The following is a 54,754-nucleotide window of genomic DNA, read 5'->3' as shown; positions in this document are numbered from 1 at the left end:
GGAAATTTGAACAACACTTATAAGTGATATTTTGCTCCCCAAATGATGTTATAAACATCAATATATGGAGTATTTTATGGCACGTAGACCAAGAAGAAATCATTCAAATGATTTTAAAGCTAAGGTAGCACTTGCTGCGATTAAAGCAGAAAAAACACTTGCTGAATTGAGTGCTGAATTTGATGTTCATCAAAACCAAATTATCGACTGGAAAAATCAACTGATTTCAGCTTCCTCGCAAGCTTTCGATCAATCAAAAGCTCCAACAGAACCACCCATCGATCTAAAAAAACTACATGCAAAAATCGGTGAGCAGGCATTAGAAATTGATTTTTTAGAAGGTGTGTTGAAGAAACTGGGCCGCTTCAACCACAAAAGTTAATCGATGACTCACTTCAGATTTCAGTATCTAAGCAAGCTCAGCTGCTGAAAGTCTCCCGTGGTTGTTATTACTATCGCCCAAAACCTGTGAGTGCATCAGATCTGAAGCTGATGCGGTGTATGGATGAGTTACATATGCAATACCCTTTTGCAGGTAGCCGTATGATGCGTGATTTGTTGAATCGTCAAGGACATCATATAGGACGACGTCATACACGTACTTTAATGAAGAAAATGGGCATTAATGCGTTATATTGCAAACCAAATTTAAGCCAGGCTAATCAAGCTCACCGCAAATATCCATATCTGCTCAAAGGATTGGCTATTCAGCGCAGTAATCAAGTGTGGTCTACGGATATAACGTATATCCCTATGGCAAAAGGCTTTGTTTATTTATGTGCTGTGATTGATTGGCATAGCCGCAAGGTACTTGCGCATAGAGTATCGATTAGTATGGAGGTTACATTTTGCATAGAAACATTAAATGAAGCTATTGAAAAATATGGTCGACCTGAAATATTTAATACAGACCAAGGCAGTCAGTTTACCAGTGATGCATTTATTGATGTATTGAAATCAAATGACATCCAAATCAGCATGGATGGTAAAGGTCGATGGGTTGATAATGTGATGGTTGAACGATTATGGCGGAGCGTTAAATATGAAGAGGTGTATCTCAAAGCCTACAGCAATGTTTTGGATGCGAAGAAGCAATTAAACGCATATTTTGAATTTTATAATTTGAAACGACCTCATTCGAGTCTGGACAAAATGACTCCAGATGAGTTTTACTATGACCAGCTACCACAACAAAATAAGGTAGCTTAACTAGAGCAGAGTATCACTTATAAATAAGCTTTTAGTTGTTCAAACATGTGGGACCACCTCTGTGCGGGGTCTACGATCAACTAATTTTAATTTTAAGCTCTGTTCTAACTGAGCAATTCTTCTTGCAACAGTGGCATGGTCAACCCTTAACTTTCTTGCCGCAGCTGAAAGTGATTTTTCTTCAGAAAAAACTGAAAAGTAATGTAAATTTTCCCAATCTATCATTGTGCAAATTTTCACATTAGAGATGAATTAATATGGAATTGTACACCTTTAAGTGATTACTCAGAATAGAGACATTCTTTTTTCGGAGCCCTATCATGAATAAAACGGTGGTTTATGCCTACACAGGTGTTGTAATAACGATGCTTTTTTGGGGCTCAGCATTTAATGCGATGTCTTATATTATCCAATCGATGCCTCCTCTTTCGGCAGCAGCTGAGCGTTTTACGCTTGCAAGCCTTGCTCTATTTATTATTTTTGCGGCCATGGGAAAATTACGTTGGGCTACTTTTCAGCAGAATTTATTTATCTATCTTATTATTGGAATTATAGGGATTGCTGGTTTTAATATAGGTTGTTTCTATGGCTTGCAAACAACATCAGCAGTCAATGGTGCCTTAATCATGGCAACCACACCATTGATCACTCTACTGCTAGCAATTTTACTTGATGGAGAAAAATTAACACTTCCTAAATTTATCGGAGTTGTATTTGGTTTAAGTGGTGTGCTTTTCGTTATTAGCCATGGGCATATTTCCACGTTACTTCATTTAAAAATAGCAATTGGTGACTTTTATATCTTACTTGGTGGTATCAGTTTTTGTTTAGCCAATGTGTTATCACGCCGGTATGTAAAAAATGCTACGCCTCTAGAAACTACAACGTTCTCTATGCTGTTCGGTGCTTTGACTCTAATCATATTAAGTCTAATTTTCGAGCAACCATTTAAAGCAGTTGTTATGGCGCCTATTACTGCACACTTAGCTATGGGATACGTCATTATTTGCTCTACTATGATTGCTTATTTATTTTGGTTTAATGGCATTCAAAAACTAGGCGCAGGTAGAGCATCAATCTTTTTTAACTTTGTTCCAGTTTTTAGTATGTTAGTTGCAATGTTAGCTGGTCAAACACTTAATATCTGGCAAATTATAGGTACTGCTTTAGTTATGCTAGGCGTGCTAAGTAGTAGCGGCTTTATTCAAATTAAACGCCGTCCTGCACTTATAACCAAGCCTTGTACTAAATAGTGATCACACAAATTCATCTTAATTATTGCGTTGTAACAAACAATGTATGTTTCTTTAAAACTTAACAAATGGCTGCCATATATAGTTTTAAAATCACAACAAGGAGAAATTAAAATGAATTTGGATTTTACAACAATCGAAAAACAGGCCCAATTGCTCAAAGAAGAGCAAGAGAAATTAGAACAGAAAGATCATGATTTTCAGTTAGCTTTAGACAAGCACCGAGAAGCATTAAAAGACTTATTTAAAGAACTGTTTCACGATCGAGAAATTAAAACAGAAAAAGGAGGTCAATTTTGTGTCATATTTGGTGATTTTAAAATTTCTTTATTGATTGAAACAGCCAAATTTGAAAATGGTGTGCCCGTTAAATTAAACTCTGTGAACCCAATTATCGTTAAATTTAAGAAAGATAAACCAGTTGCCAAAGCTCAATTTTCCGATGCGACGCAATATCTAGATAGTGCATTTCAAACACCGCATTATCAGTACTACTATAAGCACGATGATAAAACCCAATTAGTTCAATTTTCGGAGTTACCCGTATTTTTTCAAGCCATTCTTGATGCTGAAGTCTAATTATCTGCCCTCATTAGAGGGCTTTTTTTATAGATTTTATTTACCGCTCACTTTCTCATCTTTATAAAAACACTCACCTCACCAGTCTACTGTTCTCACCACATCTAAATTTATGAGTACAAAAAATTAAAGCAATGATTTACCGAAACCATTGCTTCTTTTTGAAATAGCTTGTATATACATGTTTATATTTGTTTGTACAAAATGGATTCTAATAAAAGAAAAGCTCTTAAAGGATAAGGAGAGTGTTATGGACTCATCAACTGGAACATCGAAAAGTGGGTTTGTTGAAAACCGAAGTATTGACTTTATTCCTGAAAATGAAAGGCATGGCAGTATATTCGCCCAATTTACACTTTGGTTTGGTGCCAATTTACAGATTACAGCTATTGTCACGGGTGCATTAGCTGTCGTATTAGGTGGTGATGTATTTTGGTCAATCATTGGCTTATTTATTGGACAATGCTTTGGTGCTGCTGTCATGGCTTTGCATGCAGCTCAGGGACCCAAACTTGGCCTTCCCCAAATGATTTCCAGTCGGGTTCAATTTGGAGTGTATGGTGCATGTATTCCCATTATTCTGGTTTGCCTGATGTATATTGGCTTTACCGCAACTGGTGAAGTACTCGCTGGTAAAGCAATTGCACACCTTGCACAAGTCAGTAATACAACAGGTATTTTAATCTATGCTTGTTTTATTATTTTATTTGCAACTATTGGCTATCGCTTAATTCACTGGGTAGGAAAAGTCGCAAGTGTCATAGGATTAATAGCTTTTATTATTATCCTTACTCAAATTTTAGCTCTCTCGAATATTTCAGAATTGCTTGCTGTACGCCATTTTAGCTGGCCATCTTTTTTATTGGCAGTTTCTCTTTCTGCTTCTTGGCAAATTTCATTCGGACCTTATGTAGCAGATTATTCTCGTTATTTACCTACAAAGACCTCTTCAAATCGGGTGTTTTGGGCAGTTAGCCTTGGGTCTTTAGTTGGCTCACAAATTTCTATGACACTTGGTGTATTGATTGCTCAAGTATCAAATGGTGGTTTTGTCGGTAATGAAGTTCAGTATGTTGTAGGTATGAATCCAATCGCTCTTGTGATTACTTTCTTATATTTTAGTATTGCATTTGGAAAGGTCACTTTATCCACACTCAATGCTTATGGCAGTTTTATGTGTATAGCAACCATTTGGAATAGCTTTAAACCAACTGGACAGATTTCAAAACTGACCCGACTTGTCATTGTTCTTGCAATGGTTCTGATCTCGACATTTATTGCAGTTGTAGGTGAACACACCTTCTTAAGTGCATTCAAAGCTTTTATTTTATTTCTTCTGACATTTTTCATTCCTTGGAGTGCAATTAATTTAGTTGATTATTATTTTATTTCTAAAGAAGAATGTGATGTAGACGCACTATATGACCCAAATGGTAGATATGGGCGCTGGAACACCATTGGTATAGCTTGTTATTTTATTGGCATATTACTTCAACTGCCCTTTATCGATAGCAAATTTTACAAAGGCCAAATTGCCGAAATGTTAGGTGGAATTGATTTATCCTGGTTAGTTGGATTGTTATCGACTGCACTTTTATATTATATGCTCGCAAAAAGAGCTCAAACAAAGGTTTCAAAAAATCTTGAGCTTGAACAAATCAAATAGTTTTGCAAGAGATATCAAAGTTAACTCAACAATACTTTGATATCTCTTTAAAATTTTCTTCTATTCTTGAACAGTATTTACTTGTGCAGAAGCAGGTAATCCGAATAATTTATCGAATGTCCAGTTAAATATAAATGTATAAATTGGAATGATAATAATAAAGGCAACATCTAACCAAAATGCCGCAACAAGAGAAATATCCATCCACCATGCAATCAGCGGAATTAAGAACATCACTAAAGTGATTTGGAAACCGATCGCATGCGCGATTCTACGTTTAACAGTGCGTGACTTATTCTCTTGTCGTGCTTCCCATTTTTCGTAAAGAATGTTGTAAATAAAATTCCATGTTACCGCAATTGTCGTAATCATGACTGAGAGCGGTCCCGTGTGCTCTACACTATCTCCGGCCAAAAGAGCTAAACCTACTGATGAAATCACCATTCCAATAATTTCATATGAGGACACATAAACAATACGACGCTTTAAACCTTGCATAACCAATCATCTTTTCTTACTTCTTTTTATTTTAGTTTCAGTTAAAATCACATATAAAGTTAACAGCTTTCAGTTTCACTGATATCAAAATGAATTTTAATAGCGAAAATATAGAGCTTTTCTTAAGTGTACTTGATACTGGATCTTTCTCGGCAGCGGCACGTAAGTTAAATCGAGTACCCTCCGCCGTGAGCATGGCTGTTGCCAATATTGAGGCAGAACTTGGTTACCTTTTGTTTGAACGTACTCACCGTAAAGTCATTCCTACTTCAGCGGCTTTAGCATTAGAGCCCCAAGCACGTATTATTGCTGAGCAGCTTAGGTTATTAAGTACCCATGCCTATGAGCTTTCGCTAGGACTTGAAAGTAAATTAAAAATTGGTGTTGTTTCAGATGCAAATACCAATTTACTTTTTAAAGCGATAAAAAAACTGGCTGATAAATTTCCCTTACTTAATGTAGAGATTATTACAGCCCCCCAAGACGATATTCTAAATTTGCTCTATACAGAAAATATTAACCTTTGTCTGGCAGGTTCTGATCTCAATATAAAAATGCGTGAAAGCTTACAATTAGTGATGAATGAAACTCTAGTTGCTACAATTTCTGTTCATCACCCACTTTTAAAACAAAATGATAAGTTAATCTCTATTGAAGAATTAATTAATGTTCGACAAATTGTAGTTGCAAGTAGTGAATTAAACATACAGGATTCACGTTCAATTGTTGGAGCAATGTACTGGAAAACCAATAGTTTACAGACCGCGATTAATATGGTTGAGGCTGGTTTAGGATGGGGAAATTTTCCTTTATCTTTGGTAAAAGAAAAAATTGAACAAGGACATTTAGTTCAACTAGATTTTAAAAATACAAAAAATCATTTACCTCTATCTATCTATCTCATCTGGCTCCAAGATAAACCATTATCAAAAGCAGCAAGAGAACTTGTTCAAATGATTCAAGCAAATTTATCTCATGCTGCTTATTAAAAACCGCCCTATAGGCGGTTTTTAGTGCTTATTTAGATTTATCAGCTTCAGCTTTATCATTTTTATGCTTATAACAATAGCCAAACATTGCACCTGCGCTGAAGAAAAACATTGCTTTTAACATGATGACACTCCTATGCCTCGTTTAGTGAAAATTAAACTTAGCATTTAGGTGTGTTTCACTTTGACTACTATTTAAATCAATTTTGTTCATAATGAAAATTTACGTGTCAATCTTTTTCAATTTATTAAAAAAACCAAAAAAACTATTTATTTGATTCTATTAGATTAATTTTTTAAGAGATTTAGACTTGAGTTATCAATTAAAACAAAGCAAAAAGCCTATTCATGGTGAATAGGCTTCTTACTGTATTTCAGGACTAAGCAATAATAATTATCAAAAATACTCCACTACTGTATAAATTCCAAGTGTTTTAGTCAAGTATAAAATTCATCAATTACAAATAGTTGTAGGAAGTGTGAAAGAATATTCATTCTGTGTTTTACTGATAAAACTTACTGTAAAGTTATACTAATTTTAGAACCGGTCGTAGTCTTATTTTTTAATTTGCGAACTTCAAAATTTTTATAGATTGATAGTAATAGATTTAATAAATTTATCTCTATATGAACCCAGAATAACTTGTTCTAGTCTATTCATTCTATTACGCATATCTTGAAAGTGAACCACATTGTTAGATTCTAATATTTTCTCTTTCTCGTCTGCCTTTCTAATAAATAGTGGTTTATCACTTAAGTTATCTTCAAAAAATTTAAATGTTCTCCGTAAATCTTGAAAAGTAAAAGAGATATTACACTGCCCTTCTATTTTTTTTCGGAATTTTGAAATATTAACAATATGGCCAGTTTTAGACTTCACAGATGGGAACACCCATTCTTCATTAATTTTCATTTTACGGTTTTTCATTAGATGCCAAAGAAAATCACCCATATAAAGTTTATAGCACTCATTATTATAAGTATTTATAAAAGAAAGACTTCCTTCATCTAAGTCTAGATCTTCCCAACGTAAGCATTCACATTCATTTCTAAAAAGCCCTGTTAAAACAAGAGTTAATAAAAAGTCCTTATTTGTTTCATTTTCTTGGCCCCGACCCTCATATTCAATAATTGCGTGTACCCATTTTTCTAAATTTTCTCTATGAATATAGTTACTTCGTCTTGAAACTGCTCGCCAACGTTGTTTTGAATTTAAAAAATTAACTGGGTTCATCGCAGATATGATGAGCTCTTTACTTCTGTCTTGATAATACTTAACCGAAAAACGATAAATAGCTCGAAGTACTCGCATAGATAAGTTCGCTTTGGCATAACTAATTTTAGATAATTGAATATACTTATCTTCAACCATCTGTTCAGTAATATCAGTAAGTTTAAGCTCCCTCCAATCCATTAAGTATTTTTCTATGACATCTCTATAATCAACTAGTGTTCTGTCTTTTAGTTTGTGTTGATTGATATATGTTTGAAAAGCTTCATCGAGACTAGGCTGGTTAATTTTCTTATCTAAATTATTTTTTAATATTTTATTATTTTTGCTAATTAAATAATTGTTTTCAGTTAAATCTTTTAACTTCTGCTGAGCAAGTATACGAGCTTCTTCAAGAGTAATTTTTTCGTAATCTCCTAATTTACAACGTATTGCTCTACCTTTTACTTTCTTTTCTACAATATAGGTTTTATATGAATTATTTACACGAATAGCAAAACCAATAATCTCACTGTCTCTATAAATTGCTGGAATGAGTTTAAGTTGATCGATAAATGACTTAGTTAGCTTTACTCGTGAAGTGCTCATAAGCTAGAATCCCTAGCGCTTGTGATAATTAACAATATAGCAAAATATTTTTCAGGTCTACTGCACACCTACTTTTGAAAAATACTTGTGTTTAATAAAAAAATTGATTAGTATTGCAGGCACTGAAAAGCCTTGAGATTAAAAGCTTTTCTTATTTATAGGGCCTATAGCTCAGTTGGTTAGAGCAGCGGACTCATAATCCGTTGGTCCACAGTTCAAGTCTGTGTGGGCCCACCAAATACAAACCCCAAAAACTATAAGTTTTTGGGGTTCTTTAATTTTAGATATACAGTCCACTATCACTACATTATTCAAAAATTGTTCGATTAAACTTAAAGAAATCTTTTCCTATTTCCATATTCTTAAACATTCCTTTTAATATTTTGATTATTATTAATTATTAACTTAATTATTTGATCTATTTTTAGGCTAAATTTTGTTGAGGCATTGATTTCGAGTTTTCCATTTGAACATCCCAAAACTTTTTCCATAAATCACAGTATTCGAGACATAAGTTTTCTAAACGAATATAGTCTTCTTCTGTACAAGCTTGCATCAAAATAAACCAAAGGTCTTCTTCATGGTCATCATCTGCTGCCTCAGCAGTTTTGTCTTCAGAGACGCCATGAACATGGTAATATCCACCCCCCTCAACCTCTATACCAACAGCACTTGTTGCTCTACGTAAAGGTGGACTATATAAAATGACTTCTTCTTCAGCTACTGCCAATAAAGCTGAAACAGCTTTATAGTCGTTATAAGAGTTTTCTAAAAATTCTCTTACTTGATGTGCAATGCTGGTCGGTTTATAACTTCGGCGCTCTTCCTCAGTTACGCCAAAATCATTAAGCACATCTTCGAATAAAGGATAATGGGCATATTCAGGGTTTCCCTGATAGTAACCATCTCGATCGGCTCCAGGACGGAATCCAAACTCATCAAATATATTCAGGCTTAAAAGAAAACGCGGGAACATCTTTGCACCGGCATGCAATCTCGGCTCTAACTGCTTAGTTTGATACTGAGCCATTAATAAAGCATCTGTAAATGTTTGTACGATTGCATGACGATACTCTAAATGAATACGCTTTAAATTTTCTTTATTAATTTCTCCGTTATTTAAAGTTTCAATTGCAGGATGATGAGATACTGGATGTTGCGCAATCTTCGCTCTTAATTGAGTTAAAAAGTTAAGATTTTTATCCCAAAGTTCAGCTGAAATGCTTTGTTTCATCCCTGCGAGTGCCTTTTTCCTAGGATTATTAAAGTTCTCAAATTTTTTAGGCATAATCCACTCTCGTTAAACTTATTAAAGTTTTTTGGTTTTCCATATTTTATTTTAAAAACAAAGAGTTATACCAAAAATAAAACTCCTTTTATCAAAAATCCATATTAGAATTAAAATCATACGAAATCAAATAGAATATTTAAAAAAAGTTAAAAATAATGCCTATTATTTTTATAATATTAACTTGAATCAAATTATGTTTTTGATTATGATCAAATTGATTAAAAATTTAAAATCTATGTAAAGTAATAATTAGTTTTAACTAAATGGAATAGTAATGTCAAAAAAAGAAGATATTATAAATACTGCTTTGGATCTTTTTAACCAAATTGGTTATAACGCTACAGGCGTAGATAAAATTATTGCTGAATCAAACGTCGCGAAGATGACTTTCTATAAATACTTTCCCTCTAAAGAAAGTTTAATTATGGAGTGTCTGCATCATCGAAATATTAATATACAAAATTCAATTTATGAAAAATTAAATTTACATCCAGATGCTGAGCCGCTTGAAAGAATACATCTTATTTTTAACTGGTACATTGACTGGATCAATAGTGAAAACTTTAACGGTTGCTTGTTTAAGAAGGCATTTATTGAAGTATCTAAACAATACACTTCAATTCGTGAACCATTTCAGGAATATACAAATTGGCTTATCAATTTACTCAATAGTTTATTAGTAGAGTTAGATATTAAAGACCCTACTCCACTTACTCATATCATCATCTCGATTATTGATGGGATTATTATTGATGGAACCATTGATAAAGAATTGATTGATCCTGTAAAAAAATGGAGATATATCGAGTATTTAATTAAAACCGAGAATTCATAGTATTTTTAATATATAAAAAATTACTTTAAATTGATTTATTATATATTTTCCTATTACGGATTTAAAATATAATATTAATAAATATAAATTTTATTAAATATTTCAATTTAAAAATTAAAATAAATAAAGTTTAACATGTTGATAATTTTCTACCCTTTTAGACCAACTCATATTAGAATTCCGCAACCTTATTGTCTCCCACGTCTCTATGAAAAAGTTTTTAGGCAATTCTATCTTCAAAGCAGTTGGTTGGACCTATGATGTAGATCCTACAATTCTTGAAAAAAAACAAGTAATTATTGGGTTCGAGCACACTTCTAACCTTGATGCGATCTTATCAATCGCTCTGTTTCAAATCTTAGATTTAAAAATTCATACGCTAATTAAAAAAGAGCTTTTTAAAGGCCCAATGAAGCCCATACTTGAAAATCTAGGCGGTATTCCGGTAGACCGTAAAGCAAGTAAAGATATTGTTTCTCAAATGGTCGAAAAATTTCAAAGTAATGATTCATTCAACCTAGTGATTGCTCCTGAAGCAACTCGTGCAAAAGATGGATCTGAGCGCAAACCTATTCGTACAGGTTTCTGGCATATTGCAAAAGCTGCGAATGTTCCAATTGTACTGATGTATGCAAATGCAAGAACAAAGAAAGGTGGTATTTTAGGTAAAATTTACCCTTCAGATTTGCAAAAAGATCTTGAAACAATTAAAGAACTTTATGCGCAATATGATATTGATGTGAAGATTAACTAATTTGTTCTGTAAGCGCTTTTAAGACTAATTTTTTACTTAAATTTAGGCCTTCTAAGCGTTGCTAATTGGTTAACAAAACATAGGACAACAGTTTTCAAGAAAACCATGCCTATGATAATATTCTGTCACTTTTGCATTTTTTAATTTTTGGAGTTCACTTCCATGGCGGGTCATTCTAAATGGGCCAATATTAAGCATCGTAAAGCTAAACAAGATGCAAGTCGCGGTAAAGTTTTTACTAAATATATTCGTGAAATTGTGACTGCTGCCAGACTTGGTGGTGGAGATGCTGCTAGCAACCCTCGCCTTCGTGCTGTTGTTGAAAAAGCACTTTCAGTCAACATGACACGTGACACCATTAACCGTGCAATCCAACGCGGTGTGGGTGGTGAAGACAATGACGATTTAAAAGAAGTAACTTACGAAGGTTATGGCGTTGGTGGTGTTGCTGTCCTTATTGAAACAATGACAGATAACCTCAACCGTACAGTTCCAGATGTACGTCACTGTTTCAGTAAAACAAATGGTAACTTAGGAACTGCTGGTTCTGTATCTTATCTATTTACTAAACGTGGTGAAATTACTTTTGAAGATGTTTCTTTAGAAGACAAAATCATGGAAGTAGCTTTAGAAGCAGGTGCAGAAGATATTGAAGTTTCAGAAGATGAAATTTTAGTAATTACTTCACCAGAGACTTTTGGTGAAGTTCAAGATGCTCTTGCTGCCGCAGGTTTAAAATCTGATAATGCAGAAGTTGTGATGAGTCCATCAACAAAAGCTGAGATTACAGATATTGACCAAGCAAAACAAATTCTTAAAATGATTGATATGTTTGAAGATCTTGATGATGTACAAAACGTTTATACAAACGTTGAATTCTCGGAAGAAGTTTTAGCTCAATTAGATGCTTAAACCAAACATTGAAATTAAAAACGCACCAATTGGTGCGTTTTTTTATAGTTTATTTAATAAGTTATAACAGTTAAATACATTGTACTCTTTGATGACAAAGCTCGAATGTAGAGCGACTACATTGTCAATTTTACCAATGCGTCTTAATAAAATTTCGCTATAGTCATCCATATTGCGCGCCACTAATTCAAGAATGAAGTCAGCACTTTGACCCGTAACTAAAAATGCATTTGTAACTTCAGGAATGGCTTCAATTTCAGAAAGAAATTTATCGAATGTTTCACTATCATGTTTACTTAAAGAGACTTGTAGCAAAATATGCAAAGTAAACCCTAGTTTGCTAAAGTTAATTTCTCTTTTAAGCTGCCCCATGATATTAGCTTCAATCAAATGCTTAATACGGCGATGGACAGAGCTAACTGAAAGATTAATCCGTTCTGAGAGCTCATTCAAATTCAGGTCTTCATGAGACAAAATTTCCAGAATTTGTTTATCAAAACGGTCAAGCTCCATCCTTTTCTCCAAATAGCATTTTATATAACTTAACAGTATATCCTAAAGCCAAGCCCACTTTAAAAATCAAACCCGATTAAAAGTAGGAATAAGCTTTCCTTTAATATCTTGAATCAAGTCTGTGCCTGTTAACTGTGCAGTAGCATGGCATTTATAGCGCATTTGAAATCGCTATAGCGTTATATTTTTTCAATGTTTCACTTAGCACATCAGCAAAAGTATATCTTATTTCAAAAATCTCAAGCTTTATTTAATAAAATCAATAGTTTTAAAATTTTTTAAAAAGTTGGCACTGTTTTTGTTATGCACATACGGGAAAACTTTATCCGATGTGGGGAATGCTTGTGAAAAATATCAAAACTTTAGTTCTAGCGATGACTACTATTAGCCTAACAGGTGTAGTTATGCCTGCTCATGCTGCTACTGATGCAGAAGTTAATGCTTTACGCGATGAAGTAAAGGAGTTGAAACAACTCGTCCAGAAACTATCTGATCAACAAAAAACAGCACCTGCAGTAAATACTCCAACAGTTTCACAAACGACAACCGTAGCTAGCTCACCAGCTCCTCAGAGCAAACCAGGTTGGATGCAAATGCCTGATGGACAGACTCAAGTTAAGCTTTATGGAAATGTACGAGTAGATGCCACTTATGATTTTAAAGGTTCAAATGGAAGTATTTCAAATGCAGCCAACTATCCTTTAAACAAAGATGATCCAAGACAGGACTCGCTAAATGTATCTGCAGCAACCACACGTATTGGTTTAGATATCACCCGACCTACGCAATATGGCGATTTAACCGGAAAAATTGAAGCCGACTTTATGGGCGGTAATGGTGACAATGGTAGTGGAACTTTCCGTGTACGCCATGCCTATATGTCTTTAGGTAAATGGTTAGCAGGTCAAACCACTTCACCCTTTGTAAATACGGACACATCCCCAGAAACATTAGACTTTACTGGCGCAGTTGGTACAGGAACAACGCGTACAGTACAAGTTCGTTATACACAGCCTATTGATGCACAACAAAAAATATTATTTGCTTTAGAAGGTGGTGATGTTGAAAAAGTAGGAAATGTGGCGGGGGGGAGCCGCTTCCCCCCTCTAACCACTCGATATGATTTTAAAACTGCTGATAATAAAGGCTTATTACAACTTCATGGACTTGTTCATGAAAACCGAGTAGCACCTAAGGATAGTACATCTGAAGAAAAATTTGGTTGGGGTGTCGGCATAGGTGGAAAATATGATATTACCCCTCAAGATAGCGTAGTTGCCAACTATTATCATGTTAAAGGTGATGGACGATATTTGTCTTATAGCAACTCTGCCTACGCATATGACACGGCGGCTCAAGACATCCAATTAGGTGAATTTGATAGCGCAGTGATCGGCTATCAACGTAAATGGAATCCAATATTACGCTCTACTTTCGCAATTGGCGGAGTCCAATATAAAGATGACAACACATACGCAAATAGTAATTTGAATAATACCAGTTATAACAAGGAAATTTATAATGCACTGGTAAACCTAATCTGGAACCCTGTTAAGAATATTGACTTAGGTGCAGAATATACTTATGGCCAGCGCAAAACATTTGCAGATGATAAAGGCGATTACTCACGCATAAATTTATTAGCAAAATATAATTTCTAAAAACTTAGAAATAAAAAAGAGCCTTTATAGGCTCTTTTTTATTGTTGTATTTAATGCATTGCCTGAATTTTCTGCAAGAAAAGTTTAGCACGCTCATGACGAGCTTCTAAATTATCAAAAAATTCATTGGTTGGACAATCTTCAAGAATTTTACCTTCATCCATGAAAATTAAACGGTTAGATACGCGTTTAGCAAAGCCCATTTCATGGGTAACACACATCATGGTCATACCTTCATGAGCAAGTTGCACCATAACTTCAAGCACTTCACCTACCATTTCCGGGTCTAGTGCGGAAGTAGGCTCATCAAACAACATACAGACTGGGTCCATCGATAAACCGCGAGCAATTGCAACACGTTGCTGCTGGCCACCAGAGAGTTGTCCTGGAAATTTATCTTTATGAGCAAGTAACCCAACTCGTTCTAAATACTTAAGTCCCTTTTCACGCGCTTCGGCAACTGAACGTTTTAATACCTTCACTTGAGCAATGGTTAAATTTTCCAAAACAGTCATGTGCGGAAAAAGCTCAAAGTGCTGGAACACCATTCCTACACGAGAACGGAACTTTGCAAGATCAGTTTTCGGATCTTTTAAGGAAACCCCATCAACAATAATGTCACCTTGCTGAAATGGTTCTAAAGCATTTACAGTTTTAATGAGCGTTGATTTTCCTGAACCAGATGGCCCACAAACAACAACGACATCACCTTTTTCAATACTCGTCGTGCAATCTGTTAAAACCTGAAAATCACCATACCATTTAGAGATATGTTGGATGTCTATCATTGGCATTTAAAATCTCCAATTAGCGAATGATGGCAATTTTTTTCTGTAAACGTTTGACTAATTGCGATAGCACAAACGAGCTACAGAAATACACCACAGCGACGATTAAGTAGAATGTTGCTTTCGTTTCAGGGCCATATGTATTAGCCAATGTATCTGCACGACCTAAGAAGTCCGGAGCACTAATAACATAAACTAATGACACATCCTGAAACAGAATAATAGTTTGAGTGAGTAATACTGGGAGCATATTACGGAAGGCCTGCGGTAACACTACATAACGCATAGATTGTCCATAGGTAAACCCTAAAGCGTAGCCTGCATTGACCTGACCTTTTGAAATAGACTGAATACCGGAACGTACAATTTCCGAGAAAAATGCAGCTTCAAAAATAGCAAAGGTTACAACACTCGAAAATAATGGTCCCCAATAAGTATCTGATTGAAACTCAAATATTTTTGGTAACAAAAAATAGAAAATAAAGATGACCTGAATTAATGGAATACCACGAAATAGATCTACATAGAACTTTGCAAAGTTACTTGCAATGGTGCTGTTAGATAAACGCATCATTGCTAATGGAGTTCCAATCAGGATCCCCCCCATCATCGCAAGCACCGTTACCGTAAGCGTGAAGATAAAACCTTCTTTTAATGCAGCAATAACATCAGGGTTATGTAGTAGAGAAAAATCCATAATTATTTTCCTCCCGAACCTAAACCTGGTACAGACATACGTTTTTCAATCCATGCCATCACAAATTTAATGGTGTAGGTAATGATTAAATAAACCGGCGTAGACAGAATAAGAATGATAATGTCCTGAGAAGTTTCTTCTCGCATGGTTTTGGTATAAGCAAAGAAGTTCAAAACACTTAATGCATATAGAACAGCCGAGTTCTTGAAGACATTCATTGCTTCTGAAGTAATGGTTGGCCATACCGTACGATATGCAACTGGTAAAATCACATAACGATAACTTTGCGCTGTTGTAAAACCCATTGCCGAAGCTGCAAATTTTTGTCCACGAGAAACCGTGTTAATCCCCGCTCTTACATGCTCAGAAACACGTGCTGCGGTATATAGACCCAAAGCAAAAACGCCAATAACAGCAGGATGATGATTTAAAATATTTTTCCACCAGCCACCTGCTACGACGTCCCCACTTCCGGCACTTAAACTATCTGGTAAGAACTCCGGGAATACAAAAGCCCAGAAGAATAACTGTACAATTAAAGGAATATTACGGAATATTTCGACATAACAGTTGCCGATAAAAGCAAGCGGTTTGTTGGGTAAAGTACGAATTACCCCGAGGAGAGAACCTAATAAAAATGCGATAAGAAAGGCTACAACAGCAGTCCATACCATAGTAAAGACACCAGAACCTAACATTTGTAACCATGTGGGCGCCTCAGAATAGGCATTGTAGCTAGAGCTACCAATGACTTTACAAACTGATTCTGCCCATGCGGCTTTATCGACACCATATTCATTAGACTCCGCACAGAATATAGTCCAGTTTAGCGAGCCGACTGACATGTTTGCCCCTTAAATGAATATCTTAGAAAATAGACCACTTGTGCAAATGAAGTTTTACACTTGCACAAGTAAATTTAGGACAAAAGGATCTGGTTAGATTCCTGCATCTGTTGGGTGAGCCTTAAGTTTTTTGTAAGATGAACTTGGTTGCATGTTCAAATTAGTATTTTTTGGTGGGATTGGCGATAAGAACCATTTCTTATATAAAGCGTCCATTTGACCAGTTTTCCATAAATTATTTACGGTACGGTCGGCAATTGCTTTAAATTTTGGATCATCTTTTGCAATCATGATGCCATAAGGTTCTGATGAAAGTACTGGCCCTACAATTGCGAACGCTTTTGGTGTAGATGACTTAGCAATTAGTCCAGCTAAGATATTGTCATCCATAACAAATGCCGCGGCACGACCAGATGCCATCATGGCAAACGAGTCAGAATGGTCTTTACCATAAATGTTTTGTACATTAAGTGACTGACCTTTTTCATTCATTTTAATGTACTTGTCTGATGTTGTACCTTGAGTCGTAACGACCGCTTTACCATTTAAATCAGCTAGACTCTTAATACCAGAGTTGGCTTTAACAGCCATACGAACTTCTGTTGCATAGTAGTTTGTTGAAAAACCAACTTGCTGCTGACGTTGTTTAGAGTTTGTGGTGGTACCACATTCCATATCAATATTGCCGGCTAAAAGCTCAGGAATACGTGTTGATGAAGTTACAGCCTTGTATTCAACTTTTAAACCAGGCATTTTCAATTCTTTTTTAATATCATTTGCGAACTGGTTACAAATGTCGACTGCATAACCTACCGGTTTACCTCCAACAACGTATGAAATCGGGTCGGATGATTCTCGGTGACCAATAACGATTTTTCCAGTACTTTTAATTTTAGCTAATGTATCTGCTGCCTGAATTTGAGAAGTAGCACCAACCGTACAAAGCATAATTGTTGAAACAATGAGAGAGGTTGCAGAACGTTTCATAAGAACTCCTTGATGATCATTCTCTCTATTTGTCTAAAGAATCATTCTTATAGAGAAATAGAGCGATTTATTATTAAATTGCAATTATCGAGCCAACTTTTCCAAGCAGGACTCCATCCATTTGCTTCACTTATTATTCATCTGTTTCGCAGAATTAATACCTTTAAAACTGCTCACATGTTTCTACTTTAATCTATGTTTTAATCTTCTGTCTATTATTAAGCTCATCTATTTACACTTAAATGTGGCAAATATTGATTACAATGTAAACATATGCACAATAAAGTCGCTTAAATTTTTCTAAAAACTGTTTTTAGAAAAAGATTATTTTTTAATAAAAAGAAAAAGCAAACTTATTAAATAGTTAAAGCAACGTAGATTAATTTTCTCAAAAAGAAGATAAATCATCAAAATAATATTTATAAATGTTTTAATAAAATCCATTTATAAAATTGATAGTAATATTTTTTACAATTAAAAAGTTTTTAGAAATATAAAAAAGGCCCGATTTATTTCGAGCCTTTTTATAAAACCTATAAATTAAATGCCTCGCCAATCAACGCGGGCATTTCTTTCAGTTTGATAGATTCTTAAAACATATTGTCCAAGTGGCAAATCAAGTAAACTTTTTTGATAATTGCTCCACTCTGGAGACACCTCTTCATCCTCTTCGGGTTCCCATGGCGTACCTTTTATTTCTAATAAAGGTGCAAGCATAGAACATACTGAAATATCAGCGAGGCTTAATCGGTCTCCAACCATATAACGTCCTTGGTTTTCAATAAGGTACTGATTCAGCTCACTGATGAGTTCATCCATACGCTCTTTTGACTGACTCACAACCTCTTCTTCAAGCTTATAGTTCTTTTTTACTAAAGTTTTGAGGAAAGGTTTTGATATTTTTTCAAACTGACGCAAGTAACCTTGTTCGCCCATCATAATCTCGAGAGCATGGTCGCCATGGGCTAAAGTATGCGCTAGTGCCCAACGACGTACATGCACACCCAGTTCATCTGCCAAACTATCAATCTTAAGTGTTTGCTGCCTAAGTTGCTCATCACGGCGTAAAAGTGCATGTTCTGGATAAGTATCATCCAGATAAAGCGCAATTTTAGTTGATTCAGCAATCCAGCGATGGTCATCTTTCAAAATCGGCAATAAGTTTTGCCCTGTTTTGAGTTGTGCAAAAGCACGATGAAAGCCAGGAATCAAATTATGTGCAACGTAATCAAGTTCTTTATGGTCTAACAACCAGCGAGCTTTTTCACAATAATGAGATAAAGGAAACTGATACAAAACCCGCATAAAATCTCCACGTTTATTTTTATTTGACTATTCGTACAAAAATCGTCTTCGGTAAATAGATACTTTAGAAGCTATTTTTAATGAAAACAATGGATATTGTGCTCATTTTTCACTGACAGTTAGGTCTATATTTTTTATATCTTTTTTTACCGTACTTATAGCTCTTTTTCATATTAAAAAGGCTTTAGTAATTCATTTTGCAAATAAAAATTATAATTCTTTGATTTTTAATATGTTTCTATATCTCTATTTATCTATTAAAAATCAAAAAAAGTGCTTTGCATTTTTATTCATAAGCTGAGCATAAGTCTTCGTTTAGTGGAAAAATATTTCTTTTGTAAGGTAATGACAGCAATACAAGGTGTCATTATGTCTAATTCTCTATCTAAAACGACGGCATACGTCCAAGTCATTCAAAATGATCAACAAGCGATTAATGCTGCTTATCAAGTGGCTGATTTTGCTTTAGAGGGTCGTAATACACGTGATCAACAACGCCAACTTCCTTATGAGCAAATTGAAAGTTTTAGCCAAAAAGGTTTAGGTGGAATTCGCATTGCAAAAAAATATGGCGGTGCATTTGTTTCCAATAAAACACTGGCACAAGTTTTCCGTATTTTAAGTAAAGGCGATGCCAATGTTGGTCAAATTCCACAAAATCAGATTAGCCTGTTGAACCTGATTGAAATCATGGGTACAGAACAACAAAAACAATTTATCTTTTCAGAAATATTAGCTGGCAAACGTCTTGCCAACGGTGGTCCAGAGCGTAATACACATGACTCAAAAACACTAAAAACTACCCTTACCATTGAAAATGGAAAATATATTTTAAACGGCGAAAAGTTTTATTCGACAGGAACAAGCTTTGCGCATTGGCTCGCAATTAAAGCGGTTCATCCTAAAGGTCATGTTGTTTTAGTGATTGTTAACCGAGATGCTCAAGGCATTGAAGTCATTAATGACTGGAATGGGTTTGGTCAGCGTACTACAGCGAGTGGTACGGTTAAATTAAATCAAGTTGAAGTTAATCCTGATCTTATTTTTGATGAGCGATTATTAACACAAGTTCCTACCTATCGCGGTGCGTATTCACAGCTATTACAAGTGGCTATTGATGTCGGAATTGCAGAAGCCGCGTTTGAAGATACGTTATCGACTATTCATAAAGCACGTCCAATTATTGATGCAAATGTTGAAAAAGCCAGCTTTGAACATTACACACTGCAAGAAGTGGGTAAGTTAAATATTTTACTCGACGCAGCAATTTTACTGCTTGATGAAGCTGCTGAATATTTAGATGAACTTGACCAACTTGAAAATGTGACTGATGAACAAGTAGCTAAAGCTTCAATTTTGGTTGCTGAAGCAAAAGTCTACGCCAATGATGCAGCTCTACAAATCTCTGAAAAACTACTAGAGCTAGGTGGTAGCCGTTCAAGCTTAAGCCAACACAATTTAGATCAACATTGGCGAAATGCCCGTGTACATACCTTACACGACCCTGTTCGCTGGAAATTACATGCCATTGGCAATTATTACCTTAATGGTCATTTCCCTGCCCGCCATGCCTGGATTTAAGGAGCAATTGTCATGACTTCATATCAATCAGTTCAAACCAAACAAACATCGGCATCTGGTCAAGCACATATTATTCAAACTGATGCGGAAGCATTAGAAATTGCAAAACAGTTTGCCGAACAATTTAAAAAAACCGCAGTTGAGCGAGACGCTAAGCGAATTTTACCGTATACCGAAATTGATGCTTTGAGCCAGTCTGGACTTTGGGCAATTACAGTACCCAAGCAATATGGAGGTGCGGAAGTTTCAAGCCATACCGTTGCCAAAGTAATTGCGCTTTTAAGTGGTGCCGATGGTTCAATCGGACAAATTCCACAAAACCATTTTTATGCATTAGAGGTATTACGTAATACGGGCACAGAAGCTCAGAAACAACGTTTATATGGCGAAGTGCTAAATGGCACTCGCTTTGGTAATGCACTTGCTGAGTTTAAAACCAAAACTTCAACCCATAAACAAACCAATATTCGTCCGCATGAAAATGGATATCTCATTCAGGGTGAAAAGTTTTACTGCACAGGAAGTTTATTTGCTCACCGTATTCCAACCTTAGTTTTAGATGATGCAGGCCGAGAATATCTAGCGTTTGTAAAAAGTGGTTCACAAGGATTGAAACTTGTTGATGACTGGTCTGGTTTTGGACAGAAAACCACAGGCAGCGGAACGGTTAAATTTGATCAGGTTTTTGTCGATGCAGATGATGTCATTCCTTTTGATACTGCATTTTTACAACCAACCTTAGTGGGCCCTTTTGCTCAAATTATGCATGCATCAATTGAGGTAGGCATTGCACGTGGAGCCTTTGAAGAAAGCTTGCAAAGAGTGCATCAAGCCCGCCCATGGATTGATTCAGATGTAGAAACTGCAAACCAAGATCCTTTAACAATTTATGAATTAGGACGCATTGCGGTAGATGTACGAGCTAGTGAAGTGTTATTAAAACAGGCAGCTCAATCAATTGATGCCGCAAAAATTGAAACCACACCTGAAAGCATTGCTAAAGCATCCATCGATGTTGCCAAAGTACGTGCTCATAGTACCGATATCGCACTCAAAGCATCGTCTAAGCTGATTGAACTTGCAGGAAGCCGTGGTAGTCAGTCGCAAGATGGTCTAGATCGCTTTTGGCGAAATGCACGCGTACATACCTTACACGATGCTGCACGATGGAAATATTACTTTATTGGGAACTATGTTCTTAACGGTGTACTACCTCGTCGGGGGACATTGTAATGGCAGACTTTAAAGCAAAAGAAATTCTACTAAATGCCTTTGACATGAACTGTGTTGGTCATATCAATCATGGCTTATGGACACATCCACGTGATGAATCACATCGTTTTAACGAATTGAGCTACTGGACAGAACAAGCCAAAACCTTAGAAAGTGGTTTATTTGACGGTTTGTTTATTGCGGACATTACAGGTGTGTATGACGTCTATCAAAATGGTATAGATCTGACTTTAAAAGAGTCCATTCAGCTTCCGAGCCATGACCCGTCTACACTTATTTCAGCTATGGCAGCAGTTACACAAAACTTAAGTTTTGGTGTCACTGTGAATTTGAGCTATGAGCATCCATATCAGTTTGCACGCCGCTTTGCGAGTCTCGACCATTTAACTCAAGGTCGTATTGGCTGGAATATTGTGACAGGTTATCTAGATAGTGCAGAACGTCTAATTGGGCAAAAAGGTTTAAAAGACCACGATGCTCGCTATGAACAAGCCGAAGAATTTTTAGAGCTTTGCTATAAATATTGGGAAGGTTCATGGGAAAACGACGCAGTTAAAAAAGATAAAGTACAGCGTGTTTTTACAGATCCATCTAAAGTTCACACTATTCACCACCACGGAAAATATTACCAGAGTGAAGGTGTGTTTCAGGTGTCTCCTTCCGTACAACGCACCCCAACACTGTTTCAAGCAGGTGCTTCACCAAAAGGCATGCAGTTTGCGACTCGTCATGCTGAGTGTGTATTTATTGGCGGCGACAAACCGGAAAAAATACGCGAACAAGTGAAAAAGATTCGTGCTCTTGCCGAACAGCAAGGACGTGCAGCAGATGACATTAAAGTCTTTGTCGGTATAACCGTTGTTGTGGCCGACACACATGATCTGGCTGTACAAAAACTTAATGAATATCGTCAGTATGCCAGCCCTGAGGCAGGCTTAGCGCATTATGCGAGTTCAACAGGCATTGACTTAAGTAAATTTGCTGACGATGAAGCGATTCCTTACCAAAAAAGTAACAGCATTGTTTCGATTACCGAAAAATTTAAAGAACAGCAAATCACAAAAAATGACTTAAAAGCTCAACATGTTTTAGGCGGCCGTTATCCCCTCATAGTGGGTAGTGGTGAAGAAGTTGCTGAATACTTAATTCATCTTTTAGATGAGACCGATATTGATGGCTTTAATTTGACACGTACAGTTGCGCCTGAGTCTCACCACGACTTTATTCGCTTGGTCATTCCTGAGCTACAACAGCGTGGTCGCTATAAAACTGCATATAAAACGGGTTCATTACGGAACAAAATTTTTAATCGGGGTGATCAATTACCAGAACACCACCCTGTTCAAGCGTTCCGATGTAGTCCCTATAACAACAGCAAAAACTTAACAACAATTGAAGAAATAACTGCTTAAATTTGGAGATAGACATGGCTCAAACAGCCTCTAAAAAATGGCTAGGCGTAGGCCTAGTCGTTGTAGTCCTTTTTGTTGCTTTATTCTTATGGAATAAACATCGTCAAAGTGGCTCAAATGAACTTGTGATTGGCATTAGTCCACCATTTGCAAAACCTTTACAAGCTGCTGCCGATGAAGCAAAAAAACAAGGTTTAAATGTAAAACTGGTTGAGTTTTCTGACTGGAATACCCCAAACATTACCTTAAATCATGGGGATATTGATGCGAACTTTTTCCAGCATCAACCTTTCTTAGACAATGCAATTAAAGAAACTGGCTTTAAACTAAAGGCATTTGCAGTGGGTGCAGCGTCACATGTGGGACTGTATTCAAAGAAGTATAAAAGCTTAGAGGAATTGCCACAAAACGCACGTGTAGTCATTCCAAATGATCCGGTCAATCAAGGTCGTGCCCTACTACTTCTACAGCAAGCTAAATTAATTACGCTTAAAGATTCAAACAATCATTTATCTGCACTCAAAGATGTAGTTTCAAACCCTAAAAATTTGCAATTTATAGAGGTTGAAGGACCACAGACTGCTCGTGCGATTGATGATGTTGACTTGGCTTTTGGCTATCCACATTACTTGCGCTTAGCAAAAACAGCAGACCCTAATAGTGCGCTTTTACTTGATGACAATACCAATAAACGTTATGCCATTTTGTTTGTAGTGCGTGATGACTATCAAGATAAGGGCGACAAATTAAAGAAATTTGTTGAGATCTATCAAAACTCGCCAAAAGTTAAAGCTGTTTTAGACGCTGAGATTGGGCCAAAACTTTGGTTCCCTGGCTGGAAGTAATAACGGAAAGATTATGGCGATTCAGTTCAAACAGCATAAGCCTTGGTTACTCGGAATTACGATTTTAATCGTAGTTCTGGGCCTCGTCGGTTACCGTTATATTAAAAATAAACAAGTCGACGATGTTTTAACGATTGGCATTAGCCCGCCTTATGCTGAGCTATTACAAAGCGTTGCCAATGAAGTAGAAAAGCAAGGCGTTCATGTCAAGCTTGTTGAATTTTCTGATTGGCGGGCACCAAACGTTGCCGTACAAAACGGTGATATTGATGCAAACTTTTTCCAGCAAAGCGTATTTCTACGTAATGCTGTTAAAGAAACGGGCTATGACTTACATGCATTTGGTGTGGGCTCAGGAAGTCATGTCGGTTTATATTCAAAAAAATATAAGTCACTTGCAGAATTACCTTCAAAAGCACGTGTAGCTATTCCAAATGATCCCGTCAATTTAGCTCGTGCTTTAATTTTACTGCACCGTGCAGGTTTAATTCAGCTTAAAGATATAAATAATGAGCTCTCAACAACCCAAGACATTATTGCAAATCCTAAACAGCTGAGCTTTGTTGAAGTTGAAGGCCCTCAAACCGCACATGCATATAATGATGTCGATTTAATTTTCGGCTTCCCCCACTACTTAAAAATGGCAAAGGTAACCGACCCACATAGCGCATTATTTTTAGATCCAATCGATAAAAAATATGCAATTTTGTTTGTGACCCGTCGCGATTACCAAGACAAAAACCAAAAACTTGCAACCTTTGTTAAAGCATTCTAGAACTCAAAACAAGCACAAGACATTCTGGATAAAGACTTTGGTAAAGGTTTGTGGTTTCAAGGCTGGAAATAAGGAGAATGGCAATGGTGAGTTTTGGATCACAAGTTGATTTTTCTCTACCTCATATCAAAATTCGTGGTTTAAATAAGTTTTACCAATCTCAAGGTCAAAAACTGCATGCGTTAAAAGAGATTAACCTTGATATCCCACAAGGTAAGATTTTAGGCATTATTGGTAAAAGTGGTGCGGGAAAATCTTCCCTACTACGCACTTTAAATGGCTTAGAACAAGTAAATACTGGCAGCATTCATATTCATCAACAAAATATTGCTGAATTGAGTCATGCTGAACTCATTCAAACCCGCCAGCGCATTGGAATGATTTTTCAACATTTCAATTTGATGTCTGCAAAAACGGTCTGGGAAAATGTGGCATTGCCCTTAAAAGTTTCCAATTACAACAAAGCAGATATCGACCAACGTGTAAATGAAGTTCTAGCACTCGTAGGTCTTGCAGATAAGTCTGGCTACTACCCAGCACAACTTTCGGGCGGACAAAAGCAGCGTGTCGGTATTGCACGTGCACTTGTTCACCACCCTGAAATTTTACTATGTGACGAGGCGACCTCAGCACTCGACCCTGAAAGTACTGCCACTATTTTGGCTTTACTTAAAAAGATTAATCTGGAACTAGGCCTCACCATTGTACTCATCACTCACGAAATGCAAGTGATTCGAGAAATTTGTGATCAAGTCGTTGTGATTGATCAAGGTGAGATTGTAGAGGCTGGACAGGTTTGGTCGGTATTTTCACGACCAGAACAACAAATTACTCAAGAACTGTTAAACCTTGAGCAGATTACCCTGCCTTTTAAAATCAGTCCTCTACCGGATGAAAATTCGACTCATATAATCCTAAAACTGAAATATGAGGCGGAAGCACATCAGGTTCCGGATATTCAAGAACTCCTTGCTAAATTTAAAGCACCAGTCAATTTATATCAAAGTCAGGTCGATACCATTCAAGGGCACATTATTGGCTCGCTTTTAGTGGGTATTCCCAACGTAGAAATTGATCTTTCATCTATACAACAAGAAGCATTAACAGCAAATGCACAATTTGAGGTACTTGGCTATGCAAGACCAGCTCATTGATTTATTAATTACTGGAACTGTAGATACCTTGCTTATGGTAGGCGCATCTGCATTCATTGCCTTTTTAATTGGCTTACCTATAGCTGTTATTTTAGTCAGCACTTCTGAACATGGCATTCACCCGTCGCAAAAGATTAATCAGTCTTTGGGTTGGGTCATCAATATCACTCGCTCAGTACCTTTTCTTATTTTAATGGTTGCACTTATTCCGCTTACTCGCTGGATTGTGGGTACAAGTTACGGTGTATGGGCAGCCGTTGTTCCCTTAACGATTGCAGCAATTCCCTTTTTTGCGCGTATTGCAGAAGTCAGCTTACGTGAAGTCGATCAAGGCTTAATTGAAGCAGCACAAGCCATGGGTTGTAACCGTAAACAAATTATTTGGCATGTACTTTTACCAGAGGCTTTGCCGGGTATTGTGGCAGGCTTTACAGTGACTATTGTGACCATGATTAACTCATCTGCGATTGCTGGTGCTATTGGTGCAGGTGGCCTAGGAGACATTGCTTATCGTTATGGTTATCAACGTTTTGATATGCAAATTATGTTAGCTGTAATTTTTGTGCTCATTGTTTTAGTCATGTTAGTACAAGCAACTGGCGATGCATTAGCCCAGCAACTTGATAAACGTAAAGTTTAAAAGCAATACAACCCTGCTCTAGCCATGACTTTGTCATGGCTTTCATGTAAAATCAGCGACAATTTTTAATTTACACATTTGTGAGTGGTTTTCATGGGTTTTAATTGCGGTATTGTTGGTCTGCCAAACGTAGGGAAATCTACCCTTTTCAATGCATTAACGAAAGCAGCGATTGCAGCGGAAAACTTCCCTTTCTGTACCATTGAACCAAACACAGGTATTGTTCCTGTACCAGATCCACGTTTAGATAAACTTGCTGCGATTGTTAAACCACAGCGTATTTTGCCAACTACAATGGAATTTGTGGACATTGCAGGTCTTGTTGCTGGTGCATCAAAAGGTGAAGGCTTGGGTAACCAGTTCCTTGCTAACATCCGTGAAACTGATGCGATTGCTCATGTTGTACGTTGTTTCGAAGACGAAAACGTAATTCACGTAAATGGTAAAATTGATCCATTAGACGACATCGCCACCATCAATACTGAACTTGCGCTTGCTGACCTTGAAACTGTTGCTAAAGCAATTTTACGTTTAACTAAAGTTGCTAAAGGCGGTGACAAAGAAGCTGTAGCAACTAAAGCAGTTTTAGAAAAAATCCAACCTTTACTTGATGAAGGTAAACCAGCTCGCGCAGCTGATTTATCTGATGACGAGCGTAAATTAGTTCGTGGTTTTGGTTTAATGACTTTAAAACCAACCATGTATATTGCAAACGTTGCAGAAGATGGTTTTGAAAACAACCCACACTTAGACGCAGTTAAAAAACTTGCGGCTGAAGAAAACGCTATCGTTGTTCCTCTTTGCAACCAGATTGAAGCTGAAATTTCATTATTAGAAGATGAAGATCGTGCTGAATTCTTAGAAGCAATGGGTATGGAAGAACCAGGCTTAAACGTGGTTATTCGTGCCGGTTATGCGCTTTTAGGTTTACAAACTTATTTCACTGCTGGTGTACAAGAAGTACGTGCTTGGACAGTAAAAGTTGGTGCAACCGCTCCTCAAGCAGCTGGTGTGATTCATACCGACTTCGAAAAAGGCTTTATCCGTGCTGAAGTTGTTGCATACGATGACTTCGTACAATACAACGGTGAGAACGGCGCTAAAGAAGCTGGTAAATGGCGTTTAGAAGGTAAAACTTACGTTGTTCAAGACGGTGATGTAATGCACTTCCGTTTTAACGTTTAAGTTAAAGCTAAAAAATGCCCCAACATATTGGGGCTTTTTTTATTATGAATGATTTAAATCCATCGCCTCTCGTTTACTACGCGCCTCTTGTAGAATACGCGCATGCAAAGGCTTTCTAAAACCCAGCATAAATATAAATTCTGCCAATACAAATAACGGCCCTATCGCGAGTCCAATCACATCATCAACAAAGGCAGGTTTTTTCTTTTCAAAATAATGACCTACAAACTGAAACACCCAACCCACCACAAAGAAACCAATACTTGCCACTAACCATTGTCCTAAGGATAATTGAGCAATTTGGCTCGCCAGTGTATACACAGCCACCAATATAATGAGCATGATTAAGCCAAAAACTTTATCTAAAATGAAATAATAGATCGTACTAACTGCAATCAACACTACAGCTAAAGTAACTTTAAAATTACCAATATCGATTCCAGCTTTCGCAGTTAAACATAAAATTGAAAACACGATGAGTGGAATACCGATAAAGTGCGTCAAAATATTTTGATGGTTTAAATGATAAGCCGCATATTGGCTCAGTTTCTGTTCCAGATTTGACATGAGTTATTCCCTATTCACCTAACTATAGTCATACTGTACAAATAAGGAAAATTTAAAGTTGTCAGCTATTTGACAAAGTAATGAATTTTTTCATGGATGGGCTGATATTGGATCTTATTTATATTAACCGATTAAAAGAAAACACATGGTTTAGTGTGCTTCCGGAAGCATTCCAAAAGTTTATTCTAGAACATGGCAAGCAAATTACTTTTGAAAAAAATAGCTACGTTTTCCACGCTCAAGATGAGTTTGATGGTATTTATACCGTCCTTGAAGGCTCAATTAGTTTAGGTTATGTCGATGTAAATGGTAATGAAGCACTTTCTGCAATTGCTGAGCCGATTATGTGGTTCGGTGAAATATCTTTAATTGACCATGAACCACGTTCGCACGATGCGATTGCTTTGAAAAAAAGTACAGTTCTACATATTCCTGCAAAACCATTAAATGACTTACTCAAAGACAATCCCTATTATTGGTACTATTTTGCACGCTTAACCAGCCAAAAACTCAGGTACGTTTTTTTAGAACAGATTGCCATACAAACACGCAGTCTTTCTCAAAGACTTGCTCAACGTCTTTTATTTATTTTAGAGGGTTACGGCAATCATCTTATTGTCCAAGAAAGACAAATTCATATTTCTCAAGACCAATTAGCTAATATGCTAACCGTCTCAAGACAAACCATTAATCATGAATTAAACCTTTTAGAAAAACAAAATATTATTAAAATTTCGTTTAGAAAAATTGAGATTTTAGATATGGAAAAATTAAATTTAATTGCAAAATCGCATACTTAAAGGTGCTATATAATAAAAACTTAAAATTAAATTAAAAAATCAGATAACACTGCAAAATAAAACATTGTTCAAACTCTATTTCACAAAATAAGTATTCCAAAACAGAAATTTTCATTTTACACTCAAACTGAGCAATAATACTCAACAAGGCGCTGATTAACATGAAAAAATTATCAACAATTCTTACAGCTGGCGTATTGGCAATGTTAAGTGTTTCGGCATTTGCATGTCCAAAAGGAACTCAACTCCAAGGAGGAACTGGACCACATCATAAAGGCGGTAAATGTGTTGCTGTAAGCGGCAAGACTACTGCTCAAAAAGCAAAAAAAGAAGCTGAAAAAACAAAAACAGATGTTAAAAAAGATATGAATGAGCAGAAACATGCTGCAATGACTAGCGCAACTCACGCTAAACAAGAAGCAAATCAAGCTACTCATCAAATGAAACAAGATGCTGTAAAAACTGCGAACACTGCTAAAACCGCAACAAAACCATAATTAATATTGATTAATTTATGGATATAAAAAGGCGAGATTTAAAATCTCGCTTTTTTGTATGTAGTCTCTTTATTTCGGAGATGTATTTCCTAAATTAGGATTATCAATCGCGTCCTTACATTGCTGTTTATCACGCTCATAATCAGCCTGTTTTTGAGCAACAGAATTTGCATTTTCCACAGTTTCTCTCGCCCACACATCTAAACTGGTTAAGGCTTTGCGGCAAAGCGCATATTTTCCTTCAGTGACCGAATCCGTCATTTTCACATTAATACGCCAATCCGTACTGAGCTGACGCAGTGGTTTACGAACTTTATCATTTATCTGACTAAGCTGTTTTCCATAGACTAAAGGATCAACGGTATTAATGAGTGTCCATGCTTTGTTTGCATAGGCCGTTGCATCATTGGTTAATTTCGGCGCTGGTTTAATTTCAACTTTTTTATCCGTGCTCTGATTTCCATTATCACAGCCTTGCAATATAAATACGCTCGCACTCAGGATGGCGATATAAACTAAACGAGTTTTTGACTTGAACATATCAAACTGCCGAATTAAACATTTCGGCACTATGCTATTAAATTCGGCTACAATACTCAATCTTTCAAGTTTTTATAATTGGTTTACTGCCAAGGTGTCTTGTGTCAAATCAACAACAGATGGCTGCTCAAACAGCAACTTTTTGGCAGGGTGCCAAAGATAGTCAAGCCATCGTACTTACTTATTTACCGGTTTCTTTTGCCTTTGGCGTTTCTGCATCTCAATTTGGTTTTAGCCCGTGGGAAGCATTTTTTCTTTCATGTTCAATGTATGCAGGTGCTAGCCAATTTTTAGTGGTGGCACTTTTGGCAAGTGGCTCCTCTATTTGGCTAACTGCCCTGACGGTTATTGCACTTGATATTCGCCATGTACTTTATGGTCCAGCACTATATAACCTAATTCCAAATAAACTGAACTTAAAAAAGACGGCTGTTTGGGCTTGGGGCCTTACATATGAGGTTTTTGCGAGTGGAATGATTCAGCTTTCACAGCGCAAGCAGCAATGGTCTGAATCTTGGATGTTAGGCTTAAGTCTGTTCAGCTGGATGTCTTGGGCAAGTGGTTCATTGTTAGGTGGGCTATTTGCAGATCAAGTCGCTCATCTTCCAAAGTTTTTACAAGCAGCTTTAGATTTCTTATTACCTGCTTTATTTTTAAGTTTTTTACTCGCGGCTTTTGAACGTAAACATACTTTAGTCGTCGGTGTATCCTTAATCGTTTCAGCCTTGGCCTGTTATTGGATTAACTTATCTGCTGCTATTTTTATTGGTATTTTTTCAGGCATTTTAGCAGGTCTATTTAAACATTATGTGCTGAAACAGTTTGATGAGGTTGAAGCCTAATATGAACTTAGAAATTATTTTGGTCGGTATTATTGTGGGTATTGCTAATTTTGCTTCCCGCTTCGGACCATTTTTTGTTATACAGAAACTACAAGGTACTCATCAAAAACGTGGGGCTGTCTGGATAAAAATTGCTTTAGGAAGTATTGGTATATCTGCAATTAGTGCAATGCTTGTGGTTGCCACCCTGCCACCACTTCTTAAAAATCCAGATAAAAGTTTAGCAATGCTCATCGGCTTTCTGGTTTTAGCAGGTCTTTATTTTAAATTTAAGAAAATTGTTCCTGCGACGTTAACTGCTGCACTCGTTTATGGCCTTATCTATACTTATTTACCTTTATAAATAGATAAACTTATCAACCTTATATAATATATAAATGCTAGAAGTGATTAAGAATAATGACTTCTAGCATGAAAAACTCATTTTTGAAATTTATTAAAAGATAACACCATCTAGCGATTAGAGATAAAAATGTCACAAGTTAAAATTTATGCAAATGAACAAACCATCATGCAATATCGAGAAATGCTTTCTCATGCGATTCATCAAGCGCTCATTGAAGAGTTGAAATACCCAATCGAGAAAAGATTTCAAAGGTTTATTAGCCTTAAACCAGAAAACTTTATCTATCCTTCAGATCGAAGCCAGCACTACGTTATTATTGAACTTTCAATGTTTACTGGCCGAAGCACCGAAGCCAAGAAAAGATCAATCCAAACCTTATTTCGTAATATTCAACAGTATTGCCGAATTAATCCTCAAGACATTGAAATCACAATTTTCGAAACCCCTAAAGAAAATTGGGGTATCCGTGGTCAAAACGCAGATGAATTACATTTAAATTATCAAGTTAACGTTTAAAAACGACTTACCTCATTGTCTGACAAAATTCATCTTTTTATGCGTTATAAGGCTTAACTCCACCATAAGTTCTGCTATGCTTAAAAAAATAATTTTGTCAGGATGATTCGCATGAGCGTGACACTCGGTACCCCACTTCAATCTTCTGCATTTAAAGTTTTATTGTTAGGTTCAGGAGAGCTTGGCAAAGAAGTTGTAATTTCCCTACAACGCCTTGGTGTAGAAGTACATGCAGCCGACCGTTATGATCACGCACCAGCTATGCAAGTTGCACATTTTTCTTATGTGTTAAACATGGCTGACCCTACTCAATTAAAACAGCTCATTGAAAAAGTTAAACCGAATTTAATTGTTCCAGAAATTGAAGCGATTGCGACAGAAGTTTTACTTGAGATTGAAGCTAACCAAACAGCAACTGTCATTCCTTCTGCTAAAGCTGTAAACCTCACCATGAACCGTGAAGGTATTCGCCGACTTGCTGCTGAAGAGCTTGGTTTACCTACTTCTGCTTATCGTTTTGCTGACTCTTTAGAAAGTTTCCGCGCAGCTTGTGATGATATTGGTTATCCGAACTTTGTAAAACCAGTCATGTCATCTTCAGGTAAAGGTCAGTCTCGCGTAAAAAGTTTCGATGAAGTCGACGCGGCTTGGGAATATGCAATGCAAGGTGGTCGTGTTAACCAAGGCACTGTCATTATTGAATCTCAAATTGATTTTGATTTTGAAATTACCTTACTTACCGTTCGTGCTAAAAACCCTGAAACTGGTGAAATTGAAACTCACTACTGTGACCCAATTGGTCACCGCCAAGATGCAGGCGACTATGTAGAAAGCTGGCAACCTCAACCAATGACACCTGCTGCACTTGAAGAAGCAAAACGTATTGCAAATAAAGTGACAACAGCTCTTGGTGGCTGTGGTATTTTTGGTGTAGAACTGTTTATCAAGGGTGATAAAGTTTGGTTCAGTGAAGTTTCGCCTCGTCCACACGACACAGGACTTGTAACTTTAGCGTCCCAGTATCAAAGTGAATTTGAATTACATGCACGCGCCATTTTAGGTTTACCTGTAAATACAGCACGTCACAGTGTGGCCGCAAGTGCCGTAATTTATGCTGGAGTCGATGCTAATAATTTAAGTTATAGCAATCTGAATGTAGCCTTAGCTCACCCAGATACTGACTTACGTTTATTTGGCAAACCTGAAGGTTTCAAGCGTCGCCGTATGGGTGTGGCAACGGCTCGTGCTGAAAATACTGATATTGCCCGTACTTTAGCGAAAGAAACCGCTGATCAAGTAAGCGTTCAAACAAACTCTTAATTTTTACTTATTGGTAGACCCATTTTCATGATCAATACATCGCCATTGTTGAACTATGTCTCAAGTCATCATGATATTAAAGCCATTAATCAGTGGCGAACGGATGTAGAAAAACAGTTGCAAGATTCATATGAAAATGGGCAATCTATTCGTGAAATTATTAAAGCCCGTTCAGATCTAGTTGACGAAGCACTGATCTTTTTATGGAAACATGCTGAACTCGATCAGACAGAACTAGGCCTTTTTGCTGTAGGTGGTTATGGGCGCCGTGAAATGTTGCCCTATTCCGACGTCGATATCATGATCCTATCGGAACATGAAATTAACGAAGAAAATGAAAAACGCATCTCTACTTTTATTTCTTCATTATGGGACGTTGGAAACTTTAAACCCGGCATTAGCGTTCGTACCATTCAAAGCTGTGTTGAACAAGCCGCTACCGATTTAACGGTTGCAACCACTTTAATTGAAGCGCGTTTAATAACAGGTAATACTCAACTTGCAAGATGGCCTCGCCGCATTGTTTCACAAACATGGACAGATAAAACCTTTTATGACGCAAAAATGGCAGAACAAGCCAAGCGCTACCACCAACACAACAATACTGAAAGTAATTTAGAACCTGACATTAAAAATGCACCAGGTGGTATTCGTGATATTAACCAGATTGGTTGGATTGCTAAACGCCACTTCCGTGTAAACCGTATTTATGACTTAGTACATTTAGGCTTTATTTCAGAATTTGAATTGGGTGTTTTAGAAGAAGCAGAAAGTTTTCTTTGGGAAATCCGTCACCACTTACACCGTTTAGCCAAACGTGATGAAAACCGTTTGCTTTTCGATCACCAAAGGGAAATTGCCGCTAAATTTGGATATGTGCGCCAAGAAGGCCAACCTGTAAATTATGGCGTTGAGCAGTTCATGAAACGTTACTATCGTACGGCACAACAGGTTTCAACACTGAATGAAATGCTGCTGGCATATTTTAGCGAATCGGTAATTACCCCTCGACTCCCCAACTATGAACGCAAAATTGAAGTTGTTAACGATCATTTTAAAATTGTCGATAATAAACTTGCCGTACAGCATCATAAAATATTTGCAGAACATCCAAGTGCGATTTTAGAGTTGTTCTATATTTTAGCGAATCGACCAGATATCGAAGGTATTCGTGCTCGAACTTTGCGCTTACTTATTCTTGCAGCAAAAAGAATTAACCAAAGTTACCGTAATAACCCAGAAAACCAAGCACTGTTTATGTCGATTATTCGCTCACCGTATCGTCTATACGATACCTTAGTTGCGATGAAACGTTATGGTGTTTTAGGAAACTATATTCCTGCTTTTGGGCAAATTATGGGTCTTATGCAATATGACCTATTCCATATCTATACGGTCGATGCTCACACCTTATTACTACTACGTAATTTAAATCGTTTTAGAGAACCTGAATTTGCCAAAGAGTTCCCTGTGGTAAGCTCAGTTTTCCAACGTCTTGCCCGTCAAGATATTGTCTTTATTGCTGCATTATTCCATGACATTGCAAAAGGCCGTGGTGGTGACCATAGTGAACTTGGTGCAGAAGATGCAATCGAGTTTGGACGTGCACATGGCTTTACAGAGCGTGAATGCAAATTAATTGCATGGCTGATTCAAAACCATTTACTCATGTCACTCACAGCTCAGAAAAAAGATATTTCTGATCCGGATGTCGTGAAAGATTTTGCAGAAAAACTTGGCGATATGGAGCATCTCGATTATCTCTATACTTTGACGGTTGCCGATATTAATGCGACAAATCCAAAACTTTGGAATACATGGCGCGCATCACTTATGCGTCAGCTTTATACCCATGCCCGTGATGTAATCCGTACTGGTTTAGGTCGTCCTGTTGACTATCAAATGCTGATTGAAGACACCAAATTTGCAGCAAGTGAATTACTTGTAAATAACTTTGCATTGGCTGATGTCGAAAAAGTATGGCAAGAACTTGGTGATGAATACTTCATTAAAGAGTCAGCAGACGAAATTGCATGGCACACACAAGCAATTTTAAAACACGGCGATAATCCGGAGCCATTAGTTCTGTTGCGTGCTCACCGTAAAGCAGCTCAAGATGCTGTGCAAATCTTTATTTATACACGCGATCAACCTAACCTGTTTGCCACCACTGTTGCTGTTTTAGATCGAATGAACCTAGATGTTCAGGACGCAAAAATTATCACGGCAAGTACAGCATTTAGCTTAGACACTTATGTTGTACTCGATCGTTTCGGTACATTACTTACCGACCCAGAACGCGAAGAAACTGTTAAAAATGCATTAGTGAAGGCACTTAGCCAACCAGACCAATACCCGGGGCTAATGCAACGCCGTATTCCACGTCAATTACGTCACTTCGATATCGAAAATACAGTCGACGTTACATTGAATGAAGCTCTACAGCAAAACATGGTCGAAATTTCAACACTTGACCATCCTGGCCTACTTGCACGTGTAGGTGGTTTATTTATGATGCAAGGTTTAGACATCCATTCAGCCCGAATCGCAACTTTAGGTGAACGTGCCGAAGATATTTTCTTTGTCACCAAAAAAGATGGAAAACCGCTGAATAACGAAGAGGTCAAACTCTTCTCGGAAAAACTGAAAGCTGCATTAGATGAAGCATCTAATCAAATTTGTCAGCACTGAAACTCAACTACTTGGTAACTGTTTAATGAACTCTAGCTTGTCGTTACTACATCCATATCCATTTGAAAAGTTAAACCAACTTTTTAAGGACACTACTCCTGCTAACCTTCCCTTGATTCCACTATCAATTGGTGAACCTAAGCATCCAGCACCAGAGTTTGTTAAACAGGCTATTATTGATAACTTTAATCATCTATCCACTTATCCAAACAGCAAAGGCTTACCTGAGCTTCGCCAAAGCATTGCAGATTGGTTAACTAAGCGCTTTAAACTTAATAGTATTAGTGCTGAAAACCACATTTTGCCAGTATCTGGTACACGTGAAGGGATTTTCTCTTTTGTTCAAGCTTTAATTAACCGTGAAGATGCACCATATGTGGTGATGCCAAACCCGTTTTATCAAATTTATGAAGGTGCTGCTTTACTCGCAGGTGCAAAGCCATACTTCATTAATTGCACAGAAGAAAATGGTTATTTAGGTGACTTTGACGCGGTACCAGCAGAAGTTTGGGAAAAGACAGCGCTTCTTTTTGTATGTACACCGGGTAACCCAACAGGTACTGTACTTTCTAAAGAGCAATTTAAAAAGCTGATTGCCCTATCTGATCAATATAATTTCGTTATTGCTTCTGATGAATGCTATTCAGAGCTTTGGTTTGATCAGGCCCCTACAGGTTTATTAGAAGTTTGCGCTGAACTTGGACGTGATGACTACAAAAACTGTATCGTCTTCCATTCACTTTCAAAACGTTCAAACTTACCGGGTATGCGTTCAGGTTTTGTAGCGGGTGATGCTGCTTTATTAAAGCCATATTTGCAATACCGTACCTATCACGGCGCAGCAATGCCTGTTCAGCATCAACTTGCATCAATTGCGGCATGGAATGATGAAGATCATGTTGAAGAAAACCGTAAACAATATCGTGCAAAATTTGACTTATTCCAATCTGAACTAGGCCATTTACTGCCATTACAAAAACCTGATGCTGGTTTTTACTATTGGCTAAAAGTTGATAATGATGAAATTTTTGCCAAGATGCTCATGGAAAAAGCACACATTAAAGTTCTACCGGGTCGTTATCTATCTCGTGATACCGAACAAGGTAACCCTGGAGCCAACCATGTACGTATGGCTTTAGTAGCAGATTTAGCACAATGTGAAGAAGTAGTTAAGCGTTTAAAAGCAGTTCTTTAAGTCTCTTCTTAGCAGTTGTACAGCCTTTTACTCAGGTTGTACAACTGGGCTATAACACTATTTATAGGTAATCAAAAGCACAGCAAAAATAATAAAAGCAATACTAGAACAATAGTATAAACCTGTCGCAGAGCGCTTAATTTTGTCTAAAACCCGCCCCTGAGCAAGTAATCCAATCAGCAGAATATTCCAACCAAGAACAACTCCAACCATCCATACACTCATGAGCAGTTTTTGAATTAAGCTAAACTTATATTGTATAAGCAGCATCAAGCTGCTATAAAACATAATATTTTTAGGATTTAGAAGACTAGACTGCACACCTAACATTAAACTTTTAATTTTGTTTTTCTTAAGGTTGGCTTGATCACTTAAATTATTGTCTTCAGATGAAAAAGATAAAACACTAGATCTGGCTGCCTTAAAGCAAAGAACACTCAAATAAACTAAATAAGCTGCACCAAGCCATTTCAATAATGTAAGAATGCTACTGCTCAAATCTCCAAGCAGCATAAAACCAAATAAACATGCAGCTAAAATTAAAGCATTTCCGAAAGTAATGCCCAAAACAACACCATAGGTATAACGGCGCCCTTTTTGCAAAAGACTAGTGAGAATTAAAAAGAAATCTGGACCCGGTGATAACAGTGCCAAAAAATGAGTAAATGCAATAACTAAAAAAACTTCCATAACGGCTTCATCTATAAAACAGTCTGGAAAATCTTAGAAATAGAGCTAAACAATTTCTTGTAAATTATTGCGCGGCTGCGAGCTGGAACTGCCGAGGAGTTACACCTGTATGCGCTTTGAAAGCTTTATGAAAATGGCTTTGATCACTAAAACCTAAGTTGACGGCCAGCTCTGCGAGTGAAATTCCCTGTTTAAGGAGTTCTCGAGCTTGATTAATTTTTAAATTTATTTGAAAAGCATGGGGTGTTAGACCGACATTTGCTTTAAATAACCGTATGATCGCATAACGGCTCAGACCAATCTGCTGGGCAAGTACCTCTAAAGAAATAAAATCCTCAGAAGAGGTAATTACATTAACTAAATCTAGAAAATCTCTATATAAGTACTGCGGTTTTTGTATTTCTTCTAAAATAAAATGAGGCAATAATAAATCTATAAGACAATCAAAAAGCGCCTGTTCCTTTTCAAGAATTAGCTTTTGCGTATCAAAAAGTGTCTTATTCATTTCAGTAAAAGCTTTGTATAAAGTTTCATCTTTTATAATAATCGGCTTATGCTGTGGCAGGTGCAAATCAAAACCTTGCTGTTGAAACTCTGAATATAACTGGCTTAACCAAGTCAGATCTAAATGCAACATTTGGTAACTCCAAGCCATATTTGGCTTAGGATTACAAGAATGCTCAATATGGGCGGGTACAATAACTAAAGTACCCGCGGAGATCTCTTGCGCAGTGCTAAAAGAACTTTTAAAAATACTATTGCCTTCGTCTACAGCACCAATTGAAAATGTTGGATGGCTATGAGACTTATAACATGTTCGGCTAAAACACGACCTTCGAGTTTCAACATATGGCATTCGCCGATCTTGCCAAAACTCGAAAGGTTGAGGAATAGCGTTCATTGAACCCATTAACTCGCTAATGCTTTTTCAATATCGGCTTCCAATGCCTCTGGTTTAGTTGTAGGTGCATAACGATTTAAAACTGAACCATCTTTGCCAACCAAAAACTTGGTAAAGTTCCATTTAATACTACTACTTCCCAAAATTCCTTTTGCTTCACGTGTTAAATATCTAAAAATCACATGAGCTTCAGGCCCTTTCACATCGACTTTCGCAAACATAGGGAATTTCACCCCATAATTTCGCTGGCAGAAAGCCCCGATTTCTTTATTATTTCCTGGATCTTGCCCACCAAACTGGTTGCAGGGAAAACCTAAAACTTCCAAACCTTGATCTTTATATTTTTCATAAAGTTTTTCGAGGCCCGCAAACTGTGGAGTAAAACCACATTTACTGGCAGTATTTACAATTAATAAAACTTTACCTTTGTAATCAGCAAATTGCTTAATATCACCTTCTAACAATTCAGCTTCAAACTGATAAATGTTACTCATGGATAAGTTTCCTCGTCATTTTTTTCTTGTGTTTTAAGTTGTAATGATGCCGAGTTCACACAGTAGCGTAAACCTGTCGGCTGTGGTCCATCTTCAAAAACATGCCCAAGATGGGCTTCGCAATCATGACAAACAATTTCAGTTCTGACCATACCATGTGTTAAATCTTCATGTTCATCAATAACAGTTCCATTTACTGGGCGAAAGAAGCTTGGCCAACCGCAACCGCTATCGTATTTTGCATCTGACGAGAACAATTCCGCGCCACAACAACGACAAACATAAGTACCGTGCTGCTTAGTATTCCAGTATTGCCCCGTAAAAGCTGGTTCAGTGCCCTTTTGTCGTGTTATCCGATATTCTTCTGGTGATAACTCTCTTTGCCATTCCCGGTCTGTTTTATTAACTTTTCCCATGACATGCACCTTTTATTCTGATGTAAACATAAATTGATAATCGTATTTTATATTTACGCCATTCATCAAAAAAACACTAGTCTCTGAACGTAAAATTTGTTGGAATTTAATCATCTAAGCAATAGAAAGCAAAAAGTAAGCAAATTACAAAAACAAAAGTAAGCATATTTATGCTTTATTTTCTTTCAAGGAAGCAAAGATGGTGCTATTCTTGTTTGGCACGGTTGTATAGGACAAAACATGTCTCAGAAAAAAAGTGTGCTTTTCCAGCAACTATTACCAGTTATCAAAGAGTATCAGCAATCGGGTTTTACCCATGAAAAAATTGTTGAATTACTAAAAGATCAACATGATCTAAATTTGGTAACGGTTAAAACATTTAAAAGTTATTTATACCGATATGCAAAAGTGAACCCAGCTATGTCTAAAAATACTGCTACTCTCCAATCCATGCCAACTTCTCGGGAAATTAAGAAATCATCGAAGCTTGAGCATGTTTGCTATGACATTCGCGGACCTGTATTACGAGCCGCCAATGAAATGGAAGAGCAAGGACATAAAATCATTAAGCTAAATATCGGCAACCCTGCTCCATTTGGTTTTGAAGCACCACAAGAAATTATTAATGACGTTGCTTTAAACCTACCAAATGCAATTGGCTATGTTGACTCAAAAGGTATCTTCCCTGCACGTAAAGCGATCTGCCAGTACTACCAACAAAAAGGTATCTTAAATATGCACGTTAATGACGTGTATATCGGTAACGGCGTGTCTGAACTTATTGTAATGGCTATGCAAGGTCTACTTGATGATGGCGATGAAATGCTAATTCCAATGCCGGACTATCCGCTTTGGACAGCAGCCGTTAATCTTTCGAGTGGTACTGCTATTCACTATAAATGTGATGAAGAAAATAGTTGGTATCCAGATATTGCCGATATTGAAAGTAAAATTACTTCAAATACCCGTGGTATTGTGATTATTAACCCGAACAACCCAACTGGCTCGGTATATCCACGCCACGTGCTTGAACAAATTGTGGCTCTTGCCAAGAAATACGATTTAATTTTATTTGCTGACGAAATTTACGACAAAATTGTTTATGACGGAATTGAGCACGTTTCGGTTGCCTCTTTAGCTGGCGATCAGTTATGTATTTCGTTCAATGGTTTATCAAAAGCTTATCGTATTGCTGGTTTCCGCTCAGGTTGGATGGCAATCACAGGCGATAGAAGTCGTGCGGCAGACTATATTGAAGGCTTAGATATGTTAGCTTCTATGCGTTTATGCGCAAACGTACAAGCTCAATATGCAATTCAAACTGCGCTTGGCGGCTATCAATCCATTAATGACTTAATCCGCCCGGGTGGTCGTCTATATGAACAGCGCAATATCGCATGGGAAATGTTAAATGAAATTCCTGGGGTAAGCTGTGTAAAACCAGAAGGTGCAATGTATTGTTTCCCACGACTTGATCCTAATATTTACCCAATCGAAGACGACGAAAAGCTAATGTTAGATTTACTTCGTGCCGAAAAAGTACTTTTGGTACAAGGAACGGGATTTAACTGGCCAACACCAGATCATTTCCGGGTTGTTTTCTTACCTGCAGAAAATGAATTACGCGAAGCAATTGGTCGCTTAGGTCGTTTCTTAGCAAATCGCCGTTAAAAAATGCATAATTAAAAAAGGCATCTTAATTAGATGCCTTTTTTATTTTTATACCATTTATGCAGGTAGTTAAAAACTTAACCACTTCATTTTAAGCATACTTGAAAAATAACTTAGTATGTTGATTCAAATATGTTTTTAATAAAACAAATTCATTCTAGTCTCTTCTTAAAAAGAAAATAATATTTTTTACCATTCGATTAAATTCTTATATTTTTCCTGTATTTCCCTTCTCGCTATTATGCAAAAAATGCATGAGTTGATATTTTTTTGCATTTCACACTGCTTCAAAATCGAGCAACAATCCCTTTCCATAACAACATCACCATATTCGATTCGGTTAACACTGATGCAGATTTAGGAAGATGAAATCAGTTAACGGACCGAACTGAACTTACAAGGAAAGCTTTTCAATCATCTCTAGCCCATCTAAAAGATGATTGAACCCAAAGGATAGAGGTTCATATGAAGCAAAAGAAATTGCTCAAGTATATTGTGGTTGCTATTTTATTAGGAGTATTGACAGGTTGGATCTGTCACCACTTCTTTAATGAAGGTGAGCAACTGAAGCAAATCGCTTCTTATTTCAATATCGTCACAGATATCTTTTTACGTCTCATCAAAATGATTATTGCACCACTGGTATTTGCCACAATTGTGTCTGGCATTGTATCTATGGGTAAATCAACTTCTATTGGTAGTATCACGCTTAAGTCAATGACTTGGTTTATTACTGCGTCATTTGTATCGCTTGCAATCGGTATGGGTTTAGTCAATTTTTTTCAACCCGGCGCGGCATTAAATTTAGTATTACCAACAGCTCAAGAACTCAGTAGCGCTTCTCTCCCAGCGACTACTGGCTTTACACTACAGTCATTTTTAAGCCATGTTTTTCCACGCAGTATTGCAGAAGCCATGGCGAACAATGATATTTTACAAGTGCTTGTTTTTGCTATTTTCTTTGGTTCAGCACTCGCATATGTCAATCAGGGTAAAGAAAAAGACTCCGTTATTATTCGTCTAACAGATGAACTCAGTAAAATTATGTTCCGTATTACTGATTACGTCATGAAATTTGCACCTATAGCAGTTTTTGCAGCAATTGCTTCTGCAATTACAGTACAAGGTTTAGGATTAATTGTTGACTACGGAATTTTAATTGCAGAATTCTACTTTGGGCTTTTATTACTCTGGGTTGTTTTATTCTCGGTGGGTGCAATCGTACTGAAAAAAGATATCTTCCGTTTAGGCAAGTTAATTCGTGAGCCTGTAACCCTTGCTTTTGCTACAGCTTCTAGTGAATCAGCTTATCCTAAAGTTATGGACGCCCTAAATAAGTTCGGTGTGCCTAAAAAAGTGACGAGCTTCGTTTTACCTTTAGGTTATTCATTTAATCTTGATGGTTCAATGATGTATACCACCTTTGCGGTACTCTTTATTGCTCAGGCTTACCACATTGATTTGAGCTTTACCCAGCAAATCTTAATTTTGTTAACTCTTATGGTAACAAGTAAAGGTATTGCAGGTGTTTCGAGAGCTTCTATTGTTGTAATTTCAGCAACACTCACGATGTTCCATTTGCCTGAAGCTGGCATTTTGTTATTGCTTGGAATTGACCAATTCTTAGATATGGGCCGCACCGCTACAAATGTGGTTGGTAATAGTATTGCTACCGCAGTTGTGGCAAAACTTGAAGGTGACAAAGTTGCTGATATTGAAGAGTCGCCAGAACCTGTATTAATTAAAACAACACAAGAACAAACGATCGCTTAAGTTTCTCTTTTCTCCCACTCTCCCAACTAAAGAGCAATTTTATATGACCAATAAAATTGCTCTTTTTTTATTCTAAAATTAAACAATAAAAATTTACCGACATTTTTATATTAAATAATGAACTCAATAATAGGTTTTAGTTCCTATTAAATTTCTTAATTTTAAACCTTAAAAAAAGAATAAAAACCAAACAATCAAAATTTATATTTTTAAAAATATAGATCAAATGCTTACTTTTTAATTCAATTTATTGTTTATTATTTATATTAAATAACTGAAATTATTATTGAGTTTAACTATATGAATTTTAATATTATTTATAATTTCAACTATAACAATAAAAATCAACAATATAAAATTATCATCTGGTAAATAAAACTTTAAAACCACCTATTATTTTTTATTTTTATAATAATAAAAAAGTCATTTGTAATCTTTATATAAAAAAGTGAAAAAAGAGAGATAAATTAGAAAAACTTAATAGATTTTTTATTTTTTTCATGATATTTATTAGCGCTGAATAAGAGCAATGACTAAATGATTGTTGTTGAAACAAAATGATATTCAGGGATGCTTCTTATTCAAATAAGTTGCGAATATGTTTTACATGGTATGTATTTTGCTTAGGAAAAGCAGGCGTATTCAGCAAACTTCTACTTCGTCACTTCATAAGGATATTTTCGATGTTGACTAAAACTGTTAAATCTTTCGGTTTAGCTATGGGCTTATTGGCCTGCTCTCTCCCTCTTTACGCAAAAAACAACGTTGTTGTCGTTGCTACTGGCGGTACAATCGCTGGTGCTGGTGCAAGCTCAGCAAATAGTGCAACTTACACAGCAGCAAAAGTTCCAGTTGATGCTTTAATCAATGCAGTGCCACAAATCAAAGATTTGGCAAATGTGAGTGGTATTCAAGCATTACAGGTTGCTTCTGAAAGTATTACTGACAAGGAATTATTACAAATTGCTCGTCAAGTAAACGACCTTGTTAAAAAGCCATCTGTTAATGGTGTGGTAATTACTCACGGTACAGATACTTTAGAAGAAACAGCATTTTTCTTAAATCTTGTTGTTCACACTGACAAGCCAATTGTTGTTGTTGGTTCTATGCGTCCTTCAACTGCACTTTCAGCAGATGGACCACTTAACCTTTATAGCGCAGTTGCTTTAGCAGCTTCTGATGAAGCAAAAAATAAAGGCGTAATGGTTCTCATGAACGACTCTATTTTTGCTGCACGTGATGTAACTAAAGGCATTAACATTCATACAAATGCTTTTGTTAGCCAATGGGGTGCTTTAGGTACATTAGTTGAAGGTAAACCATACTGGTTCAGACAGTCTGTTAAACGTTTTACAAATGCTTCAGAATTTAATATTGAAAATATTAAAGGTGATGCACTTCCACTCGTACAAATCGTTTACGGTTCAGACTCTATGCTTCCTGACGCTTATGAAGCATATGCAAAAGCTGGCGCTAAAGCGATTATCCATGCAGGTACAGGTAACGGTTCTGTTGCGAACTATATTGTTCCAACTTTACAAAAACTTCATGATAAAGACGGTATTCAAATTATCCGTTCATCACGTGTACCACAAGGTTTCGTATTACGTAATGCTGAACAACCTGACGATAAATATGGTTGGGTAGCTGCTCATGACTTAAACCCACAAAAAGCACGTCTTCTTGCAGCTTTAGCTCTTACTAAGACGAATGATGCTAAAGAAATTCAACGCATGTTCTGGCAGTACTAAATTTTTCAACCAGCCCAAATCAGTTTGGGCTGGTTCTTTTCTCCTGCTTCAAAAGACGCAACATCTTTGATCAATCCTCTACTTTCGTGTTCTCAACATTCTGTTTAAATACTAAAATCCATAACAGTTGCCAAAATATTAAGCATTTCGTTTGAACTTTGCGTGTTAAACTATGCTTCGGTCGCATTAAGGATTGGTTTATGCAGTTTGTTCATCTCGGTATTTACACAGAATTTTCGATTACAGAGTCGATTGTTCGCATACCCGACTTGGTCAAGGCTGCTGTAAAGGATGAAATGCCTGCGCTGGCACTTACCGACTTATCTAACCTTCATGCTGCTGTAAAGTTTTATAACTCTTGCCTCAAGAAAGGTATTAAGCCTATTTTGGGTAGCACAATCCGTCTTAATGATGCCCAGCATCGTGCAACTTTGCTTGCAATGAGCGATATCGGATGGAAAGGACTGACTGAAATTGTTTCGCGTGGCTTTATTGAAGGTCAGCAACTCAGTATTCCTTGTGTACAAAAAGAATGGGTTCTAGAGCAGCATCAAGATATTATTGTTTTACTTGGCCAACATAGTGATGTTGGGCAAATGCTTTGCTCATCTAATCCGCAAAAAGCAGAACCCTTACTTGAAGAATGGATCGAAAAGTTTGGCAATCGAGTTTATCTTGCTTTAACACGTACTGATCGTGCCGGTGAAGAAGATTTTATTCAAGAAGCTGCCAAGTTAGCAGCTAAATATAATATTGGGGTAGTTGCCCACAACGATGTGCACTTTGTTGAAAAAGAAGATTTCGAAGCACATGAAGCACGTGTATGTATTGCAGATGGTTATGTTTTAGCAGATGACCGACGTCCACGTTTGTATAGTCCTGAACAGCATTTCAAAACTTCAGATGAAATGATTGAGCTGTTTTCAGATATCCCGAGTGCTATTGAAAACACCTATCATATTGCTAAACGCTGTAATGTCAGCTTAAAACTCGGCACTTATTTCTTACCTGAGTATCCAATTCCTGATGGTTTTACCATCGACACCTATTTTGAACACTTATCAAAAGAGGGTTTGGAAGAGCGTTTAAACTATCTCTACCCAGTTGAAAAACGTGGTGAAGATTGGCCTGAAATTCGTAAGCCATATGATGAGCGAATTGATTATGAAGTCGGAATCATTCTTAAAATGGGATTCCCTGGCTACTTCCTCATCGTCATGGATTTCATTCAATGGGCCAAAAATAATGGCGTCCCTGTAGGGCCAGGCCGTGGTTCTGGTGCTGGTTCATTGGTTGCATATAGCTTAAAAATTACCGACCTTGACCCTCTTCGTTATGACTTGCTCTTTGAACGTTTCTTAAACCCAGAACGTGTATCGATGCCCGACTTTGACGTCGATTTCTGTATCGCAGGTCGTGACCGTGTTATTGACTACGTATCACGTACTTATGGACGTGAAGCAGTTTCTCAGATTGCAACTTTCGGTACCATGGCTGCAAAAGGTGCGATTCGTGACGTTGCCCGTGTCTTAGGTAAGTCTTATGGTCTAGCTGACCGTATTTCAAAAATGGTTCCAACTAAACCACTCGGTGTAGATTTAGCAACCGCTATTGAGATGGAACCTCAGCTTAAAGATATCGTTACCAACCCTTCAAATCCAGATAATGATGATGCCAGTGAAATTTGGGAAATGGCATTAAAATTAGAAGGTATTACTCGAAATACAGGTAAACATGCCGGTGGTGTTGTTATTGCGCCAGGTAAAATTACTGACTTCTCTGCAGTACTTTGTGATGCAGACGGTACGAACCGTGTAGCTCAATACGATAAAGATGACGTAGAAGCTGCAGGTCTCGTAAAATTCGACTTCTTGGGCTTACGTAACTTAACGGTTATTGAAGATGCAATTCAAAATATTAATAAAAACCGTGGCAATGACCCTTTAAACATTTCACACGTCCCTCTTGACGACCCTAAAGCTTACTCTGTCTTTGCCGATGCAAATACAACCGCGGTATTCCAGTTTGAATCCGTCGGTATGAAGCGAATGCTTAAAGAAGCACGTCCAAGTAAATTCGAAGAAATTATTGCGTTCGTGTCTTTGTATCGTCCGGGCCCGATGGACCTGATTCCTGACTTTATTCACCGTATGCATGGTGGAGATTTTGAATATCTTCATCCATTGCTGGAAGGCGTATTAGAGCCAACCTACGGGATTATGGTTTACCAAGAACAGGTAATGCAAACTGCACAGATTTGTGCGGGTTATACACTCGGTGGCGCTGACTTACTTCGCCGTGCAATGGGTAAAAAGAAACCTGAAGAAATGGTGAAACAACGCCAAATCTTCCTTGAAGGTGCTGGACAAAAAGGCATTGACGAAAGCACAGCCAACCATATCTTTGACTATATGGAAAAGTTCGCAGGCTATGGTTTCAACAAATCTCACGCAGCTGCTTATGCCCTTGTTGCATACCATACAGCATGGTTAAAAGCTCATTATCCTGCCGAATTTATGGCAGCGGTAATGTCATCGGAAATGCAGAACACTGACAGTGTCGTATTTTTGATTGATGACTGTCGAAATAACGGACTTGAGGTCTTACCTCCGTCAGTTAACATGTCAACTTATCATTTCCATGCCAGTGATGATAAAACCATCGTTTATGGTTTAGGTGCAATTAAAGGTGTTGGTGAACAGGCAATGCAGTCTGTTATTGACTCACGTCGTCAACAAGGGCCTTATACTGACCTATTCGACTTCTGCCACCGTATTGATTTGAAAAAAATCAATAAACGAACTTTAGAAGCACTTATCCGTGCTGGTGCGCTTGATTGTTTAGGTATTGAACGTTCAAGTTTAATGGCTCAATTGCCTGAAGCCGTACAAGCCGCTGAACAGGCACGTAGTAACCGTGAAAGCGGTATTATGGATTTATTTGGTGAAGTTGAAGAAGTTCAACGTAAACCAGCTAAACCTGTTAAGCCATGGAGTGATGAGGTTCGTCTTAAAGGCGAAAAAGATACACTTGGTTTGTATTTAACAGGTCACCCAATTGATGTGTACCGCCAAGAACTCAAAGCCTTTATTCCTGCAAAACTTAATGAAATTACCGCAACTCGCCGCGGTGTAACGACAGTTTATGCAGGACTCGTCCTTGACGTAGCGAATTTCCCGAACCGTGTTGTTATCGTACTTGATGACGGAACGGCACGTATTGAAGTCAGCTGTAACCACGAACGTTTCCAGCGCTTTAAAGATATTATTCAAGTTGAGCGTGTAGTTGTCTTTGAAGGCGAGATTTATGAGCGTGAAGGCTTTGATCGTCCAATGGGACGTCTGAACAAAGCATTTAGCTTAAATGAAATCAGACAAAAACGTGCCAATAGTATTCAAATCAAATTAACTAATGATTTAATGCAACCAAGTTTGGCAAAAGATCTACAAAATATCTTATTGCCTTATTGTAATGTTGATATGCATCAGCATATTGCAATACATTTACAGATTGACCAACCCTATGCTCAAGCTGAGCTTCAGCTTGGGCCGCAGTGGAAAGTCGCACCTTTAGATGAACTACTTGCCAAACTAAGAGATTACTTTGGTAAAGATAATATTCATATTGAATATCAGGTAAAATCTAAGGCAGCTAAAGCAGCAGAACCTGTTCGTCCACAACCTGTTGCCTCACCTCCTGTGGACATGACTATTGATGATGCGTTGGATTCATACCAAAGCGAAGTTTCTCAATATTCGTAATTTCTGGAAATCTTATGAGTTTGTTTGACGACACCGCCGTGTCACAACAATTAGCACAAGTGCGTATTGTCATGGTCAATACCACTTTACCAGCTAATATTGGCAGTGCTTTACGCGCAATGAAAACAATGGGCTTGAGTAAGTTAGTTCTGGTTTCACCAAAAACCTATCCACATCCAGATATTCAGGCGCTTGCTGCTGGTGCACAAGATTTATTAGAACAAGTTGAAATTGTTGAAACACTCGAAGACGCCATTAAAGACTGTCATTTAGTTTTTGGAACGAGTGCGCGAAGTCGTACTATTCCATGGCCTTTGCTTGACGTGCGCCCTGCTTCAAAAGAAGCAATTAAGGCAGCTTCACAAGGTCAACAGATTGCGATCGTTTTTGGACGTGAAGACCGCGGTTTAACCAATGAAGAATTGGCGTTAGCAAACTATCACCTTACTATTCCTGTAAACTCAAACTATGGTGTACTTAACGTTGCTCAAGCGATTCAAGTCGTATGTTATGAACTTCGCATGTCGGTATTAGAGCAAAAAGAATCAGTTTCTGATGATGGGCAAATGCCACTTGCTCAAGGTCAAAGCATGCAGTGGGATGAGCCTTTAGTCACTCAGCAGCAAATGGAAGAGTTTTATCCTCATTTGGAAAAAATGCTCACTGAAATTGAATTTTTAGATCCAGAAAATCCACGTTTATTACCTTTACGCTTGCGTCGTTTATTTGGTCGTATACAATTAGATCGTATGGAATATCATTTACTTCGCGGTATTTTTAGTCGTGTTCAAGCCCTCACAGGCGGCAAATGGAAAAAAGCATCATCGGACAAGGAGGATCAATCCAATGCTTAAACAGCTTAAAGAAGATATACAGGCTGTATTCGCGCGAGATCCTGCTGCACGAAATACACTCGAAGTACTTACCACTTACCCAGGTATACACGCTTTACTTTTGCATAGACTTGCACACGAATTGTGGAAAAAAGATTGCAAAGGTACTGCCCGTTTTGTTTCGTCATTTAGCCGTTTTGCAACCGGTATTGAAATTCATCCCGGTGCTAAAATCGGCAAACGCTTCTTTATCGATCATGGTATGGGCGTTGTGATTGGTGAAACTGCTGAAATTGGTGATGATGTAACGCTATACCACGGTGTTACTCTAGGTGGTACTACATGGAATAAAGGCAAACGCCATCCAACCTTAGAAGATGGTGTAGTTGTAGGTGCCGGTGCGAAAATATTAGGACCGTTTACAGTTGGTAAAGGTGCTAAAGTCGGTTCAAATGCAGTGGTGACAAAAGCGGTACCCGCTGGTGTAACAGCAGTTGGAAACCCTGCTCGCTATATTTATAAAGATGCCGACAAAACTAAAGATAAAGATGAAGAGCGCCGCCGTGATTATGCACAAAGTATCGGTTTTGCTCCGTATGCGACTACCGCTGATCAATCTGACCCAATTTTAGAAGGAATGCGAGTTTTACTTGACCGTATTCAACATAATGAAACGCGTATGAATAATTTGTGCCAACGCTTATCCGAACTTGACCCCACTTTCAAAAAAGAAAGCCAAGATGAACAGCCTTTTAGTGATGAAGAGCTAAAAATTCTTGAAGAAGTTCGTCGTGAATGCGGTGCACAAAACAAGACATCAAAAACGTAATATTCTTGATTCATAATGTAACACGCTTACCCTTGCATGTGGGTTTAGCTTTTCCTAGACTTAGCTGTACCAAATCTGACTTTACTAAAATGAACGGAAGATCCTATGAATTTTAAGCCATTGGCGTATTTAATCCTTGCAACTTCTAGTTTAACAGCGTGTACAATGGCACCTGTAAAAGAACAAAAAATCGAACCTTTTGTTTTCAAGGAACCAGAGCTTACTCCTCCATTTTATGCATTAAATCCATTTAATTATGATGCTCCACCTGCGTTTGAAGTTGCTTTAAAAGATGCCGCAGCACAGCCTGTAACTAAAATGGTAGTCACTCGTCAGGACGATCCAACTAAATCGCTTACATTAGATACAAATAAACTGATTGTACCTACCATCAATAATTCACAACGTTCGATGAAGTATGCAGTTTTAGCTGGCGATAATGAAATTGACGTGACTGAAATTGATGACTTCTTACAGCTTGTTGAAGGTAAAGCTCGTCACTCCCCGCCTCGCTTTACTGATCGCCAAGAACGTAAAGGTTTTGAGAGCAAACTCAAAGAAGTAACTCAGCGTTTAGATACTTTAGCCGCTAATCCAAATGCTTCATTTGATATTTTAATTCGAGCATTTAAAGCAAGTGTACTTGCTCGTAACCTTGATTTAGGTACTGCCCATACCACTAGATCTTTAGAATATGCACAAAGACTTTTAAAAATTAGCCCAGATGATCCAGAAACTAATTTCTGGTTTGGTTTTGGTTTGTCTGAAGGTGGTGGTCAACGTGAAGCTATTCCATACTTAGACAAAGCCATTAAAGGTGATGTTCAAGAAGCATATTTAGCTGCTGCAAACAACTATATTGCAATGGAACAAAAGAAAAACGCGATTCAGACTCTAAAAAATTACAAGGTTAAATATCCTGACGAAGCTGAAGTTGCAGATCGTTTGATTCAAGAAATTGAAAAACAAGGTCGTTGGAATGTATGGCAAGTTTTAACAAACCCTGCTATGGCACCAGCTACTCCAACTGCACCAGCAAAAAAATAAGAGTATAAACTTACTAAAAAGGGCTGATTTGACAGCCCTTTTTTTATATTTGATCAATTGAAAAATACTTTAAAATTTGTATGATCTGCATATTACTGATCCACATATTTGACCATAATGTTTGTTAGAAAAAGAAACTCAGCGCTCTTCACGGTCATACTCCTCGGTTCAATTCTGAGTGGATGTCAGGTGGTAAATGTTAAGCAACAAGCCCTCAACGTCACTATTGCAAACGAACGTAATAGTATTCTCACCCAAGATAAATTGAGTGAAGCAAGTCTTAACGTTTCGTCTATGTCAGGACAAGAAGCCAAAACTTGTACAGATTCCCCTGATACCTGTGTTAATCAGCTTAAAAATCTTCCACAAATTTTAGATGAACAGCTTTTATCTGCCGCGAGTGAAATGTATCTGGCAAAAGCGATGGCTTTATCAGATTCTTCCGAGTGTAAAATTAGTCGGTTCACTAAGCACAAAGCCTCTGATGAACAAAAAGCTATTCAGAACAAATATGACGATTGCTTAGACCAACAATTGAGCTTACTCGATAAGAGCATTCGTTATAGTTATGCCTACTTATTTTCAACAAAACGTCAGCCGACCGATCGTATTTTTGATAATAGGCAAGTTCAAATACGGGACTTTTATAATCAAGCCATTGCTAAAATGGTGAGTATTTATGATCTAAGATACCCTAAAAAAAATGTGGTAGAACCACAAATCCATATTGGTAAGAGTGTCTACTCAATTGACTTTGAGTTTCATAGACAGTTAACTGGTCAAAAGTTAGAAAAATTAATTTCAAGTTATAACTTAAACTTTTCTGGTTTAAAAACTATCAACCGCCGTGATGGTTTCGGTTCTGAATTTGTGGCTGTTTTCCCAAGTTCAGAAAAAGAAGATATTAATGAATACATTTTAGACCCCCTCAATTACAGCTATAAAAATGGTGTGAATCCGAATATTCACCATGCACGTTATTTAGCAGCAACTATTGTTGCCGAACCTAAAAAAGCCAAAACTGTTGAAGAAATTATTAATGATCCAGAATTTGTAATCCGGGTTTATGATCCTTATCGAACAGATAATATTAATGTCGCTGGTAAGCAATACCCTTTAGCTGCCAACTTCTCGGCTCCTTATGGTTTATGGTTAGCTGAAAATAACTTAGGTGTAGCCGCTTATTTAAGCCTGATTGATCGTGATCAGCATTTAACCATGCCGCATTTATATATGCTCGAACCTTATAATCCAAACAAAAAAATTATTGTGTTGGTACATGGTTTAGCAAGTAGCCCTGAGGCATGGATTGCTCTTACTAACGATGTGATGGGCGATACAGTTTTAAGAGATAACTATCAGGTTTGGCAAGTTTTCTACTCGACCAATATGCCAATCTTAGAAAGTCGATTCCAAATTTATGCACTATTAAAACAAGCGTTCGGTTCGTTAAACCCAAGTGATCCTGCTGCACATGATGCCGTGCTTGTGGGACATAGTATGGGAGGTATTATTAGCCGTTTACTGGTCAGTGATGGTGATATTACTCAACCAGCTTTGAAGCTAATGACTGTACGTCAACAGAACCGCTTCAAAAAACATCCTATGGTGACTGAACGATTGCAAATGCATTCAATTGCTAACTTTGATCGCGCAATTTTCTTAGCATCACCTCACAGAGGTACAGATTATGCAGATCGATGGTTTACTTTAGCTGCTCGTAAAATTATTCGTTTGCCGGGAGCTTTTTTATCTGCTGTAGCGACATCACTAACCACTGAAAACCTAGATGTTAAAGATTTCTTGAATAACATTGATAATGGTCTGATTCAAAATGGACCAAGTGACTTAAGCCATCAATCTAAGTTTATGGAACTCACTGAAAATATTAATCCACATCAAGGCTTAGTCTTCCATTCAATTATGGGTAACATTACTAAAAGCGATGATCCAAATGTCATTACCGATGGTATTGTTCCTTATAAGAGCGCTCACTTAGAAGGTGCAAAGTCTGAGAAAGTACTTCCGGGTGGACACTCTATTCAGTTAACACCTCAAGCTGTACTAGAACTACGTCGTATTTTACGAGAGCATTTAGTTGAACATGGTTTGTATAAACCATAAAAAATAAAAAAGAGCCAAAGGTGATCCTTTGGCTCTTTTGTTTTGAGACTAAATATTACTGCCCAGAACGGATGATGTAATCAAACGCAGAGAGTGATGCTTTAGCGCCTTCACCTGTGGCAATAATGATTTGTTTGTAAGGCACAGTTGTACAGTCACCTGCAGCGAATACACCTTTCACATTGGTTTCATTGCGGCCATTGACAATAATCTCGCCACGATTAGTTAACTCAACTTCACTTTCTTTCAAGAAGTCAGTGTTTGGTAATAAACCAATCTGTACAAAGATTCCTGCAAGCTCGACCACATGCTCTTCATCAGTCGCACGGTCTTTATATTTAAGACCAGTCACTTGTGAACCATCACCCAATACTTCTGTGCTTAAGGCATTCATAATTACTGTGGTGTTTGGCAAGCTATGCAATTTGTTTTGCAACACTTGGTCTGCACGAAGTTTAGTGTCAAACTCAACCAGAGTGACATGCTCAACAATACCTGCAAGGTCAATCGCCGCTTCAACACCTGAGTTACCACCACCAATCACGGCAACACGTTTACCTTTGAACAGTGGACCATCACAGTGCGGACAGTACGCTACACCACGGGTACGGTATTCAGCTTCACCCGGTACATTCATTTCTCTCCAACGTGCACCTGTAGAAAGGATCACGGTTTTCGATTCAAGTTTTGCACCGTTTTCAAGTTCAACTTCAACCAGACCATTTGCAGTTTGGTTGGCACCCGTGATTTTGCTAACACGTTGCAGATTCATGATATCAACATCATATTCACGAACATGTGCTTCCATCTCGGCAGCAAACTTAGGACCTTGAGTCTTTTGCACAGAAGTGAAGTTTTCAATATCCATGGTATCCATAACCTGACCACCGAAGCGTTCAGCTACGATACCAGTGTTAATACCTTTACGTGCTGCATAGATGGCTGCTGTTGCACCTGCAGGTCCACCGCCAATCACCAATACATCAAACGCATCTTTGGCATTGAGTGCTGCTGCGTCTTTTTCAGCAGAGTTGGTGTCAAGCTTTGCCACAATCTCTTCAAGCGTCATACGACCTTGACCGATGTGTTCATTGTCTTGGAACACCATTGGCACAGCCATGATTTTGCGTTGTTCCACTTCGTCTTGGAAGAAAGCACCATCAATCATGGTTGCTGTGGTGTTCGGGTTATAAATGGCAATCAGGTTAAGCGCCTGTACCACGTCCGGACAGTTATGACAGCTAAGTGATACGAATACATCAAAGTTAGCTTTGAGGTTTAAACCTTTAATTTGATTTAAAATCTCATCCGACACTTTAGGTGCATAGCCAGACACTTGTAACAGAGCCAAGATCAAAGATGTAAACTCATGTCCCATTGGTAAGCCTGCAAAGAACACACGAGGCTGTTCACCTGCTTTAGCCACACCAAAGCTTGGACGACGTGTATTGTTACCGTCAAAACGTGCAGTCACTTTGTCAGAAAGCTCAGCGATTTCAGTTACTAATTCTTTAATTTGGGCAGCTTTATCTGATTCATCTAAAGCAGCAACTAATTCGATTGGACTTTCTAAACGTTCTAGGTAAGCTTTTAATTGAGTTTTAATGTTTTGATCTAACATCTGTTTTTACTCCAATGCATCCAAATTCTTTCAATAGATGCATAGTACGTGAAAACAATGAATAGGTAAAACAGTATGTTTTTATGTATTTGATCGGTTTTTT

48 protein-coding genes, 1 tRNA gene and 2 pseudogenes are annotated in these 54,754 nt (G+C 37.4%); 34 read left to right on the top strand and 17 right to left on the bottom strand.

The genetic code is table 11. The features are described 5' to 3' along the window. Positions 1 to 64: 64 nt before the first annotated feature. Positions 65 to 1,209 (top strand): IS3 family transposase gene (locus J678_RS23370; RefSeq protein ID WP_085944219.1). Its coding sequence is split into 2 segments (ribosomal slippage): positions 65 to 329 and positions 329 to 1,209, totalling 1,146 coding nucleotides; the frame shifts between segments, so codons are not numbered across the junction. A gap of 51 nt (positions 1,210 to 1,260) precedes the next feature. Here J678_RS23370 and J678_RS20625 read toward each other — a convergent pair. Continuing rightward, a pseudogene (locus J678_RS20625) lies at positions 1,261 to 1,434 on the bottom strand (LysR family transcriptional regulator); the annotation flags it as partial. Positions 1,435 to 1,529: 95 nt separating this feature from the next. Between J678_RS20625 and J678_RS20620 the strand changes: the two are divergent. The 3 genes from J678_RS20620 to J678_RS20610 all read left to right on the top strand — a co-directional run bounded on the left by J678_RS20620 (position 1,530) and on the right by J678_RS20610 (position 4,707). Then, on the top strand, positions 1,530 to 2,462 hold the full coding sequence (locus J678_RS20620; RefSeq protein WP_017392886.1) for a DMT family transporter: 933 nt from the start codon (positions 1,530 to 1,532) through the stop codon (positions 2,460 to 2,462). A gap of 114 nt (positions 2,463 to 2,576) precedes the next feature. Beyond that, positions 2,577 to 3,041: a hypothetical protein gene (locus tag J678_RS20615; RefSeq protein ID WP_002049801.1), complete on the top strand. Its 465-nt coding sequence runs from the start codon at positions 2,577 to 2,579 to the stop codon at positions 3,039 to 3,041. Between the two features lie 250 nt (positions 3,042 to 3,291). Next, positions 3,292 to 4,707, top strand: a complete 1,416-nt coding sequence (locus tag J678_RS20610) for a purine-cytosine permease family protein (protein WP_017392887.1) — start codon at positions 3,292 to 3,294, stop codon at positions 4,705 to 4,707. Between the two features lie 60 nt (positions 4,708 to 4,767). Here the strand turns inward: J678_RS20610 and J678_RS20605 are convergent, their stop codons facing one another. Further along, positions 4,768 to 5,205 (bottom strand): PACE efflux transporter, encoded by a 438-nt coding sequence (locus J678_RS20605; protein WP_002050023.1) that lies wholly within the window; start codon positions 5,203 to 5,205, stop codon positions 4,768 to 4,770. Between the two features lie 89 nt (positions 5,206 to 5,294). Here J678_RS20605 and J678_RS20600 point away from each other — a divergent pair, with 89 nt between their 5' ends. Continuing rightward, positions 5,295 to 6,194, top strand: coding sequence for a LysR family transcriptional regulator (locus J678_RS20600; protein WP_016805604.1), 900 nt, complete (start codon positions 5,295 to 5,297; stop codon positions 6,192 to 6,194). Positions 6,195 to 6,780: 586 nt separating this feature from the next. Here J678_RS20600 and J678_RS20595 read toward each other — a convergent pair. Beyond that, positions 6,781 to 8,013: an integrase family protein gene (locus J678_RS20595; protein ID WP_017392888.1), complete on the bottom strand. Its 1,233-nt coding sequence runs from the start codon at positions 8,011 to 8,013 to the stop codon at positions 6,781 to 6,783. 160 nt (positions 8,014 to 8,173) lie between these two features. On the opposite strand from J678_RS20595, the gene J678_RS20590 reads away from it, so the two are divergent. Beyond that, positions 8,174 to 8,250 (top strand) — tRNA-Ile (locus tag J678_RS20590). Between the two features lie 187 nt (positions 8,251 to 8,437). On the opposite strand, the gene J678_RS20585 is transcribed toward J678_RS20590, so the two are convergent. Beyond that, a complete protein-coding gene (locus tag J678_RS20585) occupies positions 8,438 to 9,301 on the bottom strand; it encodes a hypothetical protein (RefSeq protein WP_004887549.1) in 864 nt (287 codons plus the stop codon). Between the two features lie 277 nt (positions 9,302 to 9,578). Here J678_RS20585 and J678_RS20580 point away from each other — a divergent pair, with 277 nt between their 5' ends. From J678_RS20580 to J678_RS20570, 3 genes are all read left to right on the top strand, one after another. Beyond that, on the top strand, positions 9,579 to 10,139 hold the full coding sequence (locus J678_RS20580; protein WP_004709201.1) for a TetR/AcrR family transcriptional regulator: 561 nt from the start codon (positions 9,579 to 9,581) through the stop codon (positions 10,137 to 10,139). Positions 10,140 to 10,347: 208 nt separating this feature from the next. After that, positions 10,348 to 10,893: a 1-acyl-sn-glycerol-3-phosphate acyltransferase gene (locus tag J678_RS20575; RefSeq protein ID WP_017392889.1), complete on the top strand. Its 546-nt coding sequence runs from the start codon at positions 10,348 to 10,350 to the stop codon at positions 10,891 to 10,893. Between the two features lie 162 nt (positions 10,894 to 11,055). After that, a complete protein-coding gene (locus J678_RS20570; RefSeq protein WP_002050219.1) occupies positions 11,056 to 11,805 on the top strand; it encodes a YebC/PmpR family DNA-binding transcriptional regulator in 750 nt (249 codons plus the stop codon). 42 nt (positions 11,806 to 11,847) lie between these two features. On the opposite strand, the gene J678_RS20565 is transcribed toward J678_RS20570, so the two are convergent. After that, on the bottom strand, positions 11,848 to 12,318 hold the full coding sequence (locus J678_RS20565) for an Lrp/AsnC family transcriptional regulator (protein WP_002050132.1): 471 nt from the start codon (positions 12,316 to 12,318) through the stop codon (positions 11,848 to 11,850). A 344-nt stretch (positions 12,319 to 12,662) separates the two neighbouring features. On the opposite strand from J678_RS20565, the gene J678_RS20560 reads away from it, so the two are divergent. After that, entirely contained in the window at positions 12,663 to 13,979 is a 1,317-nt protein-coding gene (locus J678_RS20560; RefSeq protein ID WP_212753009.1) for a DcaP family trimeric outer membrane transporter, read from the top strand. Positions 13,980 to 14,029: 50 nt separating this feature from the next. Here J678_RS20560 and J678_RS20555 read toward each other — a convergent pair whose 3' ends face one another. The 5 genes from J678_RS20555 to J678_RS20535 form a co-directional block, all read right to left on the bottom strand. Next, entirely contained in the window at positions 14,030 to 14,773 is a 744-nt protein-coding gene (locus J678_RS20555) for an amino acid ABC transporter ATP-binding protein (RefSeq protein ID WP_002049786.1), read from the bottom strand. Positions 14,774 to 14,786: 13 nt separating this feature from the next. Further along, the gene (locus J678_RS20550) at positions 14,787 to 15,464 is read right to left on the bottom strand and encodes an amino acid ABC transporter permease (RefSeq protein ID WP_002049960.1); all 678 of its coding nucleotides are present in this window, start codon (positions 15,462 to 15,464) and stop codon (positions 14,787 to 14,789) included. Between the two features lie 2 nt (positions 15,465 to 15,466). Then, positions 15,467 to 16,309 (bottom strand): amino acid ABC transporter permease, encoded by an 843-nt coding sequence (locus J678_RS20545; protein WP_017392891.1) that lies wholly within the window; start codon positions 16,307 to 16,309, stop codon positions 15,467 to 15,469. Between the two features lie 93 nt (positions 16,310 to 16,402). Next, positions 16,403 to 17,296 carry an amino acid ABC transporter substrate-binding protein gene (locus J678_RS20540; protein ID WP_004709208.1) on the bottom strand — a complete coding sequence of 298 codons (894 nt, stop codon included), beginning with the start codon at positions 17,294 to 17,296 and terminating at the stop codon, positions 16,403 to 16,405. A gap of 540 nt (positions 17,297 to 17,836) precedes the next feature. Next, a complete protein-coding gene (locus J678_RS20535; protein WP_004709210.1) occupies positions 17,837 to 18,601 on the bottom strand; it encodes a glutathione S-transferase family protein in 765 nt (254 codons plus the stop codon). 345 nt (positions 18,602 to 18,946) lie between these two features. Here J678_RS20535 and J678_RS20530 point away from each other — a divergent pair, with 345 nt between their 5' ends. From J678_RS20530 to ychF, 8 genes and pseudogenes are all read left to right on the top strand, one after another. Beyond that, a complete protein-coding gene (locus J678_RS20530; RefSeq protein ID WP_017392892.1) occupies positions 18,947 to 20,182 on the top strand; it encodes an SfnB family sulfur acquisition oxidoreductase in 1,236 nt (411 codons plus the stop codon). A gap of 12 nt (positions 20,183 to 20,194) precedes the next feature. Next, on the top strand, positions 20,195 to 21,415 hold the full coding sequence (locus J678_RS20525) for an SfnB family sulfur acquisition oxidoreductase (RefSeq protein ID WP_031956333.1): 1,221 nt from the start codon (positions 20,195 to 20,197) through the stop codon (positions 21,413 to 21,415). Beyond that, positions 21,415 to 22,827, top strand: coding sequence for an LLM class flavin-dependent oxidoreductase (locus tag J678_RS20520; protein ID WP_016805148.1), 1,413 nt, complete (start codon positions 21,415 to 21,417; stop codon positions 22,825 to 22,827). Before J678_RS20525 ends, J678_RS20520 begins: the two co-directional genes overlap by 1 nt. 14 nt (positions 22,828 to 22,841) lie before the next feature. After that, positions 22,842 to 23,672 carry a MetQ/NlpA family ABC transporter substrate-binding protein gene (locus J678_RS20515; RefSeq protein ID WP_002050216.1) on the top strand — a complete coding sequence of 277 codons (831 nt, stop codon included), beginning with the start codon at positions 22,842 to 22,844 and terminating at the stop codon, positions 23,670 to 23,672. Between the two features lie 13 nt (positions 23,673 to 23,685). Further along, positions 23,686 to 24,519 (top strand): annotated as a pseudogene (locus J678_RS20510) (MetQ/NlpA family ABC transporter substrate-binding protein). A 5-nt stretch (positions 24,520 to 24,524) separates the two neighbouring features. Further along, positions 24,525 to 25,601: a methionine ABC transporter ATP-binding protein gene (locus J678_RS20505; protein WP_079378105.1), complete on the top strand. Its 1,077-nt coding sequence runs from the start codon at positions 24,525 to 24,527 to the stop codon at positions 25,599 to 25,601. Next, complete coding sequence (locus J678_RS20500; protein ID WP_017392894.1) at positions 25,582 to 26,241, top strand: methionine ABC transporter permease; 660 nt, start codon at positions 25,582 to 25,584, stop codon at positions 26,239 to 26,241. The genes J678_RS20505 and J678_RS20500 overlap by 20 nt, the downstream gene beginning before the upstream one ends. 93 nt (positions 26,242 to 26,334) lie before the next feature. Next, positions 26,335 to 27,426, top strand: coding sequence for a redox-regulated ATPase YchF (ychF, locus tag J678_RS20495; RefSeq protein WP_004642544.1), 1,092 nt, complete (start codon positions 26,335 to 26,337; stop codon positions 27,424 to 27,426). A gap of 42 nt (positions 27,427 to 27,468) precedes the next feature. Here the strand turns inward: ychF and J678_RS20490 are convergent, their stop codons facing one another. Beyond that, a complete protein-coding gene (locus tag J678_RS20490; RefSeq protein WP_017392895.1) occupies positions 27,469 to 27,993 on the bottom strand; it encodes a DUF962 domain-containing protein in 525 nt (174 codons plus the stop codon). A gap of 92 nt (positions 27,994 to 28,085) precedes the next feature. On the opposite strand from J678_RS20490, the gene J678_RS20485 reads away from it, so the two are divergent. Together J678_RS20485 and J678_RS20480 are read left to right on the top strand one after the other, a co-directional pair. Then, positions 28,086 to 28,793 (top strand): Crp/Fnr family transcriptional regulator, encoded by a 708-nt coding sequence (locus J678_RS20485; RefSeq protein WP_016805559.1) that lies wholly within the window; start codon positions 28,086 to 28,088, stop codon positions 28,791 to 28,793. A gap of 161 nt (positions 28,794 to 28,954) precedes the next feature. After that, positions 28,955 to 29,290 carry a hypothetical protein gene (locus J678_RS20480; protein WP_002050113.1) on the top strand — a complete coding sequence of 112 codons (336 nt, stop codon included), beginning with the start codon at positions 28,955 to 28,957 and terminating at the stop codon, positions 29,288 to 29,290. A gap of 69 nt (positions 29,291 to 29,359) precedes the next feature. Here J678_RS20480 and J678_RS20475 read toward each other — a convergent pair whose 3' ends face one another. Next, entirely contained in the window at positions 29,360 to 29,830 is a 471-nt protein-coding gene (locus tag J678_RS20475) for a hypothetical protein (protein ID WP_002050258.1), read from the bottom strand. 119 nt (positions 29,831 to 29,949) lie between these two features. On the opposite strand from J678_RS20475, the gene J678_RS20470 reads away from it, so the two are divergent. From J678_RS20470 to dapC, 6 genes are all read left to right on the top strand, one after another. Then, a complete protein-coding gene (locus J678_RS20470) occupies positions 29,950 to 30,672 on the top strand; it encodes an AzlC family ABC transporter permease (RefSeq protein ID WP_081402352.1) in 723 nt (240 codons plus the stop codon). Position 30,673: 1 nt separating this feature from the next. Continuing rightward, the gene (ygaH, locus tag J678_RS20465; protein WP_004709233.1) at positions 30,674 to 31,015 is read left to right on the top strand and encodes an L-valine transporter subunit YgaH; all 342 of its coding nucleotides are present in this window, start codon (positions 30,674 to 30,676) and stop codon (positions 31,013 to 31,015) included. 129 nt (positions 31,016 to 31,144) lie between these two features. Next, positions 31,145 to 31,534, top strand: a complete 390-nt coding sequence (locus tag J678_RS20460) for a tautomerase family protein (RefSeq protein ID WP_017392897.1) — start codon at positions 31,145 to 31,147, stop codon at positions 31,532 to 31,534. A 102-nt stretch (positions 31,535 to 31,636) separates the two neighbouring features. Then, a complete protein-coding gene (gene purT, locus J678_RS20455; protein WP_079377083.1) occupies positions 31,637 to 32,854 on the top strand; it encodes a formate-dependent phosphoribosylglycinamide formyltransferase in 1,218 nt (405 codons plus the stop codon). Positions 32,855 to 32,881: 27 nt separating this feature from the next. Beyond that, entirely contained in the window at positions 32,882 to 35,545 is a 2,664-nt protein-coding gene (gene glnD, locus J678_RS20450; RefSeq protein WP_004709237.1) for a [protein-PII] uridylyltransferase, read from the top strand. Between the two features lie 25 nt (positions 35,546 to 35,570). Then, complete coding sequence (dapC, locus tag J678_RS20445; protein ID WP_025466106.1) at positions 35,571 to 36,740, top strand: succinyldiaminopimelate transaminase; 1,170 nt, start codon at positions 35,571 to 35,573, stop codon at positions 36,738 to 36,740. 57 nt (positions 36,741 to 36,797) lie between these two features. Here dapC and J678_RS20440 read toward each other — a convergent pair whose 3' ends face one another. The 4 genes from J678_RS20440 to msrB form a co-directional block, all read right to left on the bottom strand. Next, a complete protein-coding gene (locus J678_RS20440; RefSeq protein ID WP_004709240.1) occupies positions 36,798 to 37,430 on the bottom strand; it encodes a LysE family translocator in 633 nt (210 codons plus the stop codon). 64 nt (positions 37,431 to 37,494) lie between these two features. Beyond that, a complete protein-coding gene (locus J678_RS20435; protein ID WP_017392899.1) occupies positions 37,495 to 38,340 on the bottom strand; it encodes an AraC family transcriptional regulator in 846 nt (281 codons plus the stop codon). Beyond that, positions 38,340 to 38,825 carry a glutathione peroxidase gene (locus J678_RS20430; protein WP_017392900.1) on the bottom strand — a complete coding sequence of 162 codons (486 nt, stop codon included), beginning with the start codon at positions 38,823 to 38,825 and terminating at the stop codon, positions 38,340 to 38,342. The genes J678_RS20435 and J678_RS20430 overlap by 1 nt, the downstream gene beginning before the upstream one ends. Next, positions 38,822 to 39,241 carry a peptide-methionine (R)-S-oxide reductase MsrB gene (gene msrB, locus J678_RS20425; RefSeq protein ID WP_002050224.1) on the bottom strand — a complete coding sequence of 140 codons (420 nt, stop codon included), beginning with the start codon at positions 39,239 to 39,241 and terminating at the stop codon, positions 38,822 to 38,824. The genes J678_RS20430 and msrB overlap by 4 nt, the downstream gene beginning before the upstream one ends. A gap of 240 nt (positions 39,242 to 39,481) precedes the next feature. On the opposite strand from msrB, the gene J678_RS20420 reads away from it, so the two are divergent. The 8 genes from J678_RS20420 (at position 39,482) to J678_RS20385 (ending at position 53,030) form a co-directional block, all read left to right on the top strand. Further along, positions 39,482 to 40,912: a pyridoxal phosphate-dependent aminotransferase gene (locus J678_RS20420; protein WP_017392901.1), complete on the top strand. Its 1,431-nt coding sequence runs from the start codon at positions 39,482 to 39,484 to the stop codon at positions 40,910 to 40,912. Positions 40,913 to 41,377: 465 nt separating this feature from the next. Then, positions 41,378 to 42,685 (top strand): dicarboxylate/amino acid:cation symporter, encoded by a 1,308-nt coding sequence (locus tag J678_RS20415; protein WP_002049955.1) that lies wholly within the window; start codon positions 41,378 to 41,380, stop codon positions 42,683 to 42,685. A gap of 683 nt (positions 42,686 to 43,368) precedes the next feature. Then, the gene (locus J678_RS20410; RefSeq protein WP_002050061.1) at positions 43,369 to 44,436 is read left to right on the top strand and encodes a type II asparaginase; all 1,068 of its coding nucleotides are present in this window, start codon (positions 43,369 to 43,371) and stop codon (positions 44,434 to 44,436) included. 200 nt (positions 44,437 to 44,636) lie between these two features. Next, complete coding sequence (gene dnaE, locus J678_RS20405) at positions 44,637 to 48,197, top strand: DNA polymerase III subunit alpha (RefSeq protein WP_017392902.1); 3,561 nt, start codon at positions 44,637 to 44,639, stop codon at positions 48,195 to 48,197. A 14-nt stretch (positions 48,198 to 48,211) separates the two neighbouring features. Then, positions 48,212 to 49,051, top strand: a complete 840-nt coding sequence (locus J678_RS20400; RefSeq protein ID WP_017392903.1) for an RNA methyltransferase — start codon at positions 48,212 to 48,214, stop codon at positions 49,049 to 49,051. After that, on the top strand, positions 49,044 to 49,859 hold the full coding sequence (cysE, locus tag J678_RS20395; protein ID WP_000917698.1) for a serine O-acetyltransferase: 816 nt from the start codon (positions 49,044 to 49,046) through the stop codon (positions 49,857 to 49,859). Before J678_RS20400 ends, cysE begins: the two co-directional genes overlap by 8 nt. Before the next feature lie 105 nt (positions 49,860 to 49,964). Beyond that, complete coding sequence (locus tag J678_RS20390; protein ID WP_032027476.1) at positions 49,965 to 50,906, top strand: ABUW_2363 family tetratricopeptide repeat lipoprotein; 942 nt, start codon at positions 49,965 to 49,967, stop codon at positions 50,904 to 50,906. A gap of 117 nt (positions 50,907 to 51,023) precedes the next feature. Beyond that, positions 51,024 to 53,030 (top strand): esterase/lipase family protein, encoded by a 2,007-nt coding sequence (locus J678_RS20385; protein WP_031956330.1) that lies wholly within the window; start codon positions 51,024 to 51,026, stop codon positions 53,028 to 53,030. A gap of 55 nt (positions 53,031 to 53,085) precedes the next feature. Here J678_RS20385 and ahpF read toward each other — a convergent pair whose 3' ends face one another. Beyond that, on the bottom strand, positions 53,086 to 54,651 hold the full coding sequence (gene ahpF / locus J678_RS20380) for an alkyl hydroperoxide reductase subunit F (RefSeq protein WP_017392905.1): 1,566 nt from the start codon (positions 54,649 to 54,651) through the stop codon (positions 53,086 to 53,088). Between the last annotated feature and the right edge of the window lie 103 nt (positions 54,652 to 54,754).

The organism is Acinetobacter sp. 1424608, assembly GCF_000588255.1.
GTDB lineage: Bacteria > Pseudomonadota > Gammaproteobacteria > Pseudomonadales > Moraxellaceae > Acinetobacter > Acinetobacter nosocomialis.
Note: the sequence above shows the minus strand (reverse complement) of the source record. Positions and strands in the feature narration are given on the sequence as shown.

What these genes read in the sequence shown, in the direction of transcription:
- J678_RS20620 (WP_017392886.1), top strand. Translation starts at nt 1,530, where the DNA reads ATGAATAAAACGGTGGTTTATGCCTACACAGGTGTTGTAATAACGATG.
- J678_RS20615 (WP_002049801.1), top strand. Translation starts at nt 2,577, where the DNA reads ATGAATTTGGATTTTACAACAATCGAAAAACAGGCCCAATTGCTCAAA.
- J678_RS20610 (WP_017392887.1), top strand. Translation starts at nt 3,292, where the DNA reads ATGGACTCATCAACTGGAACATCGAAAAGTGGGTTTGTTGAAAACCGA.
- J678_RS20605 (WP_002050023.1), bottom strand. Translation starts at nt 5,205, where the DNA reads ATGCAAGGTTTAAAGCGTCGTATTGTTTATGTGTCCTCATATGAAATT.
- J678_RS20600 (WP_016805604.1), top strand. Translation starts at nt 5,295, where the DNA reads ATGAATTTTAATAGCGAAAATATAGAGCTTTTCTTAAGTGTACTTGAT.
- J678_RS20595 (WP_017392888.1), bottom strand. Translation starts at nt 8,013, where the DNA reads ATGAGCACTTCACGAGTAAAGCTAACTAAGTCATTTATCGATCAACTT.
- J678_RS20585 (WP_004887549.1), bottom strand. Translation starts at nt 9,301, where the DNA reads ATGCCTAAAAAATTTGAGAACTTTAATAATCCTAGGAAAAAGGCACTC.
- J678_RS20580 (WP_004709201.1), top strand. Translation starts at nt 9,579, where the DNA reads ATGTCAAAAAAAGAAGATATTATAAATACTGCTTTGGATCTTTTTAAC.
- J678_RS20575 (WP_017392889.1), top strand. Translation starts at nt 10,348, where the DNA reads ATGAAAAAGTTTTTAGGCAATTCTATCTTCAAAGCAGTTGGTTGGACC.
- J678_RS20570 (WP_002050219.1), top strand. Translation starts at nt 11,056, where the DNA reads ATGGCGGGTCATTCTAAATGGGCCAATATTAAGCATCGTAAAGCTAAA.
- J678_RS20565 (WP_002050132.1), bottom strand. Translation starts at nt 12,318, where the DNA reads ATGGAGCTTGACCGTTTTGATAAACAAATTCTGGAAATTTTGTCTCAT.
- J678_RS20555 (WP_002049786.1), bottom strand. Translation starts at nt 14,773, where the DNA reads ATGCCAATGATAGACATCCAACATATCTCTAAATGGTATGGTGATTTT.
- J678_RS20550 (WP_002049960.1), bottom strand. Translation starts at nt 15,464, where the DNA reads ATGGATTTTTCTCTACTACATAACCCTGATGTTATTGCTGCATTAAAA.
- J678_RS20545 (WP_017392891.1), bottom strand. Translation starts at nt 16,309, where the DNA reads ATGTCAGTCGGCTCGCTAAACTGGACTATATTCTGTGCGGAGTCTAAT.
- J678_RS20540 (WP_004709208.1), bottom strand. Translation starts at nt 17,296, where the DNA reads ATGAAACGTTCTGCAACCTCTCTCATTGTTTCAACAATTATGCTTTGT.
- J678_RS20535 (WP_004709210.1), bottom strand. Translation starts at nt 18,601, where the DNA reads ATGCGGGTTTTGTATCAGTTTCCTTTATCTCATTATTGTGAAAAAGCT.
- J678_RS20530 (WP_017392892.1), top strand. Translation starts at nt 18,947, where the DNA reads ATGACAGCAATACAAGGTGTCATTATGTCTAATTCTCTATCTAAAACG.
- J678_RS20525 (WP_031956333.1), top strand. Translation starts at nt 20,195, where the DNA reads ATGACTTCATATCAATCAGTTCAAACCAAACAAACATCGGCATCTGGT.
- J678_RS20520 (WP_016805148.1), top strand. Translation starts at nt 21,415, where the DNA reads ATGGCAGACTTTAAAGCAAAAGAAATTCTACTAAATGCCTTTGACATG.
- J678_RS20515 (WP_002050216.1), top strand. Translation starts at nt 22,842, where the DNA reads ATGGCTCAAACAGCCTCTAAAAAATGGCTAGGCGTAGGCCTAGTCGTT.
- J678_RS20505 (WP_079378105.1), top strand. Translation starts at nt 24,525, where the DNA reads ATGGCAATGGTGAGTTTTGGATCACAAGTTGATTTTTCTCTACCTCAT.
- J678_RS20500 (WP_017392894.1), top strand. Translation starts at nt 25,582, where the DNA reads ATGCAAGACCAGCTCATTGATTTATTAATTACTGGAACTGTAGATACC.
- ychF (WP_004642544.1), top strand. Translation starts at nt 26,335, where the DNA reads ATGGGTTTTAATTGCGGTATTGTTGGTCTGCCAAACGTAGGGAAATCT.
- J678_RS20490 (WP_017392895.1), bottom strand. Translation starts at nt 27,993, where the DNA reads ATGTCAAATCTGGAACAGAAACTGAGCCAATATGCGGCTTATCATTTA.
- J678_RS20485 (WP_016805559.1), top strand. Translation starts at nt 28,086, where the DNA reads ATGGATGGGCTGATATTGGATCTTATTTATATTAACCGATTAAAAGAA.
- J678_RS20480 (WP_002050113.1), top strand. Translation starts at nt 28,955, where the DNA reads ATGAAAAAATTATCAACAATTCTTACAGCTGGCGTATTGGCAATGTTA.
- J678_RS20475 (WP_002050258.1), bottom strand. Translation starts at nt 29,830, where the DNA reads ATGTTCAAGTCAAAAACTCGTTTAGTTTATATCGCCATCCTGAGTGCG.
- J678_RS20470 (WP_081402352.1), top strand. Translation starts at nt 29,950, where the DNA reads ATGGCTGCTCAAACAGCAACTTTTTGGCAGGGTGCCAAAGATAGTCAA.
- ygaH (WP_004709233.1), top strand. Translation starts at nt 30,674, where the DNA reads ATGAACTTAGAAATTATTTTGGTCGGTATTATTGTGGGTATTGCTAAT.
- J678_RS20460 (WP_017392897.1), top strand. Translation starts at nt 31,145, where the DNA reads ATGTCACAAGTTAAAATTTATGCAAATGAACAAACCATCATGCAATAT.
- purT (WP_079377083.1), top strand. Translation starts at nt 31,637, where the DNA reads ATGATTCGCATGAGCGTGACACTCGGTACCCCACTTCAATCTTCTGCA.
- glnD (WP_004709237.1), top strand. Translation starts at nt 32,882, where the DNA reads ATGATCAATACATCGCCATTGTTGAACTATGTCTCAAGTCATCATGAT.
- dapC (WP_025466106.1), top strand. Translation starts at nt 35,571, where the DNA reads ATGAACTCTAGCTTGTCGTTACTACATCCATATCCATTTGAAAAGTTA.
- J678_RS20440 (WP_004709240.1), bottom strand. Translation starts at nt 37,430, where the DNA reads ATGGAAGTTTTTTTAGTTATTGCATTTACTCATTTTTTGGCACTGTTA.
- J678_RS20435 (WP_017392899.1), bottom strand. Translation starts at nt 38,340, where the DNA reads ATGGGTTCAATGAACGCTATTCCTCAACCTTTCGAGTTTTGGCAAGAT.
- J678_RS20430 (WP_017392900.1), bottom strand. Translation starts at nt 38,825, where the DNA reads ATGAGTAACATTTATCAGTTTGAAGCTGAATTGTTAGAAGGTGATATT.
- msrB (WP_002050224.1), bottom strand. Translation starts at nt 39,241, where the DNA reads ATGGGAAAAGTTAATAAAACAGACCGGGAATGGCAAAGAGAGTTATCA.
- J678_RS20420 (WP_017392901.1), top strand. Translation starts at nt 39,482, where the DNA reads ATGTCTCAGAAAAAAAGTGTGCTTTTCCAGCAACTATTACCAGTTATC.
- J678_RS20415 (WP_002049955.1), top strand. Translation starts at nt 41,378, where the DNA reads ATGAAGCAAAAGAAATTGCTCAAGTATATTGTGGTTGCTATTTTATTA.
- J678_RS20410 (WP_002050061.1), top strand. Translation starts at nt 43,369, where the DNA reads ATGTTGACTAAAACTGTTAAATCTTTCGGTTTAGCTATGGGCTTATTG.
- dnaE (WP_017392902.1), top strand. Translation starts at nt 44,637, where the DNA reads ATGCAGTTTGTTCATCTCGGTATTTACACAGAATTTTCGATTACAGAG.
- J678_RS20400 (WP_017392903.1), top strand. Translation starts at nt 48,212, where the DNA reads ATGAGTTTGTTTGACGACACCGCCGTGTCACAACAATTAGCACAAGTG.
- cysE (WP_000917698.1), top strand. Translation starts at nt 49,044, where the DNA reads ATGCTTAAACAGCTTAAAGAAGATATACAGGCTGTATTCGCGCGAGAT.
- J678_RS20390 (WP_032027476.1), top strand. Translation starts at nt 49,965, where the DNA reads ATGAATTTTAAGCCATTGGCGTATTTAATCCTTGCAACTTCTAGTTTA.
- J678_RS20385 (WP_031956330.1), top strand. Translation starts at nt 51,024, where the DNA reads ATGTTTGTTAGAAAAAGAAACTCAGCGCTCTTCACGGTCATACTCCTC.
- ahpF (WP_017392905.1), bottom strand. Translation starts at nt 54,651, where the DNA reads ATGTTAGATCAAAACATTAAAACTCAATTAAAAGCTTACCTAGAACGT.